This window comes from Streptomyces sp. HNM0645 (assembly GCF_030056615.1).
Classification (GTDB): Bacteria; Actinomycetota; Actinomycetes; order Streptomycetales; family Streptomycetaceae; genus Streptomyces; species Streptomyces marianii.
In genome coordinates, this window is record NZ_JASHLT010000031.1 from 1 (window position 1) to 48232 (window position 48232).

The 48232-nt window shown below is 71.9% G+C and carries 34 protein-coding genes, 1 tRNA gene, 1 pseudogene and 1 riboswitch; of the genes and pseudogenes, 11 read left to right on the plus strand and 25 right to left on the minus strand.

Annotation, left to right across the window (positions count from 1 at the left end; genetic code table 11):
- Window positions 1–127: pseudogene (locus QMZ92_RS21645) on the plus strand (IS30 family transposase); the annotation flags it as partial.
- A 95-nt stretch (window positions 128–222) separates the two neighbouring features.
- On the opposite strand, the gene QMZ92_RS21650 reads toward QMZ92_RS21645, so the two are convergent.
- Together QMZ92_RS21650 and QMZ92_RS21655 are read right to left on the minus strand one after the other, a co-directional pair.
- On the minus strand, window positions 223–1110 hold the full coding sequence (locus QMZ92_RS21650; protein ID WP_093655859.1) for a Bax inhibitor-1/YccA family protein: 888 nt from the start codon (window positions 1108–1110) through the stop codon (window positions 223–225).
- A 369-nt stretch (window positions 1111–1479) separates the two neighbouring features.
- Window positions 1480–1561 (minus strand) — tRNA-Leu (locus QMZ92_RS21655).
- 425 nt (window positions 1562–1986) lie between these two features.
- On the opposite strand from QMZ92_RS21655, the gene QMZ92_RS21660 reads away from it, so the two are divergent.
- Together QMZ92_RS21660 and QMZ92_RS21665 are read left to right on the plus strand one after the other, a co-directional pair.
- Window positions 1987–2757, plus strand: coding sequence for an ABC transporter ATP-binding protein (locus QMZ92_RS21660; RefSeq protein ID WP_283299048.1), 771 nt, complete (start codon window positions 1987–1989; stop codon window positions 2755–2757).
- Window positions 2758–2809: 52 nt separating this feature from the next.
- Window positions 2810–5341: an ABC transporter permease gene (locus tag QMZ92_RS21665; protein ID WP_283299049.1), complete on the plus strand. Its 2532-nt coding sequence runs from the start codon at window positions 2810–2812 to the stop codon at window positions 5339–5341.
- A 102-nt stretch (window positions 5342–5443) separates the two neighbouring features.
- On the opposite strand, the gene QMZ92_RS21670 is transcribed toward QMZ92_RS21665, so the two are convergent.
- The 9 genes from QMZ92_RS21670 to QMZ92_RS21710 form a co-directional block, all read right to left on the minus strand.
- Window positions 5444–6751 (minus strand): class I SAM-dependent methyltransferase, encoded by a 1308-nt coding sequence (locus QMZ92_RS21670; protein ID WP_283299050.1) that lies wholly within the window; start codon window positions 6749–6751, stop codon window positions 5444–5446.
- A 199-nt stretch (window positions 6752–6950) separates the two neighbouring features.
- Complete coding sequence (locus tag QMZ92_RS21675; protein ID WP_283299051.1) at window positions 6951–8330, minus strand: NAD(P)/FAD-dependent oxidoreductase; 1380 nt, start codon at window positions 8328–8330, stop codon at window positions 6951–6953.
- A 411-nt stretch (window positions 8331–8741) separates the two neighbouring features.
- The gene (locus QMZ92_RS21680; protein WP_283299052.1) at window positions 8742–9656 is read right to left on the minus strand and encodes a Ppx/GppA phosphatase family protein; all 915 of its coding nucleotides are present in this window, start codon (window positions 9654–9656) and stop codon (window positions 8742–8744) included.
- Window positions 9653–10207 carry a DUF501 domain-containing protein gene (locus QMZ92_RS21685; protein WP_283299053.1) on the minus strand — a complete coding sequence of 185 codons (555 nt, stop codon included), beginning with the start codon at window positions 10205–10207 and terminating at the stop codon, window positions 9653–9655. The genes QMZ92_RS21680 and QMZ92_RS21685 overlap by 4 nt, the downstream gene beginning before the upstream one ends.
- Before the next feature lie 37 nt (window positions 10208–10244).
- Window positions 10245–10709: an FtsB family cell division protein gene (locus tag QMZ92_RS21690; protein ID WP_283299054.1), complete on the minus strand. Its 465-nt coding sequence runs from the start codon at window positions 10707–10709 to the stop codon at window positions 10245–10247.
- 114 nt (window positions 10710–10823) lie between these two features.
- A complete protein-coding gene (gene eno / locus QMZ92_RS21695; RefSeq protein ID WP_283299055.1) occupies window positions 10824–12104 on the minus strand; it encodes a phosphopyruvate hydratase in 1281 nt (426 codons plus the stop codon).
- A gap of 321 nt (window positions 12105–12425) precedes the next feature.
- Window positions 12426–13088: a LysM peptidoglycan-binding domain-containing protein gene (locus QMZ92_RS21700; protein WP_283299056.1), complete on the minus strand. Its 663-nt coding sequence runs from the start codon at window positions 13086–13088 to the stop codon at window positions 12426–12428.
- A 3-nt stretch (window positions 13089–13091) separates the two neighbouring features.
- Window positions 13092–13255: riboswitch (cyclic di-AMP (ydaO/yuaA leader) on the minus strand.
- Between the two features lie 256 nt (window positions 13256–13511).
- Window positions 13512–14492: a transglycosylase family protein gene (locus QMZ92_RS21705; protein WP_283299057.1), complete on the minus strand. Its 981-nt coding sequence runs from the start codon at window positions 14490–14492 to the stop codon at window positions 13512–13514.
- 163 nt (window positions 14493–14655) lie between these two features.
- The gene (locus QMZ92_RS21710) at window positions 14656–15906 is read right to left on the minus strand and encodes a cytochrome P450 family protein (protein WP_283299058.1); all 1251 of its coding nucleotides are present in this window, start codon (window positions 15904–15906) and stop codon (window positions 14656–14658) included.
- Between the two features lie 108 nt (window positions 15907–16014).
- On the opposite strand from QMZ92_RS21710, the gene QMZ92_RS21715 reads away from it, so the two are divergent.
- On the plus strand, window positions 16015–16644 hold the full coding sequence (locus tag QMZ92_RS21715) for a Uma2 family endonuclease (protein ID WP_283299059.1): 630 nt from the start codon (window positions 16015–16017) through the stop codon (window positions 16642–16644).
- Between the two features lie 30 nt (window positions 16645–16674).
- Here QMZ92_RS21715 and QMZ92_RS21720 read toward each other — a convergent pair whose 3' ends face one another.
- Together QMZ92_RS21720 and QMZ92_RS21725 are read right to left on the minus strand one after the other, a co-directional pair.
- On the minus strand, window positions 16675–17673 hold the full coding sequence (locus QMZ92_RS21720) for a nucleoside triphosphate pyrophosphohydrolase (RefSeq protein WP_283299060.1): 999 nt from the start codon (window positions 17671–17673) through the stop codon (window positions 16675–16677).
- A gap of 238 nt (window positions 17674–17911) precedes the next feature.
- A complete protein-coding gene (locus tag QMZ92_RS21725) occupies window positions 17912–18565 on the minus strand; it encodes a SurA N-terminal domain-containing protein (protein ID WP_283299061.1) in 654 nt (217 codons plus the stop codon).
- A gap of 233 nt (window positions 18566–18798) precedes the next feature.
- On the opposite strand from QMZ92_RS21725, the gene QMZ92_RS21730 reads away from it, so the two are divergent.
- Window positions 18799–19446: a DUF4230 domain-containing protein gene (locus QMZ92_RS21730; RefSeq protein ID WP_283299062.1), complete on the plus strand. Its 648-nt coding sequence runs from the start codon at window positions 18799–18801 to the stop codon at window positions 19444–19446.
- A gap of 159 nt (window positions 19447–19605) precedes the next feature.
- Entirely contained in the window at window positions 19606–20502 is an 897-nt protein-coding gene (locus QMZ92_RS21735) for a class I SAM-dependent methyltransferase (protein ID WP_283299063.1), read from the plus strand.
- Between the two features lie 74 nt (window positions 20503–20576).
- On the opposite strand, the gene QMZ92_RS21740 is transcribed toward QMZ92_RS21735, so the two are convergent.
- The 3 genes from QMZ92_RS21740 to QMZ92_RS21750 form a co-directional block, all read right to left on the minus strand.
- Window positions 20577–22115, minus strand: a complete 1539-nt coding sequence (locus tag QMZ92_RS21740; RefSeq protein ID WP_283299064.1) for a serine/threonine-protein kinase — start codon at window positions 22113–22115, stop codon at window positions 20577–20579.
- Entirely contained in the window at window positions 22112–22792 is a 681-nt protein-coding gene (locus tag QMZ92_RS21745) for a hypothetical protein (RefSeq protein ID WP_283299065.1), read from the minus strand. Before QMZ92_RS21745 ends, QMZ92_RS21740 begins: the two co-directional genes overlap by 4 nt.
- A gap of 320 nt (window positions 22793–23112) precedes the next feature.
- A complete protein-coding gene (locus QMZ92_RS21750; RefSeq protein WP_283299066.1) occupies window positions 23113–25170 on the minus strand; it encodes an N-6 DNA methylase in 2058 nt (685 codons plus the stop codon).
- 245 nt (window positions 25171–25415) lie between these two features.
- On the opposite strand from QMZ92_RS21750, the gene QMZ92_RS21755 reads away from it, so the two are divergent.
- Window positions 25416–26225, plus strand: a complete 810-nt coding sequence (locus tag QMZ92_RS21755) for a DUF4190 domain-containing protein (RefSeq protein ID WP_283299067.1) — start codon at window positions 25416–25418, stop codon at window positions 26223–26225.
- A gap of 70 nt (window positions 26226–26295) precedes the next feature.
- Window positions 26296–27060 (plus strand): LolA-like protein, encoded by a 765-nt coding sequence (locus QMZ92_RS21760; RefSeq protein ID WP_283299068.1) that lies wholly within the window; start codon window positions 26296–26298, stop codon window positions 27058–27060.
- A 203-nt stretch (window positions 27061–27263) separates the two neighbouring features.
- On the opposite strand, the gene QMZ92_RS21765 is transcribed toward QMZ92_RS21760, so the two are convergent.
- The 7 genes from QMZ92_RS21765 to QMZ92_RS21795 form a co-directional block, all read right to left on the minus strand.
- Entirely contained in the window at window positions 27264–28028 is a 765-nt protein-coding gene (locus tag QMZ92_RS21765) for an HNH endonuclease family protein (RefSeq protein WP_283299069.1), read from the minus strand.
- A gap of 9 nt (window positions 28029–28037) precedes the next feature.
- Window positions 28038–28169 carry a hypothetical protein gene (locus tag QMZ92_RS21770; protein WP_283299070.1) on the minus strand — a complete coding sequence of 44 codons (132 nt, stop codon included), beginning with the start codon at window positions 28167–28169 and terminating at the stop codon, window positions 28038–28040.
- A gap of 181 nt (window positions 28170–28350) precedes the next feature.
- Window positions 28351–30060, minus strand: coding sequence for a hypothetical protein (locus tag QMZ92_RS21775; RefSeq protein ID WP_283299071.1), 1710 nt, complete (start codon window positions 30058–30060; stop codon window positions 28351–28353).
- Window positions 30061–30275: 215 nt separating this feature from the next.
- Window positions 30276–33806 (minus strand): transcription-repair coupling factor, encoded by a 3531-nt coding sequence (gene mfd, locus QMZ92_RS21780; protein WP_283299072.1) that lies wholly within the window; start codon window positions 33804–33806, stop codon window positions 30276–30278.
- A gap of 770 nt (window positions 33807–34576) precedes the next feature.
- Entirely contained in the window at window positions 34577–36766 is a 2190-nt protein-coding gene (gene katG, locus QMZ92_RS21785) for a catalase/peroxidase HPI (protein WP_283299073.1), read from the minus strand.
- A 577-nt stretch (window positions 36767–37343) separates the two neighbouring features.
- Window positions 37344–39917, minus strand: coding sequence for an ABC transporter permease (locus QMZ92_RS21790; RefSeq protein ID WP_283299074.1), 2574 nt, complete (start codon window positions 39915–39917; stop codon window positions 37344–37346).
- A complete protein-coding gene (locus QMZ92_RS21795) occupies window positions 39914–40702 on the minus strand; it encodes an ABC transporter ATP-binding protein (RefSeq protein WP_283299075.1) in 789 nt (262 codons plus the stop codon). The genes QMZ92_RS21790 and QMZ92_RS21795 overlap by 4 nt, the downstream gene beginning before the upstream one ends.
- An 818-nt stretch (window positions 40703–41520) precedes the next feature.
- On the opposite strand from QMZ92_RS21795, the gene QMZ92_RS21800 reads away from it, so the two are divergent.
- The 3 genes from QMZ92_RS21800 (at window position 41521) to QMZ92_RS21810 (ending at window position 45274) form a co-directional block, all read left to right on the plus strand.
- Window positions 41521–42945: an MFS transporter gene (locus QMZ92_RS21800; protein ID WP_502962107.1), complete on the plus strand. Its 1425-nt coding sequence runs from the start codon at window positions 41521–41523 to the stop codon at window positions 42943–42945.
- Between the two features lie 191 nt (window positions 42946–43136).
- A complete protein-coding gene (locus tag QMZ92_RS21805; protein WP_283299076.1) occupies window positions 43137–43664 on the plus strand; it encodes a DUF485 domain-containing protein in 528 nt (175 codons plus the stop codon).
- A complete protein-coding gene (locus tag QMZ92_RS21810) occupies window positions 43661–45274 on the plus strand; it encodes a sodium/solute symporter (protein ID WP_283299078.1) in 1614 nt (537 codons plus the stop codon). Before QMZ92_RS21805 ends, QMZ92_RS21810 begins: the two co-directional genes overlap by 4 nt.
- Window positions 45275–45556: 282 nt before the next feature.
- On the opposite strand, the gene QMZ92_RS21815 is transcribed toward QMZ92_RS21810, so the two are convergent.
- Together QMZ92_RS21815 and QMZ92_RS21820 are read right to left on the minus strand one after the other, a co-directional pair.
- Window positions 45557–46444, minus strand: a complete 888-nt coding sequence (locus tag QMZ92_RS21815; protein ID WP_283299079.1) for a hypothetical protein — start codon at window positions 46442–46444, stop codon at window positions 45557–45559.
- A gap of 302 nt (window positions 46445–46746) precedes the next feature.
- Window positions 46747–48232, minus strand: a 1486-nt coding sequence (locus tag QMZ92_RS21820; protein ID WP_283299080.1) for an SUKH-4 family immunity protein, incomplete at its 5' end; no start/stop codon positions are given.

Here is a 48232-nt window from a genome sequence, read left to right on the forward strand (position 1 = left end):
CACCGACCTGTCCGTCCACACCCGCGACCACCTCGACGCCGTCGCCGCCGAACTCAACGGCCGCCCACGCAAAACGCTCGGCTGGGAAACCCCAGCCGAGCGCCTGCATAAACTACTCGCGGCCTGATCAAACCGACCACGTGTTGCGACGATCCCTAGAAACCGCCATGCCGGGGCGGGCCCTTCGTCGGTTCACCGGACGGCCGTGCGGCCGTCCGTGCGTCAGTCGTCGCCCTGCAGGATCGACAGCAGACGCAGCATCTCCAGGTAGATCCACACCAGGGTCATGGTCAGACCGAAGGCGGCCAGCCAGGACTCCTCACGGGGAGCGCCGTAGTTGATGCCGTCCTCGACCTGCTTGAAGTCCAGGGCGAGGAAGCAGGCACCGAGGATGATGCCGATGACACCGAACAGGATGCCGAGGCCGCCGCTGCGGAAGCCGAGACCGTCACCGCCGCCGAAGACGGCGAACAGCAGGTTGACCGCCATCAGCAGCAGGAAGCCCATCGCGGCAGCCATCACGAAGCCGTAGAAACGGCGGGTGACGCGGATCCAACGCATCTTGTACGCGAACAGCACACCGGCGAAGACCGCCATCGTGCCGAGCACGGCCTGGGCGACCACGCCGTCCGCGATGTACGTGGAGACCGCGCTGGAGATCACACCGAGGAAGACGCCCTCGAACGCCGCATAGGCGAGGATCAGCGCGGGCGACGGCTTGCGCTTGAAGGACTGGACGAGCCCGAGCACCAGCGCCACCAGCGCGGCGCCGATGGCGATGCCGTACGACTTACCGATGTTGGCCGGGTCGACGGGCAGGAGCACCCACGACAGGATCGCCGTGAGCACGACGGTGCCGAGCGTCATGGCGGTGCGCGCCACGACGTCGTCCATCGTCATCACATTGGTGCGGGCAGGCGCCTGCGGCGGGGCACCCAGCTGGGCGTCCGCCGGCGCGTAGGGGTTGGTGGCGTACGGGTTGCCCGCGCCCTGGGCGTACGGGTTGCCGCCGACTGCGGGGCCCCCGGCCTGCGGCGCGGTGTTGAAGCCCGCGTAGCCGTTGTCGCGGCTGAACCCCCGTCGCGAGAAGACCGGGTTGCTGCTCCTCATCTCACTCCTCCATGGCCGCCCTGCGCGGCCTTGACACAAGAGTAATGCGGGGGCAAAGACCTCGGACTAGTGCTGAAGGAGGATCTTTCCTCGATCGTGACTGACCGGGGGCCCCGGGCCCCGCACTGCTCTCTCTCCTCCCATGACAGCCAGTGAACGGACTCACTCATTCCCGGGTCGGCGGGATTCACGCCGGATGGGGTGCCGGGGAGCGGCGGCCGGGCGGCGGGGCGGAGAGTGCGAAGAGGGGGTAGGGAGGAGCGGGGAGGGGGCGGCCCGGCTTCGGTCCGGCAACGCCGTCGGCCGCGCGGGCGCGAGCAAGCCTTCAAGAGTTCAACGGTTGCCGCTCGCGCCGTGGACGCATGAACGTGCCCGGAGCCGGACTTGAACCGGCACGGCCCGAAGGCCAGCGAGGTTTAAGCTCGCCGTGTCTGCATTCCACCATCCGGGCTGGTTACGCGGTCCTGCGTACGCGGCTCTGCGTTCGCACACGAGCCTATCCGTACGGCTCACCCCAACAGCGGAACAACGACCCGATGTTGTCTTATTTTATTGATGCCTGAGGGTGCGTCAGCCCTCGTGAGCGGCTGTTTGCACCTGCCTAGGCGCGCTCCCGGCGAGCCCGGCGCCACCCGTGGGAATGACGGAAAGTCGCCGCCCGGGTACACCCCGGACAACCCGCAGGCGGTACCCCGGGAGCACACGCCGGACCCGGACGCGGCCCCGGGGACGCCGTCATACCAAAGGAGGACGGGGGTGGCGCCCCGTCAGACCCGAGAGGGCCCCGGGAACGGGCACCGGGACGGACGATCCGGCGGGGTCCCGGGCAGCACGATGGTGCGGTCCCCAGGAACGCCGCGACAGGAGAGCCGACTCGTGACCACCACACCCACCACCGCCCGCGCCACCGCGGTGGCCGCCCGTGCCATGGATCTGTCCAAGGTCTACGGAGAGGGCGAGACCCAGGTGGTCGCCCTCGACCGGGTCACCGTGGACTTCCGGCAGGGGGAGTTCACCGCGATCATGGGCCCGTCCGGATCGGGCAAGTCGACGCTGATGCACTGCGTCGCCGGGCTCGACAGCTTCAGCGGCGGTTCGGTGCGGATCGGTGAGACCGAACTCGGTTCGCTCAAGGACAAGCAGCTGACCCAGCTGCGCCGCGACAAGATCGGCTTCATCTTCCAGGCCTTCAACCTGCTGCCGACGCTGACGGCGCTGGAGAACATCACGCTCCCGATGGACATCGCCGGCCGCAAGCCCGACCAGCAGTGGCTGCAGCTCGTCATCGACATGGTGGGGCTCTCCGGCCGGCTCGGCCACCGGCCCACCCAGCTGTCCGGCGGCCAGCAGCAGCGCGTCGCCGTCGCCCGGGCGCTCGCCGCCCGTCCCGAGATCATCTTCGGCGACGAGCCGACCGGGAACCTCGACTCCCGCTCCGGCGCCGAGATCCTGGGCTTCCTGCGCAACTCCGTACGGGAACTGGGCCAGACCGTCGTGATGGTCACGCACGACCCGGTGGCCGCGTCGTACGCGGACCGCGTCATCTTCCTGGCCGACGGCCGGATCGTGGACGAGATGATCGCCCCGACCGCCGACGGCGTGCTGGACCGCATGAAGGAGTTCGACGCCAAGGGCCGGACCAGCTGATCCGCGGCTCCACCACAGACTTCCGGCCCCCACCTCAGGACTGACTCACACCATGTTCCGTACCGCCTTGCGCAACGTGCTCGCGCACAAGGCCAGGCTGCTGATGACCGTGCTCGCCGTGATGCTCGGCGTGGCGTTCGTCTCCGGCACCCTGGTCTTCGCCGACACCCTCTCCAACGCCTTCCGCAACCAGTCGGCCAAGAGCTACGACGACGTCGCCGTGGCCGTCACCTCCTACGCCGACGAGAACGACGCCGAGCAGGAGCCCGGCATCTCCGAGAAGACCCTCGGAAAGCTCGCCGCGCTGGACGGCGTCGCCGCCGCCCAGGGCCGTGTCGACGGCTTCGCCGGGGTCGCCGACCCCGACGGCAAGCTCATCGGTGTCGGCTGGTCGAACAAGGGCTCCAACTTCGCCCCCGGCAAGGACGGCAAGGACCCCGCCTACACCTTCACCGACGGCAGCGGCCCCGCGAAGGCCGACCAGATCGCCCTGGACGCGGACAGCGCCGCCAAGGGCAGGTACGCGGTGGGCGACCGGGTCCGCGTCGCCACCAACGGGCCGGTGAAGGAGTACATCCTCAGTGGTGTGTTCACCACCAAGGACGGTGCCGTGAACGCCGGCGGCAGCCTGGTCCTCTTCGACACCGACGTGGCCCAGGAGCTCTACCTCAAGCCGGGCTACTACCGGGACGTCACCCTCACCGCCGCCCCCGGCGCGGACGACGCGCGGATCCTCGACGCGGTGAAGCGGTCGCTGCCGAAGAACGCCGAGGCGCAGACCGGCACGGCGCTCGCCGAGAAGCAGGCCGCGGCCATCGAGGAGGGCCTCGGCGCCCTCAAGCAGATCCTGCTCGGCTTCGCCGCCATCGCGCTCTTCGTCGGCGTCTTCCTGATCTCCAACACCTTCACGATGCTGGTCGCCCAGCGCACCAGGGAACTCGCCCTGATGCGGGCCGTCGGCGCCTCACGCCGCCAGATCACCCGCTCGGTGCTCATCGAGGCCGCGATCGTCGGCGCGGTGGCCTCGGCCGTCGGCTTCGTCCTCGGCATCGGGCTGACGATGGGTCTGCGCTCGGGGATGGCCGCCTTCGGCATGAAGGTGCCGGACGGGCCGCTCGTGATCTCCGCGAGTCCGGTGATCGCCGCGTTCGGCGTCGGTGTCCTCGTCACCATGTTCGCCGCGTGGCTGCCGGGCCGCCGGGCCGCCAAGATCCCGCCGGTCGCCGCCATGGGCAGCGTCCACGCGGCGGCCAGCGCCAAGTCGCTGGTGCTGCGCAACTCCATCGGAAGCGCCCTGACGGGCCTCGGCGCCGCCGGCATCGTCTGGGGTGCCGCCGCCGGCGGCGACACCGGGCGGATACTGATCGCGGCAGGCGCGTTCCTCGCGCTGGTCGGCGTGATCGTGCTGATCCCGCAGCTCTCGCGCCCCGTCATCGCCCTCCTACGGCCGCTGCTCGTCGGCGTCTTCTCGGTGGCCGGCAAGCTCGCCGGGCGGAACGCCGTCCGCAACCCTCGGCGCACCGGTGCCACGGCCTCGGCGCTCGCGATCGGACTGACCCTGGTCACCGGGCTCTCCGTGCTCGGGGTCACCGTCGGCAGGGCCGTCGACAAGATGACGACGGACCACATCAAGGCCGACTACATGGTCACCATGGCCAATGGCAGACCCCTCGACCAGTCCGTGCTGACCGCGCTGGAGAAGGCCCCGGGCGTCACGGCGGTCTCCCCGCAGCAGGCCGTGTACTTCAAGGTGCAGGGCGACTTCCCCTCGGCCACGGCCGTCACCCCCGGCGACATCGAACAGCTCCTGAACGTCGAGGTCGTGAAGGGCAGCCTGGACACCCTCGCGAAGGGGCACGTCGCGGTCGACGAGAAGACGGCCACGAGCAAGGGCTGGAAGGTCGGCGACAGCCTCCCGGTCACCTTCGGCGACAAGAAGAAGGGGACGCTGGAGGTCGGCGCGGTCTTCAAGGACAGCGAGTTCCTCTCGCCGGTCCTGGTGAGCACCGAGGTCGCCAACCGGCACGAGGTGAAGCCGCACATCCCGGAGGTCTTCGTGAAGACGGACGGCGGTCAGAGCGAAGCGAACGAGAAGGCCCTGATCGACGCGCTGGGCGAAAACCCCGCCATCGCGGTGATGGACCGGCAGGACATCCGCGACCAGTTCGGCGGCGTGATCAACACCCTGCTGAACATCATGTACGGCCTGCTCGCGATGGCCCTGATCATCGCGGTGCTCGGAGTGGTCAACACCCTGGCGATGTCCGTCTTCGAGCGGCAGCAGGAGATCGGCATGCTGCGCGCCATCGGCCTGGACCGGCGCCGGGTGAAGCGGATGGTCCGGCTGGAGGCCGTCGTCATCTCCGTGTTCGGCGCGGTCGTCGGCATCGGCCTCGGCACCTTCCTCGGCTGGGCGATCGGCGAGACCTTCCGGGACAAGGTCCCGGGCTACGCCCTGGTTCTGCCGTGGGACCGGATCGGCCTCTTCCTGGCGCTCGCCGCGCTGGTGGGCGTGCTCGCCGCGCTGTGGCCGGCCCGCAGCGCCGCGAAGCTGAACATGCTGACCGCGATCAAGACCGAGTAGCGGCACCACGGACGGCCGAGCACACGCGACCGGGCCGGGCCCCTTCCACGGGGCCCGGCCCGGTCGCGTACACGGGGACGGGGCGACGCCCCGTCCCCGGACTCAGCGGCCCTCGGCCTCGGTCCATCTGCGCGCCCTCAGCGGCATGCCGGAGGCACCACCGTCATGGCCCTTCACCGCGAGGATCTGGTTGACCCCGATCCTGTTGCGCTCGAAGGAGACGGCCGAGGCGGCCATGTAGAGGCGCCAGATCCGGGCGCGTCCCGGTGAGGAGTGCCGTACCGCCCGTTCCCAGTCGGACTCCAGATTGGCCACCCAGGCGCGCAGCGTGCGGGCGTAGTGCTCGCGGAGGGACTCGACGTCGCGGGCCTCGAAGCCGGCCTCCTCCAGGATCGACACGGTCCTCCCGACGGGCGCCAGCTCGCCGTCAGGGAAGACGTAGGCGTCGATGAAGTCGTCCACGTGGTAAGCGGCTTCGTCCTGCTCGGGGCGGCGCGCGATCTGGTGGTTGAGGAGCCTGCCCCCGGGCCTCAGCAGTCCGTGGAGCACATCGGCGTACTCCCGGTACCGGGTGGAGCCGACGTGCTCGGCCATCCCGATGGACGAGATCGCGTCGTACGGACCGTCCTTGACGTCCCGGTAGTCCTGGACCCGGATCTCGACGCGGTCGGTCAACCCCTCCTCGGCGATCCGCTTGCGGGCGTACGCGGCCTGCTCCCGGGACAGGGTGACCCCGGTGACCCGGGCGCCGTACTCCCCGGCCGCGTGGATCGCCATCGAGCCCCAGCCGCAGCCGACGTCCAGCAGCCGGTCCCCGTCACCCAGGGCGAGTTTGCGGCAGACGAGGTCGAGCTTGTCGCGCTGTGCGTCCTCGAGCGAACCCCCGTCCTGCCAGTAGGCGCACGAGTAGACCATCGACGGCCCGAGCACCTGCTCGTAGAACGCGTTGCCGACGTCGTAGTGGTGGCTGATCGCCTGCCGGTCGCGCGCCTTCGTGTGCAGCGGGCCGCGGCGCCCGGCCACCTCCTCGGCGGGCGGCGGCACCGGCAGCCAGGAGCGGGGCCCGGCGAGGGCGATCAGCTCCCCGACGGCCGAGCGCAGCCGCGGATCGCCCATCGAGCGCAGCCCCGGGCCGGGCTCGGAGCGCTCCCAGATCAGCCCCGCGAGAGCCCCCAGGGCCTCGTACAGATCGCCCTCGACGTCGATCTCTCCGGCCACCCAGCCGCGGGCCAGGCCGAGTTCGCCCGGCTTCCACAGCAGCCGGCGCAGGGCGCGCCGATGACGGATGACGAGGACCGGGCCGTCGACGGGCCCCGACTCGCTTCCGTCCCAGGCCCGGATGCGGACCGGGGGCGGTGCCCCGAGCAGTTCTTCGGTGAGGGCGGTGAGCCGCGAAGCGGCATCGGCCATGGCGCACACCTCCGTGATCGCTGTTTGACGGAAATGCCCAACACCACGTAAACGCCCTCGGCGTGCGAACGCAGTCCCCTGGTGGGCAAATGGACGGCAAAACAGACAACTTCCCCGTGCGGAGTGTGCCCAAAGTACGCCGAAGGGGCCGTCCGCACCACGGATGGCGGACGGCCCCTTCGGGGGTACTACTGCGGGGTCAGGACGCCTTGGCCTTCTCCGGGGCGGGCTTGGCCGCAGCCGGGGCCGGCCTGGCGGCCTCGTAGAACTCCTCGCGCGGCGACTCGATCGCGCCGAGCGAGACGACCTCGCGCTTGAGGAACATCGCGAGGGTCCAGTCGGCGAAGACGCGGATCTTGCGGTTCCAGGTCGGCATCGCCATGCCGTGGTAGCCACGGTGCATGTACCAGGCCAGCCGGCCCTTGAGCTTGATCTTCACCTTGCCCATGACGATCATCGCGACGCCCTTGTGCAGGCCGAGACCGGCGACCGCACCCTTGTTGGCGTGGCTGTACTCCTTCTGCGGGAAGCCCCGCATACCGGAGATCACGTTGTCGCCGAGGACCTTGGCCTGACGCAGCGCGTGCTGGGCGTTCGGCGGGCACCAGGCGTTCTCGACACCGGCCTTGCGGGCGGCGATGTCCGGGACCTGGGCGTTGTCGCCCGCGGCCCAGATGTAGTCGGTGCCCTGCACCTGGAGCGTCGGCCGGGTGTCCACGTGGCCGCGGGGGCCGAGCGGCAGGCCGTAGCGGGCCAGGGCCGGGTTCGGCTTCACACCGGCGGTCCAGACGATGGTGTTGGAGTCGACCTCCAGGCCGTTCTTCAGCACCACGTGGCCGTCCACGCAGGAGTCCATGGAGGTGTTGAGGTAGATCTCGATGCCGCGGGCCTCGAGGTGCTCCTTGCCGTACTTGCCGAGCTTGGGGCCGACCTCGGGAAGGATCTTGTCCGCGGCGTCGACGAGGACGAAGCGCATGTCCTCGCGCTTGATGCTCTTGTAGTACTTGACCGCGTCGCGGGCCAGGTCCTCGACCTCGCCTATGGTCTCGGCGCCGGCGAAGCCGCCTCCGACGAAGACGAAGGTCAGGGCCTTGCGGCGGACCTCCTCGTCGGTGGTGGAGTCGGCCTTGTCCAGCTGCTCGAGGACGTGGTTGCGCAGGCCGATGGCCTCCTCGATGCCCTTCATGCCGATGCCCTGCTCGGCGAGGCCGGGGATCGGGAAGGTGCGGGAGACCGCGCCGAGCGCGATGACCAGGTAGTCGAAGGGCAGCTCGTAGGCCTCGCCGACGAGGGGCGCGACCGTGGCGACCTTGCGGTCCTGATCGATGGTCGTGACCCGGCCGGTGAGTACCTCGGCCTTGGGCAGCACGCGTCGCAGCGGGACGACGACGTGCCGCGGCGAGATGCTGCCGGCGGCTGCTTCGGGAAGGAAGGGCTGGTACGTCATGTACGACCGCGGGTCGACGACCGTGACGGTCGCCTCCCCGTACCGCATCTTCTTCAGAATGCGACGAGCTGCGTACAGGCCTACGTACCCACCGCCTACTACGAGGATCCTGGGACGCTCCGTGGTGCTCATGCCATCGAGTATCCACCCCCCTCGGAGGGGGTGCTCGTGAGCCCCTTCACAAGCACTGGGGGACCTTCTGCTACACTCCGCCGCCCACGTGACCGAGGTCATGGCGGAGCCCGGGAACCCCGGTGTAGCGGGAGACGTTGTCAAGGCCCGCTGAGCTGGCCCCACGCTCCCACCGGAAGGTGAACCGGGACCCCTCTTCATGTGTACGCAACACGACGGTCACCTGCCGGAGCACGGACGGACGGGCCGGGTTGGACACAAAAAGAGGCCCGGCGGGCCCTCCGGGGGCACTTTCGACGGCCAGCCGGGCCCAATTCCTTGTGAAGAACTTCACGAACTTTCTCGCGGGCGGCGCCCTCTCGGCTGGAAAACGCCCCCCGGAACCCCCTTCGAGCCGCCCCGGTCCCGCGCTCAGGCGAGGGAGAACGCGATCCCGTCGAGGATGTCGTGCTCCGAGACGACGACCTCCGGCACTCCGGCACGGTCCATGATCGCGAGCAGCACCAGGGCGCCCGCGATGATCACGTCCACCCGCCCCGGGTGCATCACCGGGATCGCGGCGCGCTCCTCGTGGGTGGAACGGATCAGCCGCTCGGCGATCTCCGCGACCCGGCCCCGGGAGACCCGCGAGTGGTGGATCGCCTCGGAGTCGTACGCGTCGAGGCCCAGCGCTATCCCGGCGACGGTGGTCACCGAGCCCGCGAGGCCCACCAGGGTGCTCGCCTCGCGGACCGGCACGGTCTCCTCGGCCAGGTCCAGCGCCGCCTCGATGTCCGCCCGGACCGCGGCGATCTCCTCCGGCGCCGGCGGGTCGCTGCGTACGTGACGCTCGGTCAGCCGGACGCAGCCGATGTCCACCGAGCGGGCGGCCTCGACGTGGCCGCGGCCGATGACGAACTCGGTCGAGCCACCGCCGATGTCCACGACCAGCCGCTCCTCGTGGCCCGGGAGTTCCTTGGTGGCGCCGGTGAAGGAGAACTCGGCCTCCTGGTCACCGCTGATCACCTCGGGCTCGACCCCGAGGATGCCGACCACACCGCTCACGAACTCGTCGCGGTTCTCGGCGTCCCGGGAAGCTGAGGTCGCCACGAAGCGGACCCTCTCCGCCCCGTGCTCCTTGATGATCCCCGCGTACTCCCGGCAGGCCGCGAAGGTGCGCTCCAGGGCCTCGGGGGCCAGCCGACCGGTGCGGTCGACGCCCTGGCCGAGCCGGACGATGGTCATCCGACGGTCCAGCTCGGTCAGTTCACCGGTCGAGGCGTCGACGTCGGCGATGAGCAGGCGGATCGAGTTCGTGCCGCAGTCGACGGCGGCGACGCGGGTCATGCGCCGTCCTCCGTGCCCGCGCTCGCGCAGTCACCCGCTCCCGCGGTCACGCACGGGCCCTTGGCCCACCACTCCGGGAGCATCGCGATGGCCTCGTCACCCAGGGGGTTCACTCCAGGGCCGGCCGCGAGCGAGTGGGCGACCAGGACGTGGAGGCACTTCACCCGGTCCGGCATGCCACCGGCGCTGGGGAAGTCCTTCAGCTCCTCGATCTCGTCCCGGCGCCGGACGTAGTCCTCGTGCGCCGCCCGGTACGCCGCCGCCAGGTCGGGATCGGCCTGCAGACGCTCGGTCATCTCCTTCATGACGCCGTTCGCCTCGAGCGTGCCGATGGCCGAGGCCGCACGCGGGCAGGTCAGGTAGTACAGCGTCGGGAAGGGCGTGCCGTCCTCCAGCCGCGGTGCCGTCTCGACCACGTCGGGCCGGCCGCAGGGGCAGCGGTGGGCGATGGCCCGCAGACCGCGCGGCGGGCGGCCGAGCTGCTCCTTGAAAGCGGCGATGTCCTCCGCGGTGGGCGGGGTGGGCGCGGTGCTCGGCGGGGGCGTGTCCATGGGATGTGTATGTCTCTTCGTCGGTTCCGTGTCTTGGCTAGCGTCGCGCGTCGGCGCGGTCGACGCCGTCCCAGACGTTCGAGTACCAGGGACGGCCGACACCGGCCTCCTCGGCACGTGGCTCACGGGCCGCCCGCGGGTCGACCACGATGTACCCGGTCTCGCCGGGCCGGACCATGTGCAGGTGCTCACGGGCCAGCCGCATGACGTACGCGTCGTCCTGGAGGCGGGCCTTCTCGTCGCGCAGCCGCTCCACGCGCTCGCGGGCCGCGGCGGCCAGCCGCTGCTGCTCATCGATCTCGTTCCGCTGCGACACGTACGCACGCATCGGATAGGCGAGCGCGACGATCATCGAGCATACGACGAGTGCGAGGAAGGCGGCCCGGCCGGTGAGCCTGGAGCGCCGGGCCTGCCGGCGGGACTGCGATCGGTAGACGCGGGCGGCGGTCTGCTCACCGAGCAGCCGCAGCCTGGTCGCGGTGGAGAACCGGTCCCGGGCCATCAGTGCGCCTCCCCTTCACGTGCGTACGTCCCCGCACACGGTACGGGACCGTGTGCGGGGACGTACGCAACCTCCGGCCCCGACGGGCTCGCCGCCCGGCGGGGTCGTCCGGAATCAGCCCTTGAAGCGCGGGAACGCGCTGCGGCCGGCGTACACCGCGGCGTCGTCGAGGATCTCCTCGATGCGCAGGAGCTGGTTGTACTTGGCGACGCGCTCGGAACGGGCCGGGGCACCGGTCTTGATCTGACCGCAGTTGGTGGCGACGGCCAGGTCGGCGATGGTGACGTCCTCGGTCTCGCCGGAGCGGTGGGACATCATGCACTTGAAGCCGCTGCGCTGGGCCAGCTCGACCGCGTCGAGGGTCTCGGTCAGCGAGCCGATCTGGTTGACCTTGACCAGGAGGGCGTTGGCGGCGGCTTCGTCGATACCGCGGGCGAGGCGCTCGGGGTTGGTCACGAACAGGTCGTCGCCGACCAGCTGGACCTTGGCACCGAGCTTCTCGGTGATCGTCTTCCAGCCGTCCCAGTCGTCCTCGAACAGCGGGTCCTCGATCGAGACCAGCGGGTAGGCGGAGACCAGCTCCTCGTAGTACTCGGTCATCTCGGCGGCCGAGCGGGACTTGCCCTCGAACTCGTAGGCGCCGTCCTTGTAGAACTCGGAGGCGGCGACGTCGAGCGCGAGCGCGATGTCCTTGCCCGGCGTGTAGCCGGCCTTCTTGATCGCCTCGAGGATGAGGTCGAGGGCCTCGCGGTTGGAGCCCAGGTTCGGGGCGAATCCGCCCTCGTCGCCGAGTCCGGTGGAGAGTCCCTTCTCCTTCAGGACCTTCTTCAGGGTGTGGTAGACCTCGGTGCCCCAGCGCAGGGCCTCGGAGAAGGACTCCGCGCCGATGGGCGCGATCATGAACTCCTGGATGTCCACGTTGGAGTCGGCGTGCGAGCCGCCGTTCAGGATGTTCATCATCGGAACGGGCAGCAGGTGCGCGTTCGGGCCGCCGAGGTAGCGGAACAGCGGCAGGTCGGACGCTTCGGAGGCGGCGTGCGCGACGGCGAGGGAGACGCCGAGGATCGCGTTGGCGCCGAGGGAGGACTTGTCCGGGGTGGCGTCGAGGTCGAACATCGCCTGGTCGATCAGGCGCTGCTCGGTGGCGTCGTAGCCGACGAGCTCGGGGCCGATCTGCTCGATGACGGCGAGGACGGCCTTCTCGACACCCTTGCCCAGGTAGCGGTTCGGGTCGCCGTCGCGGAGCTCGAGGGCCTCGAAGGCGCCGGTGGACGCACCGGACGGAACGGCAGCACGGCCGGTGCTGCCGTCGTCGAGGCCGACCTCGACCTCGACCGTGGGGTTGCCTCGGGAGTCCAGGATTTCCCGGGCTACGACGACGTCGATGGACGGCACGAGCATCTCCTTCTGGGATGTGACGCGTGAGGTGACACAAGCGGGGCCGTGTCGGTGCAGGGCCGCTTCGGCCTTGCGGCAAGAGCCTAACCGCCCGGGTGCCATCGTCCGGCAGATGCCCGCCCCGTGGGACGGAAAACCGGCCGGAACGGACAAAGACCCCGGCCCGGGGGTACCTCCCGTGCCCGCGGGACTGCGGGGAGCACGGGGATGCCGCACCGGGCCGGGGCCTGGGGACGGGGGGTGCACCGCCCGGTGGTCCGCCGGGCCCACCGGACGACGGTCACCTCCCGGGGACCACGAGGGTCCCCGGGCCGGGCATCAGCTCAGGTGGAGCTTCTGGCCGGGGTGGATGACGTTCGCGTCCTCGACGATGTCCTTGTTCAGCTCGAACAGCTTCTTCCAGCCACCCTTGACCTTCTCGGCGTCGGCGATCCCGCTGAGGGTGTCGCCGGCCTTGACCGTGTACTCGCCGTCGCCCTTCTTGACCGGGGCGGCGGCGCGCTCGGAGCGGCTGGTCGGGACCTCGGCTCGCTGCGGGGCGGCGGGCTCGGCCTTGGGCTCGGCGGCCTTGGGGGCGGCCGGGGCGGCGCCGCCGTACGAGGCGTTCGACAGTCCGGTGCCGCAGTTCGGCCAGGCCCCCTTGCCCTGGCCCGCCAGGACCTTCTCGGCGATCTGGATCTGCTGCGCCTTGCTGGCCTTGTCGGCGGTGGGGGCGAACGCGGTGCCCCCGTAGGCGGCCCAGGTGGAGGCCGAGAACTGCAGCCCGCCGTAGTAGCCGTTGCCTGTGTTGATCGACCAGTTGCCGCCGGACTCGCACTGGGCGACGGCGTCCCACTCGGAGGCGGTGGCGGCGGACGCGGTGCCCGAGGCCATCAGCGGGGCGGCGATGGCGGCGCCGGCGACACCGGCGAGCGTGGCGACACGGGTGGACCGCTGGAAGACCGTCGGGCGACGGTGCTTGCCCTTGCCGGAAAGCAGCATCGAAGTTCTCCTCACCGACGCCTGCGAGGTGAGCTGTCGGGTTCGGGCCGATGTGGTGCCCGGCCGTGCGACGAACGCACGGCTCCACCCCTAGCCGGGCGGCCCTCATCGGGCCTGTCCGGCACTTACCTTGGGTCCCCCGCTCCTGCCTTCGGCGCTTGCGCGACGACTGTTCCCGGCGGCCGCCGGCAGGATTCGGCGTGCGGTCGTCGGGGCCCGCGTTGCGAGCGGTTCAGACCGTAGACACACGTCTCCCCGATGTTCAAAGACGAACATCGGGGAGAAATCGCCCAAAACTGACGGGGTGACATGTCCGTTTTCGCAGGTGGGAGCCACGATGACCGGAGTTGACCGGCTAGCGGCGCCAGTTGACCGGAAGAGACTCTTGTCTCACTCGCACAGAACCGGACATAAACACCTGAACTACTCCTTCAACTCGCCCTTCCCCGGGCCGAGATCGAGGCTCTGGCCAGGCAGGATGAGGTTCGCGTCGGAGCCGACGACGTCCTGGTTCACCTCGTAGAGGGCGGGCCAGCCGCCGGGCACCTGGTTCGCGTCGGCGATCGACGACAGGTTGTCGCCGACGCGGACGACGTACTCATCTCCCGTGGCGGCGTCATCCCGTGTCGTTCCATCACCTCGTGAGGCATGTCGACCGGATTCACGGTCATCGCCCGAATTGCCCGCCTCATCCCCTTCGGTGGCGGGGGTGCCCCGGTGCTTGCCGGTGCCCGCCTCCGCGCCGGCCTCGCCGGACGCCTCCGCGCTCCCACCGGAGCCCTCGGCGGATCCGGCGGACTCCGGGAACCCGGACGGTGAGGAGGACTGCCCGGACGGCTCGGACGACTCGGACGACTCGGACGACTCGGACGACTCGGAGGCGGACTCGCCCGCGCCCGACCGGGACCCGGCCGGCGAGGGGTCCCCGGCATCCGGCTCGGGCACGGAATCCGCCCCGTCGCCGAACGAGGGCCCCTTCACGACGTCGCCCAGCGGGTCGGCCGACGGGGTGCCGGCGGGCTCGGAGCCACCGCCGCCCAGACCCGTGATCGATCCGCAGCTCTCCCAGGCGGAGGCACCCTGGGCGGCGAGGACCATCTCGGCGACCGAGATCTGCTCGGAGGGGCTGGCGAGGTCCGCGCGCGGCGCGTACGCGGTGCCGCCGTACGCCTCCCAGATCTCCTGGGACATCTGGAGGCCGCCGTAGTAACCGTTGCCGAGGTTGGCACTCCAGTCGCCGCCGCTCTCGCAGTCCGCGACACGGTTCCAGGTGGCGGTGTCGGCGGCGGACGCGGAACCCGCGCCGAGCAGCGGGATGGCGATGGCCGATCCGGTCACCCCTGCCGCGACGATGAGGGCGGGGACCTGACGAGGTCGGCGGTGTCGGCCGTTCCCGGACAGCATGCGGTGCGCCTTCCGTGTGACTACAGAAAACTCCAGGGACTCTCGAAGCGATTGAAACCTCGATGACCCGGAGTCGGGGTGAACGTAGCCGCACTCCGACGTCAGTCACAAGTCGATGCAGCGGAGATCACGTAAAAGTCACAGCCCTGACTGGCCGTCAGTTTCAGCGGCGGGTGAATTCAACGGGCAGAGTGCGCAATCCGCGCATGATAAGCCCCCCACGCCACCGCAATTCCGACGGATCGGCTGCAAGCCTCAAGTCGGGCAGCCGGGTGAGGAGGGTCGCGAGCGCGGTCTGCCCCTCCAGCCGCGCGAGCGGCGCGCCCAGGCAGTAGTGGATGCCGTGCCCGTACCCGAGGTGCTGGTTGTCCCGGCGGCCGAGATCGAGGCTGTCGGGCTCCGCGAACCGCTCAGGGTCGCGGTCCGCGGCGGCCAGCACGACGAGGACCGGGTCGCCGGCGGCGATGTCCCGGCCGCCGAGCGTCAGCGGCTCGGTCGCGAACCGCCAGGTGGCGAGCTCGACCGGCCCGTCGTAGCGCAGCAGTTCCTCGATCCCGGTGGCGAGCAGGCCGTTCTCGCCGGCGGCCAGCGAGTCCTGGAGCCGCTGCCGTTGCCCCGGGTTCCGCAGCAGCGCGTACGTGCCGTTCCCGATGAGGTTCACCGTGGTCTCGAACCCGGCGAAGAGGAGGATGAAGGCCATCGCGGCGGCCTCGTTCTCGGTGAGGTGCTCCCCGTGGTCGGACGCCTTGATGAGTCCCGAGATGAGGTCGTCACCGGGGGTTTCGCGCTTGCGGTGGATCAGGTCGGCGAGATAGCCGCGCATCTTCTTCACCGACCGGGCGACACCGCCGCGCGGGCCCCCGCCGTGACGGATCATCATCCCCGCCCAGTCCCGGAAGTCGTCCTGGTCCTCACGCGGGACGCCGAGCATGTCGCAGATGGCGTAGATGGGGAGCGGGAACGCGAACTCGTGGATGAGGTCCGCGCTACCCCGCTGCGCGAAACCGTCGATGAGCCGGTCCGTCAACTCCTGTACCCGGGGTGCGAACTCGGCCACCCGGCGGGGGGTGAACGCCTTCGACACGAGCCGCCGCAGCCGGGTGTGGTCGGGCGGGTCGATGTTGAGCAGGTGCGTCATCAGCTCCGCCTTGCGCTCCCCCGGGATCCCCGTCTTCCCCTTCGCGTGCGCGGGCTCGTCGTGGTGCGCGGGGTTCTTGCTGAGCCGCTGGTCCGCGAGGGCCTGCCGGGCGTCCGCGTACCTGGTGACCAGCCACGCCTCCACCCCGCTGGGCAGCCGGGTCCGGTGCACGGGCGAGTGCTCCCGGAGCCAGGCGTAGGCGGGGTACGGGTCGGTGGCGAACTCCCAGGTGAAGAGCTCGGGGGCGTCGGGGACGCGGGACGGCCGGTCGTGCATAGGACGACGTTAACCCGCACGGGCCCGGTCATCCGTTCGACGGACCTCTCCGCGTTCCCGGTGGGTAGGCTGACCGTACGCGCCAGACTCCGTCGTATGGGAGCGCTGATGAGTGCCGCAGCCGAAGACCGGAGGGAAGACCAGGACGGCCGGGAGGAGCAGTACGTGTTCCCGGTCCCGCCCCCCGGTGGGTGGACGGCGGACGACCTCGACCGGATCAAGGGTCTCCCGCCGCACACCGAGCTGATCGACGGGGGACTGTTCTTCGTGAGTCCGCAGACCTTCTTCCACATGGCCACGCTGCGGCTGCTGGAGAACGAACTGGTGCAGCAGACACCGGACGACCTCTACGTCGTCCGCGAGATGACCACCAAACTGGGCGTGCGCGACCGGCCGGAGCCCGATCTCATGATCGTGCGTGAAGGTGCCCTCATCGGGCCGGAGCAGACCTGGTACGCCCCGGAGGACATCCTGCTCGCCGTCGAGATCGTCTCGGACGAGTCCGTGCAGCGCGACCGCGAGCTCAAACCGCGCAAGTACGCGGCGGCCGGCATCCGGCACTTCTGGCGGGTCGAGAAGCACGACGACCTGCCCGTGGTGTACGTGTACGAGCTCGACCCCGCCACGAACGCCTACGCCGTCACCGGCATCCACCACAACCGGCTGAAGGCCGACGTCCCGTACCCCGTCGAGGTCGACCTCACCGCCGTGGACCGGCGGCGCGGAAAGCGGAACTGACGCACACGCCGGAGCGGCCGGCTCTCCCCGTCAGTCCCGGGCCGCGGACTCCGCCGCGCGGATCGCGTCGCGGTAGGCGCGGGCGGCGGCGCGGAGCGCGGCTTCCGGGTCGTGGCCCTCGGCCTCCGCGCGCACGGCCATCGCCAGCAGTTCGTAGCCGACGGCGCGGTCGCCGTCCCCCGTGGGCAGCTCCACGTCCAGCCCGGCCGTCCGCACCCGGCCCGCCAGTTTCGCGGCGAGCGCGAGTCCCGGCTGGCCGAGCGGGACGCCGTCGGTCACCGACTCCCGCCGCTTCTCGATCGCCTTGGTGCGCAGCCAGTGCTCCTTGACGTCCTCCGGGGTCTCGGCACTGGCGTCTCCGAAGACGTGCGGGTGGCGGTGGACGAGCTTGTCGACGATGGTCCCGGCGACGTCGTCGATCGAGAACGGCTCGTCCCCCTCCTCCCCGCTCGCCTCCTGCGCGATGCGCGCGTGGAAGACGACCTGGAGGAGGACGTCGCCGAGCTCCTCGCGCAGTTCGTCGCGGTCGCCGTCCTCGATGGCCTCGACGAGCTCGTACGCCTCCTCGATGCCGTACTTGGCGAGGCCCTCGTGGGTCTGCTGCGAGGACCACGGGCACTCGCGGCGGATCCGGTCCATGACCTGGACGAGGTCGAGGAGCCGCGCGCCGGGGAGGTCGTACGAGCCGGGCAGCAGCTCCAGGTCGGGCATCCTCACCCGGCCGGAGCCCGCCAAGCGGGCCAGGCCGTCGGTGAGGGCCCGGTCGCCCTCGCCGGTCGCGAGGACCACGGCGGTCCGGCCTCCCGCACAGCCGTCCACGAGTTCCTGCGCGGTGGACGCGGCCACCTCCACGCCGACACCGGCCTCCCTCAGATACGGGAGCTGCGGGTGCTCCGCGTCGGCGCACAGCACGCGGTCGGCCGTGCGCAGGGTCTGCCACGCCGGCCAGGACAGCAGTCCGGGCGCGACACGATGGCTGGCGGTGAGCAGGACGATTCGGCCGGGCTCGACGGGCGCTTCAGCGTTCACCCCTCGACCTTACGTCGGGGCGGACGGGCGCCGGGACCGGGCCTCACGGCCGTACAGGATCCGCCACCGCGCCCGGCCCTTCCACGCGAGCCACCGCCACCGCGCCCGGCCCTTCCACGCGAGCCACCGCCACCGCGCCCGGCCCTTCCACGCGAGCCACCGCCGCCGGACCCACCGGGCCCGCGGAGCCGCCCGCGCACCGGATCCCAGGGGCCGACCGCGGCCCGGACGGCCGCCGCTACGCCCCGGCCCGGATCGCCTCCGGCTGCCCGGTGACCTGGGTGATCCACGGTGCCTTGTAGTCGCCGAGCTGGATCTTCGTGTCATCCCACGCGCCGTAGCGGGGGTTCACGTCGATGTCGAGTTCCTTGGAAGCAGCCGTCAGCGCCGCGCCGACCTTCTGCTGGCCCTCCGGAGTGCCGAGGTCGGCACCGAGCGCCCGGGCCAGCCCGGTCAGCAGGACCTCCTCGCGGACGGCCTGATCGATCCGGTCCGGAGCCACTCCGCGCTGCTGGAGCAGCATCGCGGCCAGTTGCTCCTCGCCGCCGGACTGCTGGGCCAAGGACGCGCGGGCGTCCTGGACCTCCTTGCGGGAGGCGGTGACGTCGTTCTTCTCGGCGGCGTGCTCCAGGATCCGGTCGAAGATCATCCCGTGCAGCTTGGCGCGGTTCAGCTGCCCGGTGCTCTTGATCAGCTGGGCGGCCTCGGGCGACGCCTCCTGGGCGGCCCGTACGTCCCTGACCTCCGCCTGGAGCGCGGACACCTCGATCCGGTCGCCCCCGACGACGGCAGCGGCACCAGGGTGCGCCTCGGTCCCGCAGGCGGCGAGCAGGGGTGCCGCCGCGACGAGCGCGGCGGAGAGGGCGAGCGCGGTGCGACGGCGGCGGTGCAAAGGGGCCTCCTGGCGTGCGGTGGTGATCGTGACGCGGAGCGTTTGTGACGCGGTGCACAAAGACCTTGCGGTGATCGATGGTAGGCAGTCGGCGTGGCGCAGGCCACTACTTCGCCGCCACTGATTCGGTCAACGATTCGGGAGGCGGCCGGGGTGCGGCACCGCACCTGTTCCGTACGGCAGGCCTGATCGACGGGGACCGGGGCATCCGTCAGACGAGGGAGGGCCGGGCCATGGGTGCGCTCAGGGCTGTGTCGTGGTGGGTGAAGGCATCGGTCGGCGTCCTGCTGGTGGCCGCGCTGCTGGTGGTGGGCACCCAGCTGCGGGCGCTGCCGGGACTCGGCGGACTGTTCGGTGAGGAGACGCGCGACCGCTCGGGGCCGGCCGTGCTGGAGTCCGTCCAGGACATGAGCCGCTACCAGGCCGCCACGGGCAACTTCCAGGTCGTGGTGGACCTGGAGAAGGACACCAGGTACCTTCCGGACGCCGTGCACGGCACCAGGGTGCTGTACGTCGGAGCGGGCACCGTGGACGCGTACGTCGACATGGGGGCGCTCGGGGAGAGGGACGTCACCGTGGACGAGCAGCGCACGGCCGCGACGATCCGGCTCCCGCACGCCGTCCTCGGCCGGCCCGCGCTCGACCCTGACCGCTCCTACGCCGTCTCGAAGCAGCGCGGTCTGCTCGACCGGCTCGCTGATCTCCTCTCCGACAACCCCAACAGCGAACAGGCCGTCCAGCAGCTCGCGGTACGGCACATCGCCACCGCAGCGAAGGAGAGCCGGCTGACGGCGCAGGCGGAGCGGAACACGACGAGGATGCTGGAGGGGCTGCTGCGCTCGCTCGGGTTCAGCAAGGTCACGGTCGTCTACGGGGATTGAGCGGTGCCCCGAGCGGCGGCGGGCCCCTCGTCGCGGGAAGCGCGGAGGCCGAACCGCTACCCGCTGTACGGGGACGTCAACGGAAGGACACCGAGACTTCACCCGAATGGCCCCCGTTGGTGGCCCCTTGAGTGGAAATCACGGCGTAACCTCCCGGCCATGCCTTCCCTCCTGAGCAACCGGCTGGCGAAGCGGATGCTGCGTCCGGCGTTCTCACTGGTGGAGCAGCGCCTCGAGCGTGCCACCACCTCACTCCAGGCCGATCTCGACGCCCTGCACCACGAAGTGGCCGACCTGCGGCGGCAGAGCTACGGGCTCGGGCTGCTGCTCGACCGCTCCGGACGGGACGGCCACCGGATGCCCACCGCGACCCAACTGGACACGCTGGTGCGGGAGGTGACCACGGTGACGGGTGCCTCGGGTGAGCACGCGCGCCGCGATCTGACGGTGGCGTACCGCACGGTGGTGGCCCTGGAGGCGCTGGGCGTCGGCCGGCTGGCGGGCTCGACCTCGGACATCTGCGGGAAGCTGGCGACCGTGCCGCTGCTGGCCCCGCCGAACGAGGAGGTCCTGGAGATCGGCACCCAGCACGGGCTGTTCGCGGCCGCCCTGCTGCGCATGCTGCACCGCGCGGGCGTCGAGCCGCGGCTGACGGTCGTCGACCCGCTGGCCGGCGCCCTCGTGCCGACGGGCACCGCGCCCGCCCCGGTCCGGGAGGACGTCGTCCGCGCCAACCTGGCGCTGTGCGGCAGCCGTTCGGGCACCCAGGCCCGGCTCCTGCGAGGGGCCTCCGCCGACACCGGGGTGCGCGCCGAGGTGTCCGACCGGCGCTACGGCGTGGTCGTCCTGGCCGGTGACCCGTCCGTGGAGGGCGTGCTCGCGGATCTGGACCTCACGGAGGAACTCGCCGCCGACGGCGCGGTCGTCGTCCTCGACGGACACGGCGACGACAGCCGCCCCGGAGTCGCCGCGGCCCTCGCCAGGCGGCTCGCCGACGGCTCCCGCCTGAGGCTGCTGGGTGTCGTCGCGGGAACGGCGTTCCTCCGGGCCGTGTGACGCCTGCCGGAGCGCGGCCGCCGCGGTTCCGGTCCGGCCGCGCTCCGGCACCCGGCCGGATCGGCCCCGGCCCCTCAGCCGGTGCGGAACTGGCGCTGGCGGTCCAGCGACCGGCGGAGCTCGACGGCGAGCGGGTGGCCGGGGCCGTACACGCGTTCCGTGTCGAACAGCAGGTTCTGCAGCTGCTGATGCCCCGCGGTGTGGTCGCCCATCGCCAGGAGCAGATGCCCCATCCGGTGCCGGATGTCGAAGGCCCGCGAGGGGTCGCCCCCGGTCCTGTGCCGGCTCTCGTAGTGGGGAAGCACCGCCCGGTACTCGGCGAGTGCCGCGGCCGTCTCCCCCAGCTGTTCCAGACACTGCGCCGCGTCGTAGCGGAACTGGAGCGTCTGCGGGTCGCCCGGCCCCGCCTCCGCGGCCCGGTCGTCCGCCAGCCGCCGCAGCTCGGGCAGGGCCCGGCGGTACTGGCCGTCGTCCATCAGCGTCGTCGCGTACTGCTTGCGCAGGATGCGGACGACCGGGGACCGCTCGCCGTGCTCCGCTGCGGCCGCCGGGAGGATGCCGCCGAGGATGTCCACGGCCCGCGTGATGCTGCCCTCGCCGAGGAGGCGCTTGACCTCGTCGACGGCGGCGGCGACGTCGGGACGGTCGGCCACCGGAGCCGCCGCGGCGACCACCCGCGGATCGGGCGGCGGCGGGGCCGTCGCCCGGTCCGGCCACGGCGCGTGCGGGCGCAGGAAGGGGCGGGTCGGGTCGAGCGGCCCGCCGGGCGCGCCGGGCCGCGTGGGCAGCAGCGGCGTCAGGGCCTCGTACACCTCCTGTGCGCCGGAGGGCCGGTGCTGCGGGTCCTTGGCGAGCAGCCGCAGCACCAGCGCCTCCAGCTGACCGGGGACCTCGGGCCGGAGCTGCCGCACCGGCAGCGGGGGCTCGTAGAGATGGCGGTGGAGCACGCCCAGCGCGGTGGAACCCGCGAACGGCACGTTGCCGCTGAGCAGTTCGTGGAGCAGCACGCCGAGGGCGTACAGGTCCGTGTACGGGCCGACGGCGCCGCCCATGGCCTGCTCGGGCGCCATGTACGCCGGGCTGCCGATCGGCGATCCGGTGTGGGTGAGGCGGGTGGTGTCCGTGTCGATGACGGACGCCACACCGAGGTCGAGGACGGTGACCGTGCCGTCCGGCTTCACCATCACGTTCCGCGGCTTGAGGTCACGGTGGACGATCGGTACGGCGTGCACGGCGCCGAGGACGGAGCACAGCTGGGCGGCGACGGAGACGGCCCACTCCCAGGGGTACGGGTCGTGCTCGGCGAGGTGGTCGGCGAGGTCCGCACCCTCGACGTACTGCATGACGAGGTAGAGGTCGTCGCCGTCGCTGCCGGCGTCGTGCACGGTGACCAGACCCGGGTGGGTCACCTGGGCCGTGACGCGGCACTCGCGGACGAAGCGGCGCCGCATCTCGTCGGCGGCCGTGGCGGGCGCCATGTGGTCGGGGCGGAGCAGCTTCACCGCCACACGGCGGTCGAGGCGCTGGTCGTAGCCCGTCCAGACCTGGCCCATGCCGCCCTGACCTATGACGGTGGAGAGTTCGTAGCGTCCGGCGATGACGCGACCGTTCACCGGTCACCGCCGTCGGGACGGGGCTCCCGGCGAAGGAGGTCGCTGAGTTCGTCGAGTTCGGCGCGGACCTGGTCGATACGGCGGTTCGGCTCGTGGCCCGAGGCCGGTCCGGGAACCGGGCCGGAGACCGGCGGCTGCGGCCCGGACTGCGAAGGCGTCGGCGAGGGCGACTGCCGCGGCACGGGAGGGTGCTGCACCGGCCGGGCGTACGGGTTCGGCGCCGCCGCCCCGGTGCCCTGAGGGCCGGCCGGCGGATAGCCGTACGCCGTCACCGGCGGGTGCGGCGGCAGTCCGTAGCCCGCGGCCGGGCCCCCGCCGGCCGTGAGCCGCTCGTAGTGCCGGGTCTCCGCCATCACGTAGTACGTGATGGACCCGACCATCACGAGCGTGACCCAGCCGAGGATGGTGAAGCCCACGGCGTCGGTCATCTCCTCGTTCTCCGGGGAGGAGACACCGGCGAAGACCAGCATTCCCACGTTGGCCGCGATGGTGGCGCAGAAGAGGACCCAGTCGACCCGCTTGCGGGTGACGATCGCGAGCCGCAGCATCGGCACCCAGGCGAGCAGGCTGCAGCTCAGCACGACCGCCGCGATGAAGATCACGCGCAGGGTGATCAGCGTGCCGTCGGAGGGACGCCCGGCGGGTGGAGGCGGGTAGCCGTGGCCGTGGCCCTGCATGGCTGCTCCTGGGACTGGTGTGTTCACTGGCGTGAGATCACGGACTGCTCGTCGGACGAGGTCCGAGCGTATACATCGACAGCGACATCCGGCCGTGGGTTGTACCGAACCGTTGTTGAACCGGTCACGCCGCGACCGGTCCCCCGATCCGGCCGTCCTGGCCCCGCCGGGGCCAGGACGGCCGGTCGCCGGTGTCAGCGCCGCCCGGCCACCGGACCGCACCACCGCGGGACGCCCGGCCGCCCGGATCGTGCGTCACCGCCACCGCCGGCCACCGGTGTCGGGGAGCACCCGGGACGGACGTCGCCGCGGCGCCCGGCTCAGACCTCGACCGTGCCGTCCGCCAGCCCGTCGTACAGCCCCTGCACCAACTGCCCGCCCAGTCGGCCCGCCAGACGCAGCGCGGACTCGAACTCGGCGAGTGCCCGGAAGCGGTCCCCGTAGCGCCGCTGTTCGGCGAGCGGCAGGCGGGGCAGCTGGAGGCGGCGCACGTCGAGCCGGGTGGCGGTGGAGGCGTAGCTGCTCGCCTGGCGGTTGTTCGCGGTGCCGCGCAGGAAGCCGGCGAGGAACCAGGGGTCCAGCGCCGCCGGATCGGGCCGCAGCAACTGCAGGTTCCGGCCGAGCGCGGCTCCGGCCGTCGCCTCGTCGACGACGCGGGCCGACGGGCCGGCTCCGAGTACGGGCACGACGACGTCCCCAGCTCGGACGAGGACCGGCTCGACGGACTCCTCGCCGGGTGCCGGGCCTTCGGGGAGCGCCCCCGAGGGGGCGGTGCCGTCGAGGACGTCCTGTTCGGTGAGGACGGGCACCGGTCCCGTGCCCGTACCGCCGGACCGCAGCTCGAGAGCTCCCGCACGGGCCAGTTCGCCGACGGTCGTACCGGGGCGGACGGCCGTCCCCCCCACCGCCGGCGAGGCCGCCTCCGGGGTGAGGTCGAGGGTGAGCCTCAGCGTGTCGGCCAGCCGCTCGCGCACGTCGGTGAGTTCGGCCGCGCCTCCCCCGGTCGCGGGCGGCGGCAGATGGCGGGCCGGGGCCAGGTCCACGTCGTCGTCGAGGAGTTCGACGACGGACACGGAGCGGCTCCTGCCGGGCCGCTCCTCCACGCGGCCGTCGCGGTCGAAGGGCAGCCAGGCGTCGAGAACCGCACGGTGCACGGCCGGCCAGTCGAGTTTGTCGCGCCCGCCGCCCGGCTCCGCGAACTCGGCGGTGTCGACCAGGAGCAGTTCCTGCCCGGGGCGGTCACCGGGAACCGGGCGGCGCAGCACCCAGAGGTGGAGCGGAATGCCGTACGGCGGCGCCGCCCCCGCGGGCAGGGAGACGACGGCACGCAGCGCCCCGCGCCGCAGCAGATCCGCGCGGACCCGGCGGCCCGACTTGCGGGACGCGACGGCCGGCGGCATCAGCAGCACCGCCGTGGCGCCCGGGCGCAGCCGGGCGAGCGCGTGCTGCACCCAGGCCAGTTCGGACTCGGTGCGGGCCGGGAAGCCGTACTCCCAGCGGGGGTCGTAGGCGAGTACGTCGTGGCCCCAGTTCCGTTCGTTGAACGGCGGATGGCAGAGCACGGCGTCGGCGGTGACTCCGGCGAACGCGTCGGCGCGGAGGGTGTCGCCGGCGGCCGCCCGGATGTCGGCGTCGCCGTGCAGGGCGAGGCGCAGCGCCGTGAGCGACGCCAGTTCCGGGTCGGCGTCCTGGGCGTACAGGGCGGCGGGCTGCCTTACGGCACGCAGGAGTTCGCCGGTGCCGGACGCGGGGTCGAGAACCGTCCTTCCGGGGGTGTCCGCTCCCGCGAGGGCGGCCATCAGCTCGGCCGGTCCTGTCGGAGTGAGCGTGAACTGGCGGGGGTTGGCGTCCAGGTGCCGGCCGAGCAGGAACTCGAAGGCCTGGCGGGCGCCGAGCTCGGCGGCGAGCTCGGCAGCCCCCCGCAGGAGGGGCACGGACGGCTCCAGTTCGGCGGGACCCGGGGTCGGCACGGCGGCGCGCTGTTCGCCGAACCGGGCCCTGAGCACGCCGTCCAGGGCGGCGGGGAGCATGGCCACCAGCCGCTTGTCCGACACGGCCGCCAACTCCAGCCAGGCCGTGGGCCGGTCACGTACGAGCAGCAGGACGCGGCCCGCGTGCCCCAGGGCGTTGACGGCGCCCGCCGGGTGGCCGGAGAGCTGCTGCCAGACCCTTTCCCGCAGCGGTACCTCCGCCAGCTTGCCCTGGGCCCGCAGCCACTGCTCGACCTCCTGGAGCGCGAAGGACGGGCTGGTCTCGGTGCCGCCGACGGGCTTGGGGAAGTCGGCGTGCCGGCGTCGCCAGTTGCTGACCGCGGCGCGCCCGACGCCCGCCAGCCGGGCGATTCCGGCAGCCGTCACCTCTGCTGCGTTCTCCGGCACGGGCTGCTCCTGTTCTCCGTCGGCGACTCGCCGGCGCTGATGTGACACCGAGCATAGCGATGACCGCAAGAGGGATCGCTTCACAGTGTGTGTGGACCTGAATTCCATAAAGCGCGTTGACTCGGTTCACAGCTTCTGGTCTTATTGATTCATCGCACCGCCGGACCGTCGAACGGGCCGGACCACACAGCACCCCGTTGACCGCTACAGCAGGCGCTGTTGACACGTCCCCCTGGAGGACACCCATGTCCCAGTACACGCAGCAGCCACAGTTCCCGCAGGCGCCCGTGCCGGCCGCGCCGGTCCGCAACGGCCTCGGTACCGCCGCGCTGATCCTGGGGATCATCGGAGCCCTGTCCGGCCTGATCCCGCTCTTCTTCTGGCTCGCCGGCATCCTCGGCCTGATCGGGCTGATCCTCGGCCTCTCGGCGAAGGGCCGGGCGAAGCGCGGCGAGGCCACCAACAAGGGAGTCGCCGTCGCCGGCATCGTGCTCGGCCTGGTGTCCCTGGTCCTGTCGGTGGTCGGCGCGGTCATCACGTTCAAGGCCGTGGACGACGCGGTCGACGAGATCAACAAGGTCACGTCCGGGTCGTCGGCCGCCAGGAAGCCCGCCGGGAGCGACAAGCCGCTGGAGAAGGCGAAGGACGGCGAGGGCGCGACCGGCAAGGCACTCGCCGCCGGCGACTCCGCCGTCTACGACGACGACCTGACCATCACCGTCTCCGAGCCCGCGGCCTGGACGCCGGGCGAGTACTCCATCGGCCACACCAAGGGCAACAAGGCGTACAAGGTGACCGTCACCATCGAGAACTCCGGCAAGGAGAAGTTCGAGGCGGCGCTCGTGACCGCCGAGGCCCGCGCCGGCAAGGACGGCGTGAAGGCCGAGTCGATCTACGACGGCAAGGTCGGCGAACCGTTCACCGGCACGATCCTGCCCGGGAAGAAGGTCACCGCCGTCTGGGCCTTCGACGCCCCCGCCGACGCCGAGAACCTGACCGTCGAGGTCAGCCCCGGCTTCGGGTACGACGCGGGTGTCTGGGACCTGAAGCTCTGAGCCTCGCCCCGGCCCTCACCCCCGCCCCGCACCTCCCGTCCCAACTCCCAGCCCCAACGGAGAAGCCGTCATGCCCGCCGCCCCGCGCACCCCCGCCAAGCACCTCGCCCTCGCCTCGCTGTGCGCCGCTTCCGCCCTCGCCCTGACGGCGTGCGGCCCCCTCGACCAGACGGCCGGTGACAGCAGGCCGAGTGCGGAGTCCGGCCCGTACCCCGGCCTCTCGGGCCCCGAGATCCTCAACAGGGCCGTCACCGCGACGAAGAAGGCGACCTCGCTCAGACTCAAGGTCACCATGACGACGGCGGACGGTCCGGTCCGTGCGGACCTCGCCGTGGACACCGAGGGGAACTGCGCGGGAACCGTCCAGATGGGCACGGAGGGCACCACGGAACTCGTCAGGACCGGCGACACGGTCTACCTGCGCTTCGACGAGAAGATGCTGCGCTCGCAGACCGAGGGCGGCTCCGAGGCGGAGACCCGGGCCGCCCTGGACACGCTCCTGGGCAAGTGGGTGCGGGAGAAGGCCGACGCCCAGGACGCCGAGGACCTCGCGCAGTTCTGCGACCTCGACAGCTACCTCGAAGGGTTCGAGGCCGACGACACCGAGGCGAAGCGGGCCGGCAGCTCGACGGTCGACGGCACACCGACGGTGGTCCTCAAGGAGGACTACCGGGGCGAGAAGGCCACCGCCCACGTGGCCGCGAAGGGCACGCCGTACCTGCTCCGCTTCCAGGTGACCGGAGGCACCGAGCCGATCGACATGACCTTCTCGGAGTTCGACCGGCCGGTGCCCGTGAAGAAGCCGGCCGAGAAGGACATCGTGGACCTCGACTGACGCGGGTCCACGAGGAGTGGGGGGGACAGCCGGGAGGGCCGCAGGAGGGGGCGGCCTTCCCGGCCCTTCCGTACGCGGGCGGCGAGGCTCGGCCGAAGCGCTGCCGAGAAGCACTGCTGCGGCGGCCCCGGCACCGGGCCCGCCGCGCCTCGGCCGGCCGGGAGCTCTTCCCCCGGCCGCGCGGCCACGGGGGTCACCGGCCCTCACCCCTCGCACTGACGCAGCATCATCCGCTTGTCCGCCGCTGTCACCGGCAGTTCGTACTTGAGCGCCACCTGGGCGAAGCGGACCGCGTACGCGCACCGTATCCGTCGGTCCGGGGGGAGCCAGGAAGCCGGACCCGAGTCCCGCTTGGCCGAGTTGGCACGGCCCTCGACGGGCAGGAGGTTGAGCACGTCGTTGGCGAACTGCCTGCGCCTGCTCTCCGGCCAGCGGGACGAGCCCATCTGCCAGCTGTACGACAGCGGGACCACGTGGTCGATCTGCACCTCGGCGGCGTCGCGCTTGCGCCACTCGATGGTCTTCCCGGTGTACGGGTCGTGCAGGGTCATGGAGACGACCACACAGTCGGATCCGTCCCGGAAGCGGAGGTCCAGGCCGTCGCGCTTCAGCAGATCGTTGCGCGTGTCACACCCGTTCCGCGCCAGGGGCACCCCGTCGGCGGTGTCCGTCCATGCCTGGCCGAACTCGTCGCGGTCGTAACCCGTCCGAGGGCCGCGGCCCTTGACCGACAGCCTCTCCACGACCTTGCGGGCCTCCGCGCGGTCCGACTCCGCCGTCAGGGGCGCGAGACCCGGCCCCGTACCGTCCGGGTTGCCGAGCGGGCGGGCCGCGCGGCCCGCCGACGGGCCGGGGGCGGAGGTCCCCCCACCGGACGTACCGGAACCGGGTACGCAGCCGGCGAGGACGGCGGCGGACAGGACGACGGCGGACACAACCGGGCGCGGCTTGCACAGGGAGTCGGGCACGCAGGGATCCTAGGGAACAACGGCCCGCACGAGGAACGGATCCCGGGGAACGCCCTCCTCGCCGGGCCGGACCTGGCCCCAGACCTTGCCGATGCCCGGCGTCGTCTCGCGCGGCAGCCGCCCGGCGGTGACGACCGTCACCCGGAGCGGGCGCCCGGGACAGCGGTTCCCGAGAACGGGCAGGGAGCCCGGGAGGGTTCCCGGGCCCCCTGCCGTCGGGGCGGGGCGCGGCGTCAGAGGAGCTCGGCGAGCCGGGCGGTGCCGGACTCCCCCGGTGCCCGCCAGGGCACGGCGGACGGGGCCTTCGCGGTCCCGTCGAGCGTCAGCCGACGCAGCCGCGCACGGAGTCGGTCGGCCTGCAGTTGTTCGGGGTGTTGAACATGACCTGGGAGCCGAGGAGTCTCACGGTCCCGGACCGCCGGAAGATGCCACCGCCGTCGATGGCGCGGGTGCCGTTGATGACGGTCCGGTCCAGCGTGGACGTGCCGACCGCGTGGTAGAGACCGCCGCCCAGCGCCGTGCCGTCCTGCGCGGTGACGGTGTTGTCGACGATCCTCGACCGGGTGGTCTCCAGCGTGCCGCCGTCCGGGTTGTCCAGGCCGCCGCCCTGCGCCACTCCCTCGGAGGCGTCGACGACGTTGCCGACGACGGAGCTGCGCAGCAGCTTCAGTTCGCTCCGCGGCCCGAGCCGGATGCCGCCACCGCGTGCCGTGCCGCCCTGGGCCGTCACCGTGTTGCCGCTGACATGGGTGTTGTCGACGGTCATGAGGGCGGAGTTGGTGATGCCGCCGCCCTGGGCCGCGCCGTCCGGGGCGTCGGCGACGTTGCCGCGGACGAAGCTGCCGGTGACGGTCATCCGGCCGGACGCCGCCGGTGCGCTGTTGGTGACCGCGGCACGGGCGAACCCGCCCGGGGCGGACGCACGGTTGTTCCTGATCACGGAGTTCTTGACGGTGCTCTGCGCCATGCCGGCGATGCCGGAGCCGAACGCGAAGCTCCGGGTGTCCTCCCTGACCCACGCCAGGTTGTTGATCACCTGGGCGCCCTCGACCGTCAGCGGCCCGTCGTTCGCGATACCGCCGCCCGCCGCCGCGCCGCCGCGCTCGGATCCGGAGTAGGCGACGGTGTTGCCGCTGACGACCGAGCTACGGACGGTGGCGTTGCCGGGATTGTCGATGCCGGCGCCCTGTGCGTACAGCTTCGACTCGGCCCGGTTGCCGGTCACCCTGCTGCGGGTCAGGAACATCTGGCCGAGATTGGCGATCCCTCCGCCGCAGGCCATGCCGGGGACGTCCGGGTAGGCCGGGCAGTCGGTCGCGCTGCCGCCGCTGATCGTGGTGTCGAGCATCGTCAGCCGCCCCGTCCGGGCGACGAGCAGGACGCGGAATTTCGGCGCCGTCGCGACGCGGGTGATCGTCGCGCCCTGGCCGTCGACGGTCATCGTGCCGGTGATCACCGGCAGGCCGTTGACGGGGTGGAAGGGGTTGGCCCCGGCCGCCAGACGGTACGTGCAGCCCGGCGCCAGCCGCAGGGTCTCCGGGGCGGCCGTGCGGTTGGCCGCGCGGATCGCGGTGAGGAGGTGCGGGACCGAGCACGGTACGTCCACGACGCCGGGGGCCGCGGGTGGTTTCGGGAGCGCGGAGGGCTTCACGGGAACGGCCGGCTTCACGGGAGCGGCTGGCTTCACGGGAGCGGCCGGCTTCACGGGACCCGGCGGCTTGGGCCCGGCGACGGGGCCTCCGGGCGCGGCGGGGGACGGGGCGGCTGCCGGCGGCGCCAGGAGCGGAGGCGCGAGGGGAACCGGGGCGGCACCGGGACCGGGAGCGGCGGGAGCCGACGGTGCGGCAGCCCCCACGCCGGGGGGAGCGGGGACGGCGGGAGCGGCCGGTACCACGGGGGCCACGGGCACGGCCGCCGGAGGCCGCTGCTGCGGCGGAGGCGGCGACGGGGCGGCTCCGACGGCAGTGACGGGGACCGTGACCAGCGCGCCCGCCACGAGACCGACGACGGCCGGAACGTGCTGACGAGACATCAAAGGCTCCTCACTGCTGGGGCGGTACGGCCGGCCACGCGGGGACACAGCCCTCGCGAGCCAAGCCGAACACGTCCCGTTCCCGTCGTCGCCCCGGCCTGATCCGTCCGGGCGAGCCGTGCCCCGAACGGACGACGGCGCCGCACCCCCCGGCCACGAGCCGCCGCAGGCCTCAGGAGCCGCTGCGAACCGCCGCGAGCAAGCCGCCGGGATCGCTACGAGCCGAGGATCGACGTGAGGAACTCACCCGTCCACGCCAGCAGTTCACGCCCCACCACCGGTTTGCCGCCGATCTTGCCCGTCGTCGGCCGGGGCACCAGGACCTGCTGGACCGCAGGCTTGATCACCGTGCGCGGGTACAGCCGCTTCAGCCGCAGCTCCTGCGACTCGCGCAGCTCCACCGGCGCGAAGCGGATGTTCGGGCCCTGGAGCACGATCTCGCCGACCCCGCAGGCCCGCGCGAGCATCCGCAGCCCGGCGACCAGCAGCAGGTTCTCCACCGGCTCCGGCAGCTTGCCGTAGCGGTCGACGAGCTCCTCGCGCACCGCCTTGACGTCCTCCTCCGAGTTCGCCGCGGCGATGGCCCGGTACGCCTGGAGGCGCAGCCGCTCTCCCGGTGCGTAGTCGTGCGGGACGTGCGCGTCGACCGGGAGCTCGATCTTGACCTCCAGCGGCGGCTCCTCCTCCACACCGCCCTCCAGGGAGGCCCGGTAGTCGGCGACCGCCTCGCCCACCATGCGGACGTACAGGTCGAAGCCGACGCCCGCGATGTGCCCGGACTGCTCGCCGCCGAGGAGGTTGCCCGCGCCGCGGATCTCCAGGTCCTTCATCGCGACGTACATGCCCGCGCCCATCTCGGTGTGCTGGGCGATCGTCGCCAGCCGCTCGTGCGCGGTCTCGGTGAGCGGCTTCTCCGGCGGGTAGAGGAAGTACGCGTAGCCGCGTTCCCTGCCGCGGCCGACCCGGCCGCGCAGCTGGTGCAGCTGGGAGAGGCCGAAATTGTCGCCGCGCTCGACGATGAGCGTGTTGGCGTTGGAGATGTCGATGCCGGACTCGACGATCGTCGTCGAGACGAGCACGTCGAACTTCTTCTCCCAGAAGTCGACGACGACCTGCTCCAGCGCGCTCTCGCCCATCTGGCCGTGAGCGGTCGCGATCCGCGCCTCCGGGACGATCTCCCGCAGCCGCGCCGCCGCCCGGTCGATCGACTCGACCCGGTTGTGGATGTAGAACACCTGGCCCTCGCGGAGGAGTTCGCGGCGGACGGCCGCACCGATCTGCCGCTCCTCGTAGGGGCCGACGAACGTCAGCACCGGGTGGCGCTCCTCCGGCGGGGTGGTGATCGTCGACATCTCGCGGATGCCGGTGACCGCCATCTCCAGGGTCCGGGGGATGGGGGTCGCGGACATCGTCAGGACGTCGACGTTCGCGCGGAGCTTCTTCAGCTGCTCCTTGTGCTCGACGCCGAACCGCTGCTCCTCGTCCACGATGACCAGCCCCAGGTCCTTGAACCTGGTCTCGGACGAGAACAGCCGGTGCGTGCCGATGACGATGTCGACGGAGCCGTCCCGCAGACCCTCCAGGGTCGCCTTGGCCTCGGTGTCGGACTGGAAGCGGGAGAGGGCCCGGGTGACGACGGGGAACTGGGAGTAGCGCTCCGAGAAGGTCCCGAAGTGCTGCTGCACCAGCAGCGTCGTCGGCACGAGCACCGCCACCTGTTTGCCGTCCTGGACGGCCTTGAAGGCGGCCCGGACGGCGATCTCCGTCTTGCCGTAGCCGACGTCGCCGCAGATCAGCCGGTCCATCGGAACCGACTTCTCCATGTCCTCCTTGACCTCGGCGATGGTGGTCAGCTGGTCGGGCGTCTCCGCGTACGGAAACGCGTCCTCCAGCTCCCGCTGCCAGGGCGTGTCCGGGCCGAAGGTGTGCCCGGGCGCCGCCATCCGGGCACTGTAGAGCTTGATCAGGTCGGCGGCGATCTCCTTGACCGCCTTCTTCGCGCGCGCCTTCGTCTTCGTCCAGTCAGCCCCGCCGAGCCGGTGCAGCGTGGGCGCCTCGCCGCCGACGTACTTGGTGACCTGCTCCAGCTGGTCGGTGGGGATGTAGAGGCGGTCGCCGGGCTGCCCGCGCTTGGCGGGGGCGTACTCGACGAGCAGGTACTCGCGCGTGGCGCCCTGCACGGTGCGCTGCACCATCTCCAGGTAGCGGCCGACGCCGTGCTGCTCGTGGACGATGTAGTCGCCCGCCTCCAGGGTGAGAGGGTCGATCTGCTTGCGGCGGCGGGTCGGCATCCGCGCGCCGTCCTTGCCCGCGGCCTTCTGCCCGGACAGGTCCGTCTCCGTCAGGACCGCGAGCCTCAGGCCCGGGTCGATGAAGCCGTGGTCGATCGAGCCGCAGGCGACATGGACGACGGAGGGGGCGATCTCCCCGAGGTCCGCCTCCAGCCTGGCGGCGATCCCCTCGCCGCCCAGCACCTCGACGGTGCGGGACGCCGTGCCGTGGCCCTCGGTCACGAAGACCGTGCGCCAGCCGTCGGCGAGCCAGCCCTTGGTGTCGGCGAGCGCGCGGGCGGTGTCGCCCCGGTACGTCTCCGGGGCGTGCATCCCGAGGGTCAGGTTGTCGTCCGTCAGCTCCTCGTCCACGGCGAACGGCGACACGGACCACCACATCATGCCGAGCTCGCGCGCCCGGTTCCGTACGTCCGCGATCCCCCACAGCGAGGCCGCGCCGACGTCGATCGGCGCCTCGCCGCCGCCTGCCGAGGCGGCCCACGACGCCTGCAGGAACTCCTGTGACGTGGCCACCAGGTCCGCGGCCCGGGTACGGACCCGCTCGGGGTCGCACACCACGGCCATCGAACCCTTCGGCATGACGTCGAGCAGCAGTTCCATGTCGTCGACGAGGACGGGGGCGAGGGACTCCATGCCCTCGACCGCGATGCCCTCGGCGATCTTCCCCAGCAACTCGCCGAGCTCCGGATGGGCCTCGGCGAGGGCCGCGGCACGCCGCCGCACCTCGTCGGTGAGCAGCAGCTCACGGCACGGCGGCGCCCACAGCCCGTGCTCGGCGACCTCCAGCGAACGCTGGTCGGCGACCTTGAAGTACCGGATCTCCTCGACGTCGTCGCCCCAGAACTCGATCCGGAGCGGATGCTCCTCGGTCGGCGGGAAGACGTCGAGGATGCCGCCGCGCACGGCGAACTCGCCGCGCTTCTCCACCAGCTCCACCCGCGAGTACGCCGCGGCCGCGAGTCCCGCGACGACATCCTCCAGGTCGGCGGTCTGCCCGGTGCGCAGGGCCACCGGTTCCAGCTCCCCGAGGCCCTTGACCTGGGGCTGCAGCACCGACCGTACGGGCGCGACCACCACGCTGACCGGCCCGGCGGCCGGGTCGTCCGTGCGGGGGTGCGCGAGCCGGCGCAGTACCGCGAGACGGCGGCCGACGGTGTCGGAGCGGGGCGAGAGCCGCTCGTGCGGCAGGGTCTCCCACGAGGGGTAGTCCACCACCGTGTCCGGGTCGAGCAGCGACCGCAGCGCCGCGGCCAGGTCCTCGGCCTCGCGGCCGGTCGCGGTCACGGCCAGCACGGGCCGGGATGCCTCGCGGGCCAGTCCGGCCACGACGAAGGGCCGGGCGGCCGGCGGTCCGACCAGGTCGACGTGGGGCCGGTGACCGTCGCCCGCGGCTTTCACCGCTTCGACGAGGGCGGGGTCCTTGACGACGGCGTCGAGCAGACCGTGCAGGCTCATGAAGGGTTATCCGTCCGGGGTCCGTAAGGGGGTGGGCAACGCGAACAGCCCGACACGTCTGGGGTTCCCTGTGTCGAGGACCAGGGCCGGGCCGGGGATCTCCAGGGTACGCCCGCCGGAAATCCCGCGGGGCGGGTGAACCGGAGCCCGGCCCGGGCGGGTCCGCGACCCCCCGCAGCTACCTCGCCGGCGGCGAGCGGGCGGCGGTGGCGGTGGACGATCAGCCCGCCGGAGCCGACGGTCTCCGGCAGCCAGTCCCCCCGGCGACCGCTGACGGGCCTCCCCCCGGTGACCGGACCGCGAGCGGCGACGGCTCCGGCCCGGTGCGCGTGGAGGACGCTCACCGGGCCGGAGACCTCATCCTACGGACCGCCGCGGCCCTGATCAGGAATCAGGACTCCGGCGCTCGCCGGCGCGGGGCTGCTGCCGGGCGTCACCGTACTGACCGGTGTCCTGATCACCGACGACACCCCCAGCGGCCCGACCGCCGCGCCCTCGCCGGTGACGACATCTGCACACAGTACGCGGACAAGGCCGAGAAGGCGGATGGCCACGGCGGCCTTCTTCCGCGAGGTCCGAGGCGACGAGACGGGCCACCGTGACAGCTTCCGGGCGGCCACGACCGAACCGCTGAAGCCCACCGGACAGAAGTAGCGCCCGACGCCGCGGTGATCCCGCGCTGCGGGAGCACGGCACGAGACCCCGGCGGTGTGGCCGCCGGGGCCTCGTGCCGGCACGCCCACCAGTGATGGGAACGTGCATGGGCGTGGTCAGCGGAGGTCGAACCGGTCCAGGTTCATCACCTTGTCCCATGCCGCCACGAAGTCGCGCACGAACTTGTCGTCCGCGTCCCCGGCCGCGTAGACCTCCGAGATGGCCCGGAGCTGGGCGTGCGAGCCGAAGACGAGGTCGACCGAGGTGGCGGTCCACTTGACCTCACCTGTGGCACGATCCCGACCTTCGAACACGTTCTCGTCCGAGTCCGATGTCTTCCACTCCGTGCTCATGTCGAGCAGGTTGACGAAGAAGTCGTTGGTCAGCGCCTCGGGCCGGTGTGTGAGGAGCCCGTGGGGACACCGGCGGAAGCCGGTGTTAAGGCTACGCAAGCCACCGATCAGGACCGCCATCTCGGGAGCGGTCAGGGTCAGCAGGTTGGCGCGGTCGAGCAGGAGGGTCTCCGGCGACAGCTTCTCCTCTCCGTGGAGATAGTTGCGGAAGCCGTCCGCGCTCGGTTCGAGTACGGCGAACGACTCCACATCGGTCTGTTCCTGCGAGGCGTCCGTGCGCCCCGCCGCGAACGGGACCACGATGTCGTGCCCGGCGTTCTTCGCCGCCTGCTCGACGGCCGCACAGCCGCCGAGGACGATCAGGTCGGCGAGGGAGACCTTCGTGTCACCGGTCTGTGTGTGGTTGAAGTCCTGTTGGATCCGCTCGAGGGCCTGCACCGTCTGTGCCACCTCGGGCGTGTCGTTGACCTCCCAGTCCTTCTGCGGTGCGAGCCGGATCCGCGCCCCGTTGGCCCCGCCTCGCTTGTCCGTGCCGCGGAAGCTCGCCGCCGCCGCCCATGCGGTGGTCACCAGTTGGGAGACGGACAGTCCCGAAGCGAGGATCCCGGACTTGAGGGTGGCGACGTCGGTGTCCGTGACCAGGGGGTGATCGACCTCGGGGACAGGGTCCTGCCACAGCTGCGGCTCGGGCACCCACGGGCCGAGATAGCGCGAACGGGGGCCCATGTCGCGGTGCAGCAGCTTGTACCACGCCTTGGCGAACGCCGTCGCGAGCTCGTCCGGGTTCTCGTGGAAGCGTTTCGCGATCGGCGCGTAGACCGGGTCGACCTTCAGCGCGAGGTCGGTCGTCAGCATCATGGGAGCGTGCCGCTTGGCAGGATCGTGAGCGTCAGGCACGGTGTCTCGGGCCGATGGGTCCGTGGGGGTCCACTGCTTCGCGCCGGCGGGGCTCGTCGTCAGCTCCCAGTCGTACCGGAACAGGTTGTCCAGGTACCCGTTGTCCCACTGCGTGGGCCGGGTGGTCCATGCGCCCTCGAGTCCGCTGGTGAGCGCGTCGGCGCCGGTGCCGCTGCCGCATGTGTTCCGCCAGCCGAGGCCCTGCTGCTCGATGGGAGCGGCTTCGGGTTCCGGGCCGATGTATTCGGAACCGACCGCACCATGACACTTGCCGAACGTGTGGCCGCCGGCGATGAGAGCGACGGTCTCCTCGTCATCCATGGCCATGCGTCCGAAGGTCTCGCGGATGTCCCTGGCGGCGGCGACCGGGTCCGGGTTGCCGTCGGGCCCCTCTGGATTGACGTAGATCAATCCCATCTGCACGGCACCGAGAGGAGCGGCGAGTTCCCTGTCGCCACTGTAGCGTTCGTCTCCGAGCCAGGTGTCCTCAAGTCCCCAGAAGATCTCCTCGGGTTCCCAGATGTCCTCTCGCCCGAAGCCGAATCCGAAGGTCTTGAAACCCATGGATTCCATGGCGCAGTTGCCGGCGAATACGAGAAGGTCGGCCCAGGAGATTTTTCGACCGTACTTCTGCTTGACCGGCCACAGCAGGCGCCGTGACTTGTCGAGGCTGGCGTTGTCCGGCCAGCTGTTGATGGGGGCGAATCGCTGGGCGCCGCTGCCGCCGCCACCCCGGCCGTCGGCGATGCGATACGTTCCGGCGGAGTGCCAGCTCATCCGGATGAAGAGCGGTCCGTAGTGGCCGTAGTCGGCGGGCCACCAATCCTGGGATGTCGTCATCACCTCGAGAACGTCCCGCTTCAGCGCTTCGAGATCGAGGGTCGCGAACTCCTTCGCGTAGTCGAAGTCCTCGCCCATCGGGTTGGAGCGGTACGAGTGCTGGTAGAGAACCTGGAGGTCCAGCTGGTTCGGCCACCAGTCCTGGTTCGTCTTGGGCCGGGTCGGTTTGACGGACGGGGCGGGAATCGCCGGGCTCTCGCTCTCACTGCGGGACATGGCTGCCTTTCCTCCTGTCTCGGGCTTCCACCGGCCACCGCCCGGGGCGCCGAGAGTCCCTGAAGCGAAGCCCTTGCTCCACCTGGACCAAGGATCACCGCGGCAGGCCGACGACAGGGAAGAACCTGATGATTCCGTTTCAGTGTGCGCGGCTTGGCATCTGCATTTCCGGGAACCTCTCGCAGTTCGCACCGTCGAGCCGCCGACCTGCCGCGAGGCGACGGTCATGCCGGAACCACCCGAGTTTCCCGTCGTCATGGTCACCCACCGCGTAATGCACCGCTACGAGAACACGCGGGGGCATCGGCAACTTGTGTCCGCCCTGGAAACAGGGCGAAGCTCCACCATCCGCACGGCGGGAACCGACACAGCCACTCGCGACCGTCGCGAATATTCCGGATCAAGGAACCCATTTGGCCATACCATCACGCCATTCCCCAGACATCGAAACCACTGACCGAGCTCGTAGGTACGTTCATCCTCTTTTCGGTGATCGCCCTGTCCGCTCCGATCGGAGCACCGGCTCCGCTCGCCATCGGTGCCGCACTCATGGTCATGGTCCACACCGGTTGCAGTACTAATCGGTGGCGATGGCGTTGAGGACGTCCATCCGGCCGGCGCGGAACGCCGGCACCAGGGCGGCCGCCAGTCCCACGAACGCCGACCCGACGAAGACGTACAGGATCGTCGGCCAGGGGATGTCGAGGACGCCGAGGCCCTCCAGGGCGAGCAGCTTCTGCGCCGCGGTGCCCCAGCCCATGCCCAGGCCGAGGCCGAGCAGGGCGCCGAAGAGCGCGATGACGACCGACTCCAGGCGGATCATCCGGCGCAGCTGGCGGCGGGAGAGGCCGATGGCCCGCATCAGGCCGATCTCCCGGGTCCGCTCGACCACCGACAGCGCCAGGGTGTTCACGACCCCGAGGACGGCCACGATGATGGCGAGCGCGAGCAGCCCGTAGACGATGTTCAGCAGTTGCCCGACCTGGTTCTTCAGGTCCTGCTTGAAGTCGGTCTGGTCCAGCACCCGGTACTGCGGGTAGGGGGCGAGGGCGTCCTTGAGGTGCTGGTAGGCCTCCTTCTCCCCGCCCTCCTCGGCCTCGGCGAAAATCATGGTGTTCTTCGGCATCCGCTCGGGCGTGAAGTACCGCTCGGCGGTGCCGATGGCCATGTACATCGCGCCCTTGTCGACGTTGGTGTCGTCGGAGGTGACGGCCGCGACCCTCAGCTTCGCGGTCCCGCCGCCCCGGAACGCCACGGTCATCGTGTCGCCGACCTCCACACCGTGCTTCTCGGCGTAGGTCTCGCCGACGGACATGGCGTCCTCGCCGTACGCGGCCCGGAGTTCACCGGCGACCGTCTCGCGGCGCAGGTCCTGCGCGTACGTCGGGTCGGCGGCGACCAGCCACTCGTCGTCGGTGGACGTTCCGTCGGGGGCGGTGATGGTCGCCTTGACGCCCTTGTACTCGGTGACGTGGGCGATGCCGGGGACCTTCTCCAGGGCCTGCTGCGCCTGCGGCACGATGGGGCCGTTGGCGGACTGGACGATGAAGTCGGCGCCGACGGACTTGTCGAGTTCCTCGGTCGCCGAAGCGACCATGGACGAGCCGACGACGGACAGGCAGGCGACGAGCGCGAGGCCGATCATCAGCGCGGCGCCGGTGGCACCGGTCCGGCGCGGATTGCGCAGGGCGTTGCGCTCGGCCATCCTCCCCACCGGCCCGAAGGCCCTCAGGACGACCGCGCCGAGGACCCGCACGACACCGCCCGCCAGCAGGGGGCCGACGACGATGAAGCCGATGAGGCTGAGGACGACTCCGAGGCCGAGCCACATCGAGCCCCCGGCCGCCTCGTCGGCCCTCGCCGCCGCCCACAGGGCCGCGCCGCCGGCGCCGGTGAGCACCAGCCCGATGCCGCCCCGGACGAGTCCCGCCCTGCCGTCTGCAGGGGTGCCGGCGTCGCGCAGCGCGGCCATCGGGGAGACCTTCCCGGCCCGTCTGGCCGGGATGCAGGCGGCGAGGACCGTGACGACGACTCCGAGCACCAGGCCGATGACGGGCGTCGTCCACTTCACGGTCAGGTCCGAGGTGGAGAGGTTCATGCCCATCGACGACATGAGTTCCATCAGGCCGACGGCGAGCCCCACACCGGTGCCGATGCCGGCGAGGGAGCCGATGACGCCGAGGAGGAGCGCCTCGATGAGGACGGAACGGTTGACCTGGCGCCGGCTCGAACCGATGGCGCGCATCAGGCCGATCTCGCGGGTGCGCTGGGCGACCAGCATGGAGAAGGTGTTGACGATGAGGAAGACGCCGACCAGGACGGCGATCCCGGCGAAGCCGAGCATCGCGTACTTCATGACGTCGAGGAAGCCCGCGACGCCCTCGCGGCCCGCGTCCGCCGCCTCGGCCTGCGTCTGGAACCGGTACGTCCCGCCGGCGGCCTCGGCGACGTTCCGCTTCAGCCGCTCATGGCTCACCCCGGGTTCGGCGGTGACCGCGATGTGGGTGAACCGGCCAGTCCCGCCCAGGAGTTCCCGCTGGGCGGTGGCGGTGTCGAAGTAGACGACGGCCGCGCCGGGGTTGGTGACCTTGAACGAGGCGATCCCGGAGATCGTGGCCGTGAAGTCGCCGGTGACGGCGATGGTCCGCAGCTCGTCGCCGATCTCGAGGCCGTGCCTCCCGGCGGTGTCGGCGTCGACCATGACGTCGGTGGGGCCGCGCGGCGCGTGTCCGGAGGTGATCTCCATCGAACGCAGTTCGCCCCGTGTCCAGTTGCCGGCGATCGTGGGCGCGCCGTTGCCGGAGCCCATGTTCTTGTTGCGGGCGTCGACGACGGTGACGCTCATGGAGACGACAGCACCCTCGGCGGACTTCACACCCTCGGCCTTCTCCACCGCCGGCAGGAGCGAAGCGGGCAGTGTCTCGGGGCGGCCGCTCTGCGGGGTCCGGTCGTCGGTCCCGGCACTCCGGGGGCTGACGGTGACGTCGGCGGCGGTGACCGCGAAGAGCTTGTCGAAGGTGGTGTTCATCGTGTCGGTGAACACGAGCGTGCCGGACACGAACGCCACGGACAGCAGGACGGCGACGGCGGACAGCGCCATGCGCCCCTTGTGCGCGAGGAAGTTGCGCAGCGAGGTCTTGAGCACGGTCACGAGGTCCGTCCCCGGGCGTCGAAGTCCTTCATACGGTCGAGGACCTGCTCGGCGGTGGGATCGAGCATCTCGTCGACGATCCGGCCGTCGGCCAGGTACAGCACGCGGTCGGCGTAGGAGGCGGCGACGGGGTCGTGGGTGACCATGACGATGGTCTGGCCGAGCTCGTCGACGGACCGGCGCAGGAAGCCCAGGACCTCGGCACCGGCGCGGGAGTCCAGGTTTCCGGTCGGCTCGTCGCCGAAGATGATGTCGGGCCGTGCGGCGAGGGCGCGGGCCACGGCGACGCGCTGCTGCTGGCCGCCCGACAGCTGGTTGGGACGGTGCCCGAGCCGGTCGGCGAGCCCGACCGTCCCGACGACCCGGTCCAGCCAGGCTGCGTCCGGCCTGCGGCCCGCGATGTCCATGGGGAGCGTGATGTTCTCCAGGGCGTTGAGCGTGGGCAGCAGGTTGAACGCCTGGAAGATGAAGCCGATCCGGTCGCGGCGGAGCTGGGTGAGCTTCTTGTCCTTCAGCCGGGTGATCTCGGTCTCGTCGAGGTGGATCTCCCCCGAGGTGACGGTGTCGAGCCCGGCGAGGCAATGCATCAGCGTGGACTTGCCCGAGCCGGACGGGCCCATGATGGCGGTGAACCGACCCCGCGCGATGTCCACGTCGACGTGGTCGAGCGCGACGACGCGGGTCTCGCCGGATCCGTACGCCTTCACGACCTGTCGCGCTCGGGCCGCGACGGCCGTACTCCCTCCGGTACCCCCGTGCCTGGGAGTGGTCACAGCCGTTGTCACGGTAAGTCTCCTATGTCATTGAACGGCAAGAGATGGGCGCGCCGTGTGCGGTACGAGTGTGCGGGGAGGAACGGTCCCGGCGCGCTGGTGCGCAGCGCAATTCCCGGCGGGGGTTTTCCCCACCCCGGCGGCCCGGGGGCCGTGCCGCCGATGTGAGTCCACGTTAGGGAAGGCCGCGTGGCCTGCTCGTCCTCCACGGGGACGAACGGTCCCCGGCCGGGCGTGAGGAGATCCCCCTAGGGGTCCGCGACGCCGGACCGGCACCCGCCCCTGAGAGCGCACCCCTCCCCCGGTGCGAGCGTGAGGTGAGAGGGTGTGTCCCGCGGAGATACGTGCATAGGGAAGGGATCTCGATGGGCGGGGGCGGCGGCACGGGCGCGGACGGGACCGGCACGGGCGCGGACGGCCTGCCCGGGGAGGAGCCGGGACGCGGCGGTGGGGTCCGTCCGGGTGCCGACGGGCATCCCACGGCGGAGCAGGCCCGAAGCGGCGACGCGCGTCCGTGCGGGGGGGACCGCCCCTCGTCGGGGCGACGCGACGGAGCCCGTCCGCGCGCGGACGGCCACCCCGCGGCCGAGCCGCACCGCGCGCCGGGGCTCCCCGCAGGCACGGAACCGGCCTTCCCCTCGGGAGAGGCCGGGCCGGAGCACCGGTCAGCCGCCGGGCACCCGGGCGCACCGGATCCCGACCCGCGCGGAACCGGCGCCGGGGCGAGGGCGCGCGCCGAGGCGGCCGGGGCCCGTACCGCCGCTCCGCACGCCGGCGGCGGGCCCGGCGTCGATGCCGCGCACCACCGGAGGCCGGTGGTCGCCGCGCTGATGCTCGGGATGGGCCTCGCCGCCCTCGACGGCACGGTCGTGTCGACCGCCGTCCCCCAGATCGTCGGCGACCTCGGCGGCTTCTCGGTCTTCTCCTGGCTGTTCTCGGGCTATCTGCTCGCCGTCACCGTCACGCTCCCCGTCTACGGCAAGCTCTCCGACACCTTCGGCCGCAAGCCCGTGCTGGTCGCGGGCATCGTGCTGTTCCTGGCCGGCTCCCTGCTGTGCGCGGTCGCGTGGAACATGGCCTCGCTCATCGCCTTCCGTGTGGTCCAGGGGCTCGGCGGAGGAGCGCTGCAGGGCACGATCCAGACGATCGCCGCCGATCTGTACCCGCTGAAGGAACGGCCCCGCATCGTGTCGAAGCTGTCCACGGTGTGGGCGGTCTCGGCGGTTGCCGGCCCCGCGGTGGGCGGTCTGCTCGCCGCCTGGGCCGACTGGCGCTGGATCTTCCTGATCAACCTCCCCGTCGGGGGTGTCGCACTCTGGCTGATCTCCCGTCACCTCGTGGAGCCGGTACGGGACCGACGGCCGCGGCCCCGGGTCGACTGGCCGGGCGCGCTCACCGTCTTCCTCACCGGAACGCTGCTGCTCACCGCACTCGTGCAGGGCGGAGTGGCCTGGCCCTGGATCTCCGCGCCCTCGCTCGGCCTCCTCGGGGCGAGCGCGGCCTGCGCGGCGGCGACCGTGCTCGTCGAACGGCGCGCGGCGGAGCCGATCATCCCCGGCTGGGTGTGGCGGCGGCGCACGATCGCCGCGGTGAACCTGGCCCTGGGCGCGCTCGGGCTGCTGATGGTGGCCCCGACGGTGTTCCTGCCCACGTACGCCCAGTCGGTGCTCGGACTCGGCCCGATCGCGGCCGGGTTCGTGCTGTCCGTGATGACCCTGAGCTGGCCGGTCAGCGCGGCGTACTCGAACCGCCTCTACAACCGCATCGGCTTCCGCAACACGGCCCTCACCGGGATCGGCGCCGCGCTGCTCGTCCTGCTGGCGTTCCCGTTGCTGCCGTACCCGGGCGAGCCGTGGCAGCCGGCGCTGATCATGCTGCTGCTGGGGGCGGCACTCGGCTTCTTCCAGCTGCCGCTGCTCGTCGGTGTGCAGTCGACCGTGCCCTGGGCCGAGCGCGGGACGACGACGGCGTCCGTGCTGTTCTGCCGTCAGGTGGGACAGAGCGTAGGCGCCGCACTGTTCGGGGCGCTGGCCAACGCGGTTCTGGCGGCCCGCCTCGGCGGTGCGGGCGATCTGGACTCCGTCGCCCGCGCACTGGCGGACGGATCCTCGCACGACCGGTTGCGGCGCGCGGTGGCGGCGGCGGTCGATCTCGTCTTCGTCGGCGCCGCGGCGGCCGCGGCGCTCGCCCTGCTCGCGCTGCTGTTCGCACCGCGCAGGTTCCCGGTCCTCACGGAGCAGCGGCCGGACCTCTGACCTGGGGCTCTGACGTGTGCGGGGCGTGACACGACCGTTGCCAAACCTACATACCTCCTGGTCGGTAACCCTCTTACGCCAACCGTCTACCGACAAGTAACGTACGCGCTCCACGCCCCTGACACCCTCTCCCCCGCGCGCCCGCGCACGGGGGAGCCGGCCTCCCTCGGGCCGCCGCAAGGAGCAGCACGATGTCGTACGACCCCTACTTCCCCGATCCCCCCGGCCCGGCCAGGCAGCCCTGGCACGCGCCGCAACCGCCGCCCGACCGGGGGTACGGCGATCCGTTCGGCGACCCGTTCGGCGAGACGCCCGCCGCCCCGTACCCCTGCACCGAGCCGTCCGGCCACGTCCCGGACGACCGGCTGCCCCGGCTGCGCTCCGGCTACCGCAGGCTCCGCCGTGTCGCGACGCTCACCGCGCTCGGCTACTTCGTCCTCTTCCTCATCCTGTCCGGCTACGCACCCGACCTGATGACCGACGGCATCAGCGGCGGTCTCACCACCGGCGTACTACTGGGCCTCCTCACCCTGCCCGTGGCCCTGGCCGCCATCACGGCCTACGAGCGCATCGCCCGCCGCCGGGTCGACCCGCTCGCCGCGACCATCCGGGCCGCCCACGAGGAACGGCACGCCACGACGCCCGCGGACCGGCAGGGCGTACGGCATCGCCCCGGCGGCTCCACCTGGGACCGGCCCACGGGAGGCATGCGCATATGAGCGGCTTCAACTCCGACGCCCAGACCATGTCCTTCGTCGCGTTCATGGCCGTCATCACCGTGACGCTGCTGCTGTGCGTGATGACCGGACCCGACCGCGACGACCTGGACGAGTTCTACACCGGCTACCGCTCCCTGTCTCCGATGCAGAGCGGTCTCGCCATCGCCGGCGACTACATCTCCGCGTCGACCGTGCTCGCCACCATCGGCGTCATCGCCCTCGTCGGCTACGACGGCCTCACCCTCGCCCTGAGCACCGTCCTCTCCCTGGTGCTGATGATGTTCCTGCTCGCCGAACCCCTGCGGAACGCGGGCCGGTTCACCATGGGCGACATCCTCACCCGCCGCACCCCCGGCCCGGCCGTGCGCATCGCCGCCTGCGCGGTCACCCTCGCCGCGCTGCTGCCCCTGGTGGTCTTCCAGCTCGCGGGCGCCGGCGACCTGCTCGCCTTCGTCCTCGGCTTCGACGCCGAGGGATTCAAGACCGGCGCGATCGTCTTCCTCGGTGTGCTGATGATCTCGTACGCGGCCATCGGGGGAATGAAGGGCACCGCCTTCATCCAGATCGTCAAGACCGTCGTGCTGCTCGGCTCCGCCACCGCCATCGCCGTACTCGTACTGGACCGCTTCGACTTCAGCCTCCCCGGGCTGCTCGACGCGGCCAAGAAGGGCAGCGGGGCGGGCGACCTCTACCTCACCTCCGGGCTCCAGTTCGGCGGCGACGAGATCGACATGATCAGCGCCCAGCTCACGGTCGTGCTCGGCGCGGCGGTACTGCCGCACATCACGATGCGCATGTTCACCGCCCGCAGCGCCACCGCCGTGCGGCGCTCGATGTCCTGGGCCGTGTCCACCGTGGTCGTGACCTGCCTGCTCCTCGCCCTCATCGGCTTCGGCGCGGCCGCGATCGTCGGCCACAAGGACCTGGTCCTCGCCGACCCCCAGGGCAAGACCGCGTTCCTGCTGGTCAGTCAGGCCGTGCTGGGCGCGGACGCGAACACGCTGGAATCCCTCGTGTTCACCACCGTCGCAACGGCGATCTTCCTGACCCTGCTGGCCTCGGTCGCCGGGATCACCCTCGCCTGCGCCAACACCCTGGCGCACGACCTCATCGCCCACGGACTGCGTCGCACGACCGTCTCGCACACCGCCGAGATGGCCATCGCCCGCGGCGCCGCGGGCGCCGTCGGCCTCCTCGCCATCGCGCTCGCGGCCTTCGTCCAGGACTGGAATCTCCAGGCACTGGTGACGCTGTCCTTCTGCATCGGCGCGTCCGCGGTCGCCCCCGCGCTCGTCTTCAGCATGTTCTGGCGCCGCTACACCCGCCAGGGTCTGCTGTGGACGCTGATCGTGGGCGCCGGCACCGCGATCCTGCTGATGACCGGCAGCAACCTGGTCTCCGGCTCGCCGCAGTCCGTGTTCCCCGACCACGACTTCAACTGGTTCCCGTACACCACCACGGGTCTGGTGTCGGTCCCCGCCGGCTTCCTCGCCGGCTGGTACGGCAGCATCCGCGCCCCGCGCGAGGCGTCCGCCCAGCGCGAGCGGTACGCCGAGATCGAGCCGGTGATCCTCGCCGGGGCGACGACGGGCCACGGCGACCGCTCCTGACCCCGCTCGACCGGACCCGGACCGTCCGCCGCTCCCGGGGGGAGGGGCGGACGGTCCGGGTCCGGGGGCCTCCGGCCGGCGGTTCCGGGGCGGCCCGAGCGGGGGCCGTTGCGGAGGCGTTCCGACCGGCCGTTCCCGGGAGCGGCATGTGCGGGGCGGATCCGCGGCGAAGACGGGTCCGGGGCGCCCCGGACCGGACGGAGGGCGGCCCGGGGGCCACGGCGGCCCGCGGCACCCGCCCGCAGCGCCGGGTCCCGACCGCCTCAGGCCGCGGGAAGCCGGTCAGTCCCGCGAAGGCGGCCGTTCCGTGAGGCTCGCCAGGCCCTCGCGGATGTGGTCCAGTTGCGCGTGGATCTCCTCGGCGCGCTGCACATGGTCACGCAGCACCCGGTCCGTCTCCCGGGAGGCACGCGCCGCCCGCACACCGGCCTCCTCCACGACACGCGCCGCCAGCGCCCGCGCCTCCTCCTGGCCGCGGCGGGCCGAATCCTCCGCCTCGGCGAACGCGCACAGCGCCTCCGACAGCCGGGCCTGCGCCCGCGCGATGAGCCCCCCGTAACGCTCCGCCGACTCCGCGTCCCGCGCCGACAGTTCCCGCTCCGCCTCGTAGCGGCGGGACACCCGCATCCGGTCGAGTTCCTTGAGCATCCCCGCCGCACGGCACCTGGACGCCTCCAGAACGGCCATCGCCTCACCACGCTCCGCCGCGGCCTCCACCCGGGCGGCGTCGCGCAGTTCCTCCGCCGTGGCGCGCGCCGACAGGATCATCCGCCGCGCCCGCGAGTCCGCCTCCTCGCACGTCCGGCCCGCCCGCACCGCCGCCAGCTCCCGCACCCGGCGCGCCTCGGCCTCCGCCGCCTCGCACACGGCCCGCGCCTCCTCCCGCGCGGTCGACAGCACGGCCGCCGCCTCCTTCTCCGCCAGGTCGAGGACCTCCTGGGCACGCGGCCCGAGCGGTTCGTACGTCGGCGGACCCAGCGCCTCGGCGAACTGCCGCAGCGACACCGCCTCGGCCGCGAGCTCCTCCACCACCCGGGTCAACCGCGCCGCCCGCCGCCACGCGTCGTCCCGCTCCCGCGTCAGCGCCTCGACGTACCGGTCGACCTGGTCCAGCCGGTAGCCGCGGCCTCGTACGGTGACGAACCCTCCATGAGCCGATCCCGCATTCATCCCTGGACTCCTCTCGGAGCGGTCGACGCGGGAACATCGTGCTGGATCGCGGGGAAGCACCCATGACGCGACACTCCGCCACAGGGAAGCGGGCACCCGACCGGAAAGGCAGATCGGGCGCCCTACGGCGCACGCTCCGGCGCACGGACGATGCCCGCGCCGTCGCCACAACGGCTCCGCGGAGGACGCCGGCAGCCGCGAGCACCCTCGTCACCCCGTCGGCGGCCGTCAGCCGACGACGGCATGCGGGCATGACCGCCGAATGGGCTCGGCGGCCCCGCCGCCGAGCGGCGTTCAGCGAATCAGATCAGTCCGTCCCACATCTGCTCCAGCAGCACCGACCACCAGCTCTCCGGTGACGACAGCGCCGCCGGGTCCAGCGCGGCGATCTGTGCCTGGAAGTCGACCGTCCAGCGGCCCGCCTGCTCGGGGTTGAGCCCGAAGCGCAGCCGCCACATCCGGCCGAGCAGCGCCAGCGAGCGGGTGAACTCCGGCAGCCCGCTGTTCACGAACTGGGGCGCCATCGGCTGCCCGCCGGGCCCTCCCTCCACCGGCACCGCCACGATGTGCGCGGTCCCGTACTGGACACAGATCGCCCGGCCGAAGTCGGTGCCCACGACCAGGTACGAGCCCGCGTCCGACGCCGGCTGCACCTGCCGCTGCGCGGCGAGCTCCGCCAGTGTCGGCACCACCGGCTGGGCCGGCTGCGCCCAGAAGAACGGCCCGAAGTCCGCCGGGAGACCCGCCCACACCAGCGTCCGCGCGACGATCTCCGGCACGCCCTGACGGGACACGGCCCGCTGGTCGAACCGGCAGATGCCCTGCGGCCCGAACGACCCCAACAGCTCCTGTGCGACGCCCTCCGGAGGAATGGGCGGAGCCGGCGGTACCTGCGGCAGCGGCGCGCGCACCGGAGCGGGCCGCGCCGGGCCGTCCGCGACCTGGTGCAACTCGCCCTGGTGGGTCAGCAGCTGCCGCATGCCGCCCTGCCTGCTCGCGTGGTCCTTGCCGTACGGGGCGATGCTCGTGATCCGGGCCTGCGGCCAGGTCTCCCGGATCATCCGGGCGCAGTAGCCACCGGGCAGCTCGCAGGACTCCAGCTCCGTGTGGAGCTCGAGCACCTGGTCGCTGGGGACGTTCATGGCGCGCAGCTCGTGGAAGATCTGCCACTCCGGGTGCGGTGTACCCGGCGCCGAACGGCGGATGAGCTGCTGCTCGGAGCCGTCGGGCGCGCGGTAGCGCAGCACGGCCTGGTAGCCCGGGCCGACGGTCGGCACAGCGGCCGGCGACTGCTGCGGATAGCCGTACGCGGGCTGCGGGCCGGGCGGCACCGGCCCCGGAGGGCCGGGCGGCTGCGGTGCCCCGGGGCCCAGCGGACTCGGGTTCGCCAGCATCGTCGCCGCATGATGCACCCCACCCGGCGGCGTACCGGGAACCCCCGGCGGACCAGGAGGCTGCGGAACACCCGCACCGGCCGGACCCGCGTCCCGCCCCGGACCAGAACCCGCACCCGGACCGGAACCCGGACTCGGGTTCGCCAGCATGGTCGCCGCATGATGCACCCCACCCGGCGGCGTACCGGGAACCCCCGGCGGACCAGGAGGCTGCGGAACACCCGCACCGGCCGGACCCGCGTCCCGCCCCGGACCAGAACCCGCACCCGGACCGGAACCCGGACTCGGGTTCGCCAGCATGGTCGCCGCATGATGCACCCCACCCGGCGGCGTACCGGGAACCCCCGGCGGACCAGGAGGCTGCGGAACACCCGCACCGGCCGGACCCGCGTCC

What these genes read in the sequence shown, in the direction of transcription:
- QMZ92_RS21810 (WP_283299078.1), top strand. Translation starts at nt 43,661, where the DNA reads ATGAGCGGCTTCAACTCCGACGCCCAGACCATGTCCTTCGTCGCGTTC.
- QMZ92_RS21670 (WP_283299050.1), bottom strand. Translation starts at nt 6,751, where the DNA reads ATGGCCGATGCCGCTTCGCGGCTCACCGCCCTCACCGAAGAACTGCTC.
- QMZ92_RS21745 (WP_283299065.1), bottom strand. Translation starts at nt 22,792, where the DNA reads ATGCAGGGCCACGGCCACGGCTACCCGCCTCCACCCGCCGGGCGTCCC.
- QMZ92_RS21650 (WP_093655859.1), bottom strand. Translation starts at nt 1,110, where the DNA reads ATGAGGAGCAGCAACCCGGTCTTCTCGCGACGGGGGTTCAGCCGCGAC.
- QMZ92_RS21675 (WP_283299051.1), bottom strand. Translation starts at nt 8,330, where the DNA reads ATGAGCACCACGGAGCGTCCCAGGATCCTCGTAGTAGGCGGTGGGTAC.
- QMZ92_RS21680 (WP_283299052.1), bottom strand. Translation starts at nt 9,656, where the DNA reads ATGACCCGCGTCGCCGCCGTCGACTGCGGCACGAACTCGATCCGCCTG.
- QMZ92_RS21705 (WP_283299057.1), bottom strand. Translation starts at nt 14,492, where the DNA reads ATGCTGTCCGGGAACGGCCGACACCGCCGACCTCGTCAGGTCCCCGCC.
- QMZ92_RS21730 (WP_283299062.1), top strand. Translation starts at nt 18,799, where the DNA reads ATGGGTGCGCTCAGGGCTGTGTCGTGGTGGGTGAAGGCATCGGTCGGC.
- QMZ92_RS21710 (WP_283299058.1), bottom strand. Translation starts at nt 15,906, where the DNA reads ATGCACGACCGGCCGTCCCGCGTCCCCGACGCCCCCGAGCTCTTCACC.
- QMZ92_RS21800 (WP_502962107.1), top strand. Translation starts at nt 41,521, where the DNA reads ATGCTCGGGATGGGCCTCGCCGCCCTCGACGGCACGGTCGTGTCGACC.
- QMZ92_RS21665 (WP_283299049.1), top strand. Translation starts at nt 2,810, where the DNA reads ATGTTCCGTACCGCCTTGCGCAACGTGCTCGCGCACAAGGCCAGGCTG.
- QMZ92_RS21690 (WP_283299054.1), bottom strand. Translation starts at nt 10,709, where the DNA reads ATGGCCCGGGACCGGTTCTCCACCGCGACCAGGCTGCGGCTGCTCGGT.
- QMZ92_RS21815 (WP_283299079.1), bottom strand. Translation starts at nt 46,444, where the DNA reads ATGAATGCGGGATCGGCTCATGGAGGGTTCGTCACCGTACGAGGCCGC.
- katG (WP_283299073.1), bottom strand. Translation starts at nt 36,766, where the DNA reads ATGTCCCGCAGTGAGAGCGAGAGCCCGGCGATTCCCGCCCCGTCCGTC.
- QMZ92_RS21775 (WP_283299071.1), bottom strand. Translation starts at nt 30,060, where the DNA reads ATGTCTCGTCAGCACGTTCCGGCCGTCGTCGGTCTCGTGGCGGGCGCG.
- QMZ92_RS21755 (WP_283299067.1), top strand. Translation starts at nt 25,416, where the DNA reads ATGTCCCAGTACACGCAGCAGCCACAGTTCCCGCAGGCGCCCGTGCCG.
- QMZ92_RS21805 (WP_283299076.1), top strand. Translation starts at nt 43,137, where the DNA reads ATGTCGTACGACCCCTACTTCCCCGATCCCCCCGGCCCGGCCAGGCAG.
- QMZ92_RS21685 (WP_283299053.1), bottom strand. Translation starts at nt 10,207, where the DNA reads ATGGACACGCCCCCGCCGAGCACCGCGCCCACCCCGCCCACCGCGGAG.
- QMZ92_RS21735 (WP_283299063.1), top strand. Translation starts at nt 19,606, where the DNA reads ATGCCTTCCCTCCTGAGCAACCGGCTGGCGAAGCGGATGCTGCGTCCG.
- QMZ92_RS21715 (WP_283299059.1), top strand. Translation starts at nt 16,015, where the DNA reads ATGAGTGCCGCAGCCGAAGACCGGAGGGAAGACCAGGACGGCCGGGAG.
- mfd (WP_283299072.1), bottom strand. Translation starts at nt 33,806, where the DNA reads ATGAGCCTGCACGGTCTGCTCGACGCCGTCGTCAAGGACCCCGCCCTC.
- QMZ92_RS21760 (WP_283299068.1), top strand. Translation starts at nt 26,296, where the DNA reads ATGCCCGCCGCCCCGCGCACCCCCGCCAAGCACCTCGCCCTCGCCTCG.
- QMZ92_RS21700 (WP_283299056.1), bottom strand. Translation starts at nt 13,088, where the DNA reads ATGCTGCTTTCCGGCAAGGGCAAGCACCGTCGCCCGACGGTCTTCCAG.